Raw genomic sequence first — 57,671 nt, 5'->3', positions numbered from 1 at the left:
AGGATCAAAACCAGCGTTCATTTTTAAGCTTTTCTTAGCCGTAATTCTCGGATTTGATTTGAGTCCGAAATTATAGGCCGTTTCCAAAACATCCGTTAAGTGTAGATAATGAGACCAAGTTTGGCCAATCTTCCCATGGGTGAGATGAGGCATACTTACTAATAAAACTTTGTTGCCAATTCAATTTTGGACCATTTTTATAATGATTGGCCAGCGCATTAGCATACGACGTTGATTCATCGCCAAAAATGCTTCTAAATTCCACTAATACATCCGGATTATCACGAATGAGCAAATCCCAAAAATAATGCCCCACTTCATGCCTAAAGTGACCAAGCAAAGTTCTATAACGCTCTGCCATTTGCTGCTTTACTTGCTCACGAACAACAGGGTCTGCTTCATCTATCATAAGGGTAATTACACCATCTGCATGCCCCGTTTTTAAATCTTTTGAACCTTCTGGCAAATCATCCTTTGCTAAAAAATCAAAACAAAAACCTTTCGCATCATCTACCGTTTTACTGATCACTGGCAATCTAAAACGCAAAAGCTGGTATACCAATCTATGCTTGGCAACCTCTATGTGTTTCCACTTTTCGAGGTTGTCTTCATCTAAAAGGTGCGGAATTGTTCTGTTAAGGGTGCAGGCAAGGCAGAATTTTCGTCCATTTGATATATCAACAAGCCAATTACAGACCTTATGACCATAGTTCTCACAATATTCATAGGTTTTTCCATCTAGCGCATTCACTTGCCATTTTGTGGCGTCTGGAGCTAATGAAACTATTTTATTATAATATGAGGAATAACCCAGTTTAAAACCACAGTTTAAACAAATATTGTTCTCAAAAACAACGGTGTTTTTACAATTGGTACATTGAAATAATTTCATATCCTAAAGTCTTTTAATAGACTAGGACTAGGTGCTATTTGATCATTTTAAGGTTTATTACCTCTTGATCGGTCAAATACCTCCAGTGTCCTCTTGGCAAATCTTTTTTGGTAAGACCACCATAAACAACCCTATCCATTTTTTGTATTTTATACCCTAAAGTATCGAAAATACGCTCTACGATTTTATTTCTAGAACTATATATTTCAATACCAACTTCTCTTTTTGGAGCATCGGCTATAAAACTTACATCTTGTACACGAACCGCCTTTTCATCAACGACTACACCTTCTTGTATCTTCTTTAAATCGGCGCTTCTCAATTCTTGATCTAAAACCAAATGATAGATTTTACGCATACCGTTTATTGGACTCTTCAGCACCTTGGTCATGCTACCGTCATTGGTGAACAAAAGTAGACCTGTATGTTCTTTTTCCAATTTATCGACTGGTAATAATTTTGACTTAGAGGCACTAGATATTAACCCAGAAACATGTCTTTTGCCACGTTCATCTCTTATGGTAGTCACAAAATCTTTGGGTTTGTTGAGAAGAACATACTCCCTCTTGATAGGATTTAACAATTGACCATCAAATTTTACCTCATCGGTCAACTTTACCTTATAACCCATTTCTGTAATAGGTTTCCCATTTACAGTTACATTACCTGCAGCAATGTATATATCAGCATCTCTTCTAGAGCATACTCCAGAGTTAGCCACATATTTATTTAATCTAATAGAATTTGGATCTTGGGGCTTGGTCGGTGTTACATTTTTCTTGATGGGCGCATTACCACGAGCATAGCTCTTCTTCTTGAAATTACCACCTTGCCTACCTGAAGCGTTTTTCCCCCTTCTAGAATCATCCCTACTCATAACTGTACTAATTTTGCACAAAGGTAGCAAATTGCGTTGCGGTTCAAATAGTTATATGAAACATATTACGAACAACTATAGTATTCTATTTAAAACCAACTGTACATCTATAAGAAGAATACTAAAAACCCCCATAACTATGATAAGTTTTAGAATGTTGTGCAGCCAAACATAGTCTTTACGGGCATTTGCTCTAAAAAGTAACACGATGAACAAAATCATTAAGAGCACGCATAATATGAAGTAAAAGTTCATATACCCTACATCAAACTGAAAAATCATTAGTAAAGATGGTACCAAGGTCAAAAAAATTAAAAAAGAAATCAACAATTTTGAAGTTCTAGCACCGTAAATAATCGGAATGGTTCTATAATTCTGAGCTAAGTCTCCTGATATATTTTCCAAGTCTTTCACCATTTCACGAGCAAGTATCAACAAAAAGAGAAATACGGCATGTACAAAAATGACAGGCTGAATATTCTTGTAATAAACGAACACCACGAAAAAGGGAATAATTGCCAATGTAGCCGAAATAAAATTACCTAAAAACGGAATTCGCTTTAGCTTATGGGAATAGATCCAAATACCAAATATGTAAGATGAAAAAAAGAATACCGCTTTGAACGAAACATAGCTAGCGACTACTACTGCCAAAAAATTCAATACAAAATAGGTGGTCAACTTAAACCGCTGGCTTACCAAACGATCTAACATGCTTTTTCGTGGTTTGTTAATTAGGTCTTTCTCTGCGTCGTAAAAATTGTTAATGATATAACCACCGGCAATGACTAAAGCAGATGCCAATACAATTACAAAAAGATTGATATCAAAAACTACTTTACGAACAGGAAGTTCTGGAGCAAGTATATAAATAGACGCTAAATATTGAGCCAAAGCTATAACTAGAATGTTATACCCTCTAACCACTGAAAACAGACTCAGTACTTTTAAAAGTAAGAGTTTATTTTTTCTATTAAGCATTTATGAAAATTACCTAAAAATTATAGACTACTTCTAGTTTATAATCTTTTAACGCAGTTTTAGCTTTTTCAAAATCTTCTGTAAAACCTAAGATATACCCACCACCACCTGAGCCACAAAGCTTTAAGTAGTAATCATTGGTATCAATTCCGTTTTTCCACAAGGCATGGAACTTTGCAGGAATCATCGGCTTGAAGTTATCTAAAACAACATGGGAAAGTTGCTTTAAATTACCGAATAGGGATTGAATATTGCCATTCACGAAATCTTCTACACAGGCATCTGTATGTTTAATGAACTGATTCTTTAACATACTTCTAAAACCGTCATTTTTCATTTGTTCCATGAAAATCTGAACCATTGGTGCAGTTTCACCAATAATTCCGCTATCTAATAAAAATACCGCTCCCTTACCTTCTGCATTTTGAGAAGGAATACTTGTAGATTGGATATTGTCTTTAGAATTTATAAGAATTGGAAGGCTTAAATAGCTATTTAAAGGGTCAAGACCAGAAGATTTACCATGAAAAAACGATTCCATTTTACCGAATATCGTTTTAAGTTTCAATAATTTTTCTCTAGTTAAATTCTCAAGAACCGTTATTTTATCTTGCGCATATTTATCATATATTGCTGCCACCAAAGCACCACTACTACCCACTCCATAGCCTTGCGGTATGGAACTGTCAAAATACATACCTTCTGCAACGTCTGCTTTTAAAAGGTCCAAATCAAAAGAAACCAAATCTGGTTCTTTTTCTGTAAGTTCCTTTAAGTACACAGCAAAAGATGCTAAGCTTTCATTAGATTTGTTTGCCTCTTTTGACATGTTGGCATCAGATTTCAAAGCTCCCTTATAAAAATTATAGGGTATTGATAATCCTTTGGAATCTTTAATGATACCATACTCTCCGAAGAGAAGAATTTTTGAATAAAAAAGCGGTCCTTTCATTTTTTAAAAACTAAGCTGACATTGAAACTTATATAAATATAGTCAAAGATTCATAAAAAGTTGAACGTTTTACCCTAAAGAGTTAAACAAATTAGATAAATCATTCTTTTATAAACGTTTCTTCCAAAGAAATAGTACTTAAATTACCTACAATTTCTTGGCTCCTAAACCAATTTGATCGCAAATATACTGCCCATTTTGACAATAAGGTACTAACTTCTCTTTTATAAACGGAAAAACGATATCTTTTTCATTTTCAGGATATAAGACATGAACATTGGCTCCTGCATCTAACGTAAAGCAAACATGCGTTTTTGATGCCTCCCTAAATTTCCAAATCTCATTGATTATAGAAAGTGTGTTTGGTTTCATCAATATAAAATAAGGATTGCTTGTCATCATCATGGCGTGTAATGTAAGTGCTTCACTTTCCACAATATTTATAAATGAATCTAGGTCTCCTTCTGATAAAATGGACTTTAACTTCTCTAAATTTTTATGTGCTTGGCCAAACCTTTGACTAGCGAACGGGTGCCCGTGCATTAACTCATGACCCACCGTACTGCTGACCTGTTTTTCGCCTTTATCTACCAATAAAATAGTGTCATGAAAATTATTAAATACCTCATGTACTGCGTATGGATATTTTATACCGAATAAGTTCGAGCTTCCTTCAATTGAAGATGTTTCTCCCCATTGTACCAAAGGTCCTTCTATACTGCGACATGCACTACCAGAACCTAATCTTGCTAAAAATGAAACTTTTTGGTTAAAATGTTCTTCTGAAAGCGTCTTTAGAAACGTTCTTTCCATCTCCATAAAACATAAAGCCAAAGCAGACATACCACTAGCTGACGATGCAATACCACTGCTATGCGGAAAAGAATTTGATGTATTGATTACGAAGTGATAGTCTTTTAAAAATGGCAGATAGACCTCTATTCTCTTTAGAAATGTATTTATTTTTGGTTTAAACTCTTCTTTTGCCTCTCCCTCAAAAAAAAGATCGAACGAAAACTCTTCGCTTTTTTCAGACTTCTTTTTATACTCAACGCTGGTTTTTGTAACACATGCCGCTAAAGTAAAACTGATAGATGGGTTTGCAGGTATCTGATTCTCTCTCTTTCCCCAATACTTCACCAAGGCAATATTACTGGGCGAAGCATACGAAACAATGCCTTCTTCTTTCAATGTTGTATACGGTACTGGAATAAAATCTTTTTCTGACATTGAATTTTCAATTTGTGCAAATATAGTTTTTAGGGCAATCAATTAAAATAAATCCTTATTTTAGAGCTAAACACCAACCAATTGAAAAGAAAATTAACGTACGTCTTTATTGGTATTATCGTATGCTCTACCATAGGGTTTCTAAGTAGTGTGGTTACACAAAGCTCTGTAAACGATTGGTATATGACACTGAACAAGCCAAGTTTTAATCCGCCAAATTGGGTTTTTGCTCCTGTTTGGAGCGTTCTTTATGTAATGATGGGTGTTTCTGTAGGTTGGGTCTGGGCAAAAGGATTTCATCATAAGTGGGTAAAAACAGGATTGTACCATTTTGGTTTTCAACTACTTTTAAATGGATTATGGAGCATTGTCTTTTTTGGACTTAAACAACCTTTCTATGCATTACTTATTATAATTGCTCTTTTGATAGTGCTTTTACTAACCTTTAAATGGTTTAGAGTGGTAAGTAAAATTGGTGCATACTTGTTAATTCCATATATATTATGGGTCTGTTTTGCTACAGCTTTGAACTTCAAAATTTGGCAACTGAATTAACTAGCCAATTCTAACAATTTATTCATTGTTCTATAATTTCGGGTCGTTGCCATTACATTCAACTTTCTCTCAATTAAGTTATTGTTCAATTTTGCTTTGCCATATCCGGCATTGCACTTTAAATATATACAACCGTCAGCAATTGAAAACTCTTCATTTGCAAAAGCTTCCGTTTTAAACTTAATCAATGTTTCAATGCTTGGAGAACTACCTATAAGAACAAAATACAACTGCTTTTTGATGCTATCATCATCAGATGCGAACGGATTATCATTTAAAATAGCAGACACCTGATCAGTGGTTCTTATTAGTACAGGCACCTCAAAACCAAATCTATTCAAAATAGCTTCTGCAAGTAACCCTTCTAATTCTGATGTAGAATCAACTACGCTTTTAAAAATGATATTACCACTTTGAATATATGTCTGTACATCTTTTAGCTCTATACTTTCACATAATTCTCGAAGTTCAGCCATAGGAACTTTATTCTTTCCAGCTACATTTATACCTCTTAAGAATGCAATGTATGTTACCACTATTCTTGACTATTTGCATTTAAACCTTCCACTACTCCATTGGCAGCAATAAAACCACCCGTCCAAGCATTTTGAAAGTTAAATCCGCCAGTAATGGCATCTATATTTATAATTTCTCCTGCAAAATATAGATTTGGCAGAATTTTACTTTCGTAAGTTTTAAAATTGATTTCTTTTAAATCCACACCACCGGCCGTAACAAACTCTTCTTTAAAAGTACTTTTTCCATTTACCTGAAAAATACCTGCAGTCAGTTGTTCTGATAATGAAGTTAATTGCTGTTTTGATACTTCTGGCCATGTTGTTGTATCATCTATACCAGCTGCTTTTACCAAGTTTGCCCATAAACGTTTGGGAATATCCAACACCTTGGTTCTTAGAACCGTTTTCTTTTCCACTTGTTTTACCTTAAGAAACAGTTCCAATAATCCATTTTGATGATAATCCGGCACCCAATTCACTTGAATTTTGAATTGATAATTATACTGCTCTAAAATTCTTGCTCCCCATGCTGAAAGCTTTAAAATTGCTGGTCCGCTCATTCCCCAATGCGTGACCAACAAAGGTCCCTCAGAAAATAAGCTCGATACATCTATTTTTGCTTTTACCGACTTTTTACCAAAATTCTTTTTCGGTATTACCTTTACCTCTGCATGTGTAGCTACACCTGGTATAGCCGAAATTCGTTCATCTTTTATATTGAAAGTGAATAGTGATGGGACCGGCGATACAATTTTATGTCCTAGCCCTTCAATATACTTCCACATTTTAGGATTGCTTCCCGTAGCCAGAATAAGCTTTTTGCAGTACATAAAACCATCGCCAATGGCTACTTTCCATTTTTTACCTACTTCTTCATCTATTTGCTCTATTCCGGTCACGGAGCAAAGGGTTTTTACCTGAACACCTAATCTATCCGCCTCTGAAATAAAACAGTCTATTATTGTCTGTGATGAATTACTGACAGGAAACATTCTACCATCGTCTTCAATTTTTAAAGCAACACCACGTTCTTCAAAGAAACCGACGGTATCACCACTTGCATAGGTATGAAATGGACCTAAAAGTTCTTTCTCACCTCTAGGATAGTTTTTGCTTAAATCTGCAGGGTTAAACTCTGCATGGGTAACATTACAGCGACCACCACCAGATATTTTCACCTTAGTGAGTACATCTTTACCACGCTCTAAAATCGCGATTTTTGTATTTGGTCTTTTTTCGGCAATATGTATTGCAGTATAGAAACCTGCCGCACCACCGCCAATTACCAGAACATCGTACATTATTTTACACGTTCAGGAAAGTTTGTAATAATACCATCTACCGAGATACGCTTCATAGCTTCAATATCCGCTGGTTCGTTTACAGTCCAAGTATAAATTTTAAATCCGGCTTCTTTAATTTCGTTGGCCGTCTCTAAATCTAGGTTTTTAAAATACGGATTAATTGCTACGGCATTCAATTCTTTAGCGACAGGTATGGCATCAACAGGGTCTTCTTCTGTCAATACCGCAATAGCAACGTTTGGGTTATACTTACGCATTTCTTTTAGTTCATTCCAATTAAAACTTGAGATGATAAAATTATCTGCAGACCAATTTCTATTCTCTATATAAGAATTCATGATATGATTGACCCTATCTGCAGTACCCGCACCTTTCAATTCTATATTCAAAGCAACCTTATTATCAATTAGCTTCAATACATCTTGAAGCATTGGTATTTTATGCCCGCCGTCTACAATAACCTTGCGTAAATCAAATATGTAATAATCTTCGATATTACCAGGTGCATTGGTTAATCTATCTAGTTTATCATCATGAAAAACTACAATCTCGCCACTTTTTATTTTAAAAACATCGATTTCTATCATATCTACACCTAGATCCATTGCTTTTTGAATAGATGGCAAAGTGTTTTCTGTTTCGTGCCCCATGGCTCCTCTATGACCAATTACTAGGGGTTCTTTTTTCATATGACAAGATGCTAAAGTGAGACAAATAAGGGATAAGAATATTTTGTTAAGCATGATCTATTGATTTACCTCAAAAATAAAGGATTCCAAGGGATTTAAGTTAATTGAAATATGACCTTCTCCATTTTCTATTCGCAACGTATTATCATGCCCGTATAAAGCATCATTCAATGAATAACTACCCTCTTTCAATTTCCATAAATTTATTAAATCTACCGGTATTTTTAAATCGAACGAAAAATGGTCATTTACATCAAAGTTAGCAACTATAATCAGTTTTTGATTCTCAGACCAACGCACATAAGACAATACCCTATGATTATAATTTTCGGTAATTTCCTTATTGTAAAAATGAATCTCTCTGTAGGCTCCCATTAAAGCTTCACTGCCAATGGTAAAATTCAACAGTCTTTTATAGAAATCTCTCAATGATGCTTCTTTAGGTGTAGATTGACCGCCGTCGAACTTTTTGTTGTTTACCCACCTTTGATGGTGAGGAACACCTATGTAATCAAATATGGAGGTTCTTGACGGACTCCCAAATCCTGCATGTTCTGCAGCTGGCTCACCAACTTCTTGCCCAAAATATATCATTGTTGGTGACGTACTGATCGTTGCAGAAACGACCATTGCAGGCCTACCGATTTCAGCATTGCCTACAAACTCTGGACTTGCAATACGCTGCTCATCATGATTCTCTAAAAAGTGAAGCATGTTATGCTCAATATCTTTTAAACCGTTTTGTACAACCGGTAGGTGATCAGACCACCCATATCCTTTCATAATATGTTTTAGTCCATCATAAAAATCTACCTTATCATATAAATAATCCATCTTACCTTTATGGATATAGGTTCTATATAAATCTGGATTATACACCTCTGCCATTATAAAGGCATCAGGATTATTCATTTTAATAGATGAATTCATATAGCTCCAGAATTCTACGGGAACCATTTCTGCCATATCATATCTAAAACCATCAACACCCATTGCCAACCAATATAGGGCTACATCCCTAAACTTGCGCCAAGAACTAGGTACTACTCGCTTTTTCCAATAATTAAAATGCTCTTCGTGATCTTTCTCACCGAAATCATTAGGTAGCATATCAAAATCCAACCTACCATCTGGCCTTACTCCGTAATTTATTCTAACGGTCTCATACCAATCATTCATATCCGGTTGTGGACTACGTGAACCATTACCCGTCCATTTAGCAGGTACCTCCTTTAATTTAGAAAAGGAAAATTCTGGAACATCACCACCTAACGGAACATAACCATCTCGCCATTCGGGAGTTTTAAATTCCGTTCCGGGGATGTAATAAAAGTTATTATCCTTTTGATATTCTACGGATGTATCATCGCCAAATCCGAAATCAGAAACACCTTTAGGGTTTGTCTTTCCTTCATACTTTCTAGCTACATGATTAGGTACAATATCTATGATTACCTTCATACCCGCTTTATGTGTACGATCAATAAGCGATTTGAACTCCTTTAACCTTTTTGAAGGATCTTTAGCCAAATCAGGGTTAACATTGTAATAATCTTTAACCGCATAAGGCGATCCCGCCCTACCTTTAACCACGTCTGGATTATCATTTGAAATTCCGATTTCGGTATAGTCATTGATCACTGCATGATGCGGAATACCCGTATACCAAATATGGGTAACACCTAAGTCTTTAATTTCTGCTAGCGCCTTTTTATTAAAATCGGCAAATTTACCTACGCCATTCTCTTCAATAGTGCCCCAAGGTTTATTAGTAGTATTGGTATTACCGAATAATCTGGTAAATACATGGTAAATAACAATTTTACTATTCATGGGGCAATTTAATTTTAACTTTAAAGTACTAAACTAAAGACTTATTATACAGTAGTCAATTTATTAGGGTGCAAGATTACCTTCTCGCCATTAACTCTTATAGAAACCTCTTCAGTGCCTGTTAGGTGAAAAGAAGTGTTTTTTGCAGTAACATCGACTTTTATTATTCTATTTCTAAAATTAACCTTAAAAGAATATGCCTCCCATTGATCTGGTATTTGTGGCATAAACGATAATTTGTCATTGACAACGCGCATACCGCCAAAACCTTCAACTATACTCATCCAAGTACCGGCCATAGATGTAATATGTAAACCTTCTTCTACCTCTTTATTATAGTCATCTAAATCTAACCTAGATGTTCTTAAATAGAAATTATAAGCTTGTTCCATTCTCCCCAACTTGGCAGCCTGTATACTATGCACGCAAGGAGACAATGAAGATTCATGAACAGTAAACGGCTCATAAAAATCGAAATGCTTTTCTAAATCTTCCGTAGAGAAATCTTCCTCAAAAAAGTAAAATCCCTGCAGCACATCTGCTTGCTTTATATATGGTGATCTTAAAATTCTATCCCAACTCCATTTTTGATTAATTGGTCTATCTGACTTTGGTAATTCATCAACCCGTACCAAATCTTTGTCCAAGAAACCGTCTTGTTGTAAGAATACGCCGTGCTCCTTTGAATACGGAAAGTACATTTTACTAGCTACTTTCTTCCATTTTTCGCATTCCCTATCCGTAAGTTGTGTTTTACCAATTATTCTATGGTAATCATCTGGATAGCCACTTTTAACCTTATCTAATTGTGTAAGCGTATAATTGATACACCATTTTGCTAAATAGTTGGTATACCAGTTATTATTTACATTATTCTCATATTCATTAGGTCCTGTAACACCTAACATCACATATTTATTCTTATCCTTGGATAAGTTTACGCGTTGGTGCCAGAATCTAGAAATAGCGATTAACACTTCTAGCCCCATTTCTGGTATGTAGCTATAATCCCCCGTATATCTAAAGTAATTATGAATTGCAAAGGCGATAGCTCCGTTTCTATGAATTTCTTCAAAGGTAATCTCCCACTCATTATGGCATTCTTCGCCATTCATGGTTACCATTGGGTACAATGCCGCGCCATTAGAAAAGCCTAATTTCTTAGCATTCGCAATAGCTTTTTCTAAATGATTGTAACGATACTTTAATAACTTTCTAGCTACCTTATCATCTTTGGTGGCCATATAAAACGGAATACAATATGCCTCGGTATCCCAATAGGTACTACCACCGTATTTTTCGCCGGTAAACCCTTTTGGACCAATATTCAATCTAGAATCTGTACCTAAATATGTCTGGTTCAACTGAAAGATATTGAAGCGAATGCCCTGTTGCGCCTTTATATCGCCTTCAATTACAATATCACTCATATCCCAAATAGCGGCCCAAGCATCTATCTGTTTTTGCATTAAGCCACTAAAACCAATTTCAGTTACTTTACTTAAACTATTATTGGCAACCTCAACTAATTCTTCATTAGGATGATTTCTTGAAACCACGTAACCGCCAAATTTTGTTAAGGTAACAGATGTATTGGCTTTTACTTCTTGCTCAAATTTCAAAGACACAAAATGATCTGTTTTTTCTGATGGAACACCTGTTACTTCAGCACCATCATACTTCAAAGAAGCCTGCATAAACGTACAGGTCTTAAATTCTGTTTTCATGGTATGTGCTTCAATAAAAGCACGATTACCTGTAGAACTTACATTAGTCGTGTTCCAGAATTTATTGTCCCAGTTACTATCTTCATTAGTAATACCACTATCTAAATATGGTTCAAATACGACCTTGACATTAGCATTTAAAACCTTTACTTCATATGAAATAGCACCTACTTCATCAATATCCAGACTCAAAAATCGCTTTACCATTACATCGATTTCCACATTATTTGCAGATACCGCTTGAAAACTACGGGTGTATACACCCTCTTTCATATTTAACTCTCTTCTGAAATTGGATACTTTTTTACAAGTAGCTAAATCAAATTCAACATCGTTTAAATAGATTTTTATGCCGATCCAATTAGGAGCATTCAACACTTTGGCAAAGTACTCTGGATATCCATTTTTCCACCAACCTACTCGCGTTTTGTCAGGATAATAAACTCCTGCAATATAACTGCCTTGAAAAGTATTACCTGTATAGGTTTCCTCAAAATTTGCACGTTGCCCCATGGCCCCATTACCAATACTAAAAATACTTTCTGAAGATTTTACGTTTTCTTGATCGAAACCTTCTTCTATAATGCTCCAATTATCTGGTTTTATGTAATCTTGATTCATGAAATTTATGTTGAATTGAAATTTGAAACAATGAAATTAAAATACAGCTATCTTAATTTATTGATTTTATTATTTTTTGATCAATGACCCTAAAAAATCATCGCTCATTTCTGTAAAGTCGTTAAAATTATGATTGGCCTCGCTCAATATATGCGCATCACCAATACCTATACTTACCATGCTCGCCGCATTTGCTGCTTGAATACCTGCAACGGCATCTTCAAAAACAACACATGAACTTGCCTCAACCCCTAAATTATTAGCGGCTATTAAGAATACCTCTGGATCTGGTTTTGCTTTTGTGACGTTATTACCATCAACAATACTATCAAAATATGGTAATAAATCGACCTTCTCTAAAATAGGTCTTGCGTTTTTACTTGCAGAACCTAATGCAATGGGAATATTCTTGCTCTTTAAAAATTTTAAAACCCTGGTTACATCTGGCAAAATTTCACTAGCATCCATCTTTTCTATATATGCAAGATAATCTACGTTCTTTTCTACCATCCAGGTATCGAATTGTTCTTGGGTAGCCTCTACACTACCAATATCCAAAAGAATCTCTAAGCACCGTTTTCTACTAACCCCCTTAAATAATTCATTTTGTTCTTTTGTAAATTCAAAGCCCAATTCGTTGGCTAGTTTACGCCAAGCTAAATAATGGTACTTTGCCGTATCTACGATGACACCATCCAAATCAAATATAAAACCTACTTTCTTCATTCTATTACTTGTATTAATTAATTGTAGAACCACGTTTAACCAATGTGGCATTAATAACTTCTGTTTTAAAAGGAGCTTCTTCCATTTCTAAAGATTCCATTCTATCTATTAAAAACTTGGCTGCCTTTGCACCCATTATTTCACCATGTTGAGCTACTGTAGTTAGTTTTGGAGAAGAGTATTTTGATAAAATACCATCAGTAAACCCTATTATTGAAATATCATTGGGAATATGATATCCTAGTTGCTGAATGATACTCATACACTGAACCGCAAAAATTTCGTTGACACATAGTACTGCATCAACTTTATTATTGCTAAAAAATGTTGTAATATGCTCTGTATGGTCTAGACCATGAGGCAAGGTCAGTATTAAGCTCTCATCAACCAAAACACCTTTATCTTTCAAACCCTCTAAGTAGCCTTCCCTTCTACTTTCACTAACATTAAAAAACTCTTCCGTAGTAATCAGTGCAACTTTCTTAGCGCCTTTATCAATAAAATGCTCAACTGCCTGTTTCGATATCCCCTTATCATTAAGTACTACTTTATCACATGCAATTTCATCGGTAACACGATCAAATAGTACAATTGGTATACCTTGATCCAACAATTCCTTTAGATGGGTATAATCGTTCTTTTGTTGCGTTTCGGCACTTAATGAAAGTATAAAACCGTCAATACTACCATTCGCCAACATTTCCATATTGATAACCTCTTTATCAAACGATTCGTCTGAAATACAAATAATAACATTATATCCCATACTATTGGCATACTTTTCTATACCCCTAAATACCGTTGTAAAAAAATGGTGCACTATATCAGGTATTACCACACCAATGTTCTTAGTTCTTCTATTTTTAAGGCTAAGGGCTATATTATTCGGTCGGTAATTATAAAATTTGGCGAATGCCTTGATTCTGTCTTTTGTGTCTTTACTAATCTCCTTACTATTTTTTAAGGATTTAGACACAGTAGAAATCGAAACATCAAGTTCTCTTGCAATATCTTTTAAAGTGATTTTTGGCTTCAATAAAAAGAGTTTTAAAAATTAAGATAAGAACTTAAACTCTTCTAAAAGTTAAAGTTTGAAAATCTGCGGAAAAAAGTAAATATATAGAAAAAAGTATTTTTTATATATTTGTATAAAATTGAAATATTCTGAATTATGCCATTAGTTAATTAAGAATACGATAAAATAGTCCTTTATCATTCATTATTCCCGTAATAAATAAAAGTTATTAACACGAAACCGTTTTCGTAATTTTTTAACTTTACCAATACTTAAAACGACACAGCTTTTTACATATTTTTAACATTCGAAATTAAATAAACTCAACTTAAATTAACAATTTATGAAGATTACATTTCTAAAAAGTCTGTTGGTTCTAGGCGCATTTTTGTGCTTTGGATTTATACAGGCACAAGAAGTATCTGGAACTGTTTCAGATGCAAGCGGACCTTTACCCGGAGCTAGTGTTCTAGTAAAGGGAACAACAAATGGTACACAAACCGATTTTGACGGTAATTATATTTTGACCGCAGAAGAAGGTGCTGTACTTATTGTAAGTTATATTGGCTACAAGACTCAAGAAGTAGCGGTAAACGGCAGAACCTCAATTAACATTACACTTCAAGAAGATGCCCAAGCACTTGAAGAAGTTGTAATTATTGGTTACGGTACTACAACTGTTAAAGATGCAACCGGTTCTGTATCTTCTGTTACTTCAGAAGATTTCAATGGAGGTATAATTGCATCTCCAGAACAATTAATACAAGGTAAGACTGCCGGTGTACAAATTTCCCAAGCTAGTGGTGAGCCAGGTGCTGGCATAACTTTAAGAATTAGAGGTGCTGGTTCTGTTCGTGGTAACAATAGTCCATTATTCGTAATTGATGGTGTTCCTGTTTCTAACGAAAGTGTTTCTGCTTCTGGTGGAGATTTAGGTGCTGGTAGTAGTGGTGCAAAAAACCCGTTAAACTTTCTAAACCCTAACGATATAGAAAGCATGAGTGTTCTTAAAGATGCTTCTGCAACAGCTATCTATGGATCAAGAGGTGCAAATGGTGTTGTTGTAATTACAACTAAATCTGGAAAAGGCGGAGGTACTTCAGGTCAATGGGGTTTCTCTAGCAATTTAAATATCGCAACGGTAGCAAACAAATATGATCTTTTGTCTTCTGAAGAATTTGTAGAAAGAGGTGGTGCTGACCTTGGCGGTTCTACCGACTGGCAAGAGTATCTTTTTAGAACTACTGCTTCTACCGACAACAACCTTTCTTACTCACAAAATTACGGGTCAGGAAATGTTAGAGCTACTTTTGGTTATTCAAAACAATTTGGGGTAATCGAAAATACTGATTTTGAACGTATCTCAGGAAGAGTAAACTTAACACAACGTTTTTTTGACAACAAACTTACTTTGAACGCTCAAGGAACGGTATCTAGAATTAATGATAGAGCACCATTTATTAGTAGAACATCAGGAAGTACTGGTGATTTATTGGCAGCAACTTATTATTCCAATCCTACGTTAAATGCTAATCCAAACATTGGAGCCGACCCTGATAGAAACCCTGCAAATCTATTGACATATTATGACGATAATTCGGCTACTGATAGATTTCTTGGAAACGTATCCTTAAACTATTCATTTACCAACGAACTTTCTGCTAAAATCAATTTCGGTCTTGATACATCTGAATCTACAAGAGGACAAGTAGTCAGCCCTAATATACTTGGTTTCACAAACGGTGTAATTGGAAATGGACGTGCAGTTGTAAGTAATTTAGACACTGATAGTAAATTAATGGAACTTACCATCAACTATAATAAAGAATTTGAAAATTCTAAATTAGATGCTCTTGTAGGTTATTCTTTCCAAGATTTTAATAGAAGTGGTCAAAATTTATTGGGTCAAGGGTATAGTACCACTGACATGAACCAAATTGTAGCCAATACGCAACAAGCCTATGAAGACACTAAGAATTTGGCTAGTAATTACCAAGGTTACGGTATAGGTACTTTCAATGATCTACCTGGCAATGGTGATCAATTTCGAATTCTAGGGTTAACGCCAAATATTAACTCAACAACTAGTAGTACTTTGCCTAATATTCCAATCAATGCATTCTCTGTAGATACTTTTGATTTTACAGATGAATTACAGTCTTTTTTTGGTAGATTAAACTACACTCTTCATGATAAATATTTATTCACAGGTACAGTTAGAGCAGATGGTTCTTCTAAATTTGGTGATAACAATAAATATGGTATTTTCCCTTCAGCTGCTTTCGCTTGGAAGATTAACCAAGAAGATTTTATAAATGATGAGACTTTTTCAACTCTTAAATTAAGAGCGAGTTGGGGTGTTACTGGTAACCAAGACGGTCTTGGTTATGGAGCTTACTTAAATAGAACTAGGTGGGATGGCTTAGGTATAGGAAGTAATTCTCAATTATCAGCACCTGCAACAAGTGAAGTAGCATTTGCAAACCCAGATTTAAAATGGGAATCTACAACACAATATGGTCTAGGTTTTGATTTCGGTTTCAACAATGATCGTTTTACTGCTACTTTAGACCTTTATAGAAAAGAAACAAATGATATTCTTTTAAATTTACCAGCGGTACAGCCGGCAACTTCACCATTTGTTTTCCAAAATATCGATGGAACCATTATCAACCAAGGTGTTGAATTAGGGCTTGATTATGACTTATTTGCAACTGATGACTTTGTATGGAATGCTAATTTCAATATATCTTACAATCAGAATGAATTGACCAATTATGAAGGTCCAAATATTCAAGCTGGTAATTTATATGGTCAAGGTCTAACCGGTACAACGTCTCAAGTATTAACCGATGGCAAACCATTATATACTTACGAACTGCGTTTAGTTGACGAAAATTTTCAAGTTGACACTGACCCATCCATTTTAGATAAATCGGCATTACCTAAAATCGTTTCTGGTTTATCTACGAGCATGAGTTATAAAAATTGGGATGCGTCCTTATTCTTTTCAGGGCAATTCGGATTCTATGTTTACAACAATACGGCAAATGCTTTATTTGCAGCACCACAAATTGGAAGTAGAAACAATTTAAAAAGTGTTTTGGACGATAATATTACCCTATCTGCCACTAATCCAAGTACTTTCTTTTTAGAAAAAGGAGATTTTGTAAGACTTCAAACAGCTTCAATAGGTTACAATGTACCGTTAAGCGGAGAAGGTACTTTTAAAACTATGCGTTTGAGTGCGGTAGGTCAAAATTTATTTTTGTTAACAGGTTATAGTGGATTAGATCCTGAAGTTAGTACTTCTGACATACCATCTAATGGCTTCCCATCTGCTTCCATAGACTACCTATCATATCCAAGACCAGTTACTTTTAGTGTTGGATTTAATGTTACATTTTAAAAATAAAAAAAAAGGATTATGAAAAAAATAGTAAATTATTTATGTTTCGCACTCCCAATAGCGCTGGCATTTTCTTGTACAGACTTAGAGATCGAACCCACAGATTCATTAATATCTGAAGGTTTTGCCGGTGTAGCAAACGTACAAGGTGAAGTTGCCAATATCTCCAACATCATAACAGGAGGTAATTTAGGGAACCAAGATGGTCTATATGCTTTAAATGAAGTAACTACAGATGAATACGTAGTAGCTACTAGAGGTACAGACTGGGGAGATAATGGCAGATGGTTAGCCATGCACCAACATTCATGGAACGCAGATCTACAAGATATACGTTTATCTTGGCAAGCTTTAAATAGCATAACGATTAATGCTACACGTGTAATCGACCCAGGCAGTGTTACTACCGCTGGCGGTGATATTACCACACTAAAGGCTGAAGCCAGATTTTATAGAGCTTGGGCAATGAGCTGGATTTTAGATATGTGGAGACAAGTACCTTACAGGAATGTTAATGCACCCAATAGTGAAATACCTACAGTTCTTAAAGGACAAGTTGCTATAGACAGCATCGTTGCTGATCTCAATATTGCAATTAGGGATTTACCACAAGTTACGGCAGGTGATGGTATTGATTTAAAGCAAACGCCAACAAAAGCAGCCGCCAATCACTTAATGGCTAAACTACATTTGAACAAACATGTTTATCTTGAAACCACTCCTGATAATGCAGACATGCAAGTTGTAATTGACGCTGTTGATGCAATAGAAGCAGATGGATACACTTTAGCAGCTGCTGGAGATTTCTTTGATATATTTAGACCTAGTAATGATGTTGAGACAATTTGGTGGTCACCTGCAGCTACGGGACCTAGAATTTGGAATACATTACATTATAACCTAAACTTCCCAGGCTCTAACGATGGTGGTGGATGGAACGGTTTTGCGACCCTTTCTGAATTTTATCAATTATTTGAAGGTGACCCAGACACAAATTATGTTGGAGACGGGCAAGAAGAAAGAAGAGGATGGGTTCCGGATGCAGAAACTGCAAATGCCGATAACTTAGGAATAGGATATGGTTTTCTTATTGGTCAACAATATGAACAAGATGGAACCCCATTAACCGCAAGAGACAATGTAGGTAGTGTTCCTTTAGTTTTCACTAAAGAAGTAACAAAAGCTGAATACACAGCCCCTGCAGATAACGCCATATTAGAAACGGACGGAACAAGAATGCTTAAATACCATCCTAATGAAGAAGGCGGAGATCAAAGAGCTCATACTGTACGTTACAGGTTTGCTGATGATTACTTAATGAGAGCCGAAGCTATGTTTAGAATGGGTCAAGATGTAACTGGTGCCATCAATACATTAAGAGTTATAAGAGGTGCAACAGCACTAGGCTCAGTAACTGAATCTGACCTTCTAGCAGAACGTGGTAGAGAAATGTATGCCGAATTAACAAGAAGACAAGATTTGATCAGATTTGATCAGTATTTAAGAGCATGGAACCTTAAAGATGCTACTGACGCTAGATCTATAGTATTCCCGATTCCATTTGCAGATATACTAGCTAACCCTAACTTAGTTCAAAACCCAGGATACTAAGTATATATAATTTTAAGTTTAAGTTGAAAAGGCCTCCAGTTTATTTTGGAGGCTTTTTTACGTTTTGTACTTTACAGAAACAGCAAAAAAAACAAATATCTTTGAAGCTAATGTTCTCAAATTAACTACTTAAAGTAGCTACTCTTACCACTATCTGCAAAACTAAACAAGCTCTATAGTGGTGCTCAGAAAAACAAAGAATCATTTACTAAACTGATTTCTTCATTTCCCTTATATCACGTTAAAACAATTTACCCAGCTTTAGCTATATTTCAGTGCATTAATTTGCCTAATACTAGATAATGACAAAAAGCTTATTTTATTTTAAAAATCACTAATGTATTAAGTTTAAATGCAACTATTATATGAATACAAATAGCGTAACATTTATACACACAAAAGTGAATAAAAAATGTTACGCTATTAATAATTCTAGAAATTAGAGTACTCTATTATAAGGTGCAAAAGGTACCAGCTTCTTTATAATATCTTATCTAAATATAATATAGGTACTAACAACTATTAAGGTAATAATTAAGCCTACGGGCTTTACATATTTCCAACCCGTAATATCCACCTCGTTTGTATATTTTTGTTCATAGTCAGTTTCTCTAGGCTTCAATCTACCAATTATCAACATTAAACTTATGGTCAAGACAAAAGTAATAGCCTGTACATGCAACATGTGTGGCAACCATTCTACTCCAAGTCCTCTTTGCATAAATATATAAATTACATAAACCACAACGGCAAATATTATCCCTGCTTTGGCAGCAATAGCCGGAACTCTTTTTGTTAAAAACCCAATGACGATTGCTGATAGAATAGGAATACTGTAAGCCCCATTAACCTGCTGCAAGTAACCAAAAAGACCATCTGAAGCATAATATAAAAAAGGTGCTAATATCATTGAAAACAACGCAAGCATAACACCAAAACGCTTACCTACTGCAACAACTTTGGTTTCAGATGCTTCTTTATTTATGTACTCTTTATAAATATCCAAACCAAACAAGGTAACACAACTATTCAACGCACTGTTAAAAGAGCTTAAAATGGCACCGAAAAGCACCGCTGCAAAAAAGCCTACGAAAGTTACCGGTAATACTGCAGCCACTAATTTAGGATAAGCCTGATCTGCCCTGCTTAACTGACCATCAAACATATGAAAAGCTATAATACCGGGCAAAACAACAATTAACGGTCCTAATATCTTAAAGCAGGCTGCAAGCATTACTCCTTTTTGACCTTCTTTTAAATTTTTCGCACCTAATGCCCTTTGTATTATTTGTTGATTGGTTCCCCAATAAAACAGCTGTACCAACACCATACCAGTAAATATCGTAGCAAATGGTATACTCGAAGATTCTGACCCTATTGCATTGAACTTTTCTGGGTGTTCAGCCGTAAGTTTTGACAATCCCCCTAAAATACTATTGTCATCGCTTATAGCATATAGTCCAAATATAGGTATCAACAGACCACCTATCAACAAACCTATTGCATTAATAGTATCAGAAACGGCAACAGCTTTTAAACCTCCGAATATGGCATAAATACTACCTATAATACCAATACTCCAAACACAAACCCAAATTGAACCCCATTCAGAAATCCCCAACTTCTCAGGCAAGTCGAACATACCACTAATCGCTAAAGAACCAGAGTACAAAACAATAGGTAATAACACGATAGCATAACCACTTAAAAATAAACCTGATGTCATTGCTTTTGTTGTCGTATCAAACCTTCTTTCCAAGTACGTTGGTATGGTACTAATACCACCTTTCAAATATCTTGGCAGCAAATAAATAGCACATATTACCATGGCAATAGCCGCCAAAGTTTCCCAGGCCATTACTAGTATTCCATCACTATAGGCATTACCGTTCAGTCCAACAATCTGCTCTGTAGATAAATTAGTTAATAGTAAGGATCCAGCTATTACTCCTGCGGTTAAACTTCTTCCTCCTAAAAAGTAACCGTCAGAAGTTTGTTCATTGGTAGATCTTGTTGCCAAATATGCAATTGCGGCCACTAAAATGGTAAAGCCTAAAAAAGATAAAATTCCTATCATTAGTTGAGTTGTTTGTTATTTAGTCAAGGTTAAATATATTGGATTATTTCCATTACTTCTAAAAAGTAGCCACTAAATCTCATTATTCATATTTATAGACCATACCTATAACGATTTCTTTAAATTTTAACGCTGACTTTTACCAAATAAGCCTAATAAATAGTAGGTATTTGGCTATATTGCAAATTAATTTTGAAGTAACTATTATACAGGTTACTAACTCAACTTTTACAGCTTACGAAATAACCCGAAGTGCTATCTCAAACAAACTCAACAATGAACTCAAATTTGCTTAAAATAAGCTGCCTTGGTTTATTTTTATCCCTATTATATTCTTGCGGCTCTAAAGAAGGCGCAAATAGGTTAGAAGAAAAAACAGAACCTACATTATTTACACTTTTACAGCCAGAAGAAACAGGTATTTCTTTTGTAAACAAAGTCGCCAACTCTAAAGAATTTAATATTTTTAAATACCGTAATTTTTACAATGGTGGCGGTGTTGCTATTGGCGATATCAATAATGATGGTTTAGCTGATGTTTTCTTGACCGGCAACATGGAGCCTAACAAGCTATTTCTTAATAAAGGCGAAATGAAATTTGAAGATATTTCAGAAACAGCCGGAATAAAAGGTAACAAACCATGGTCTACAGGTGTAGTTATGGCTGATATTAACAACGACGGCTTCCTAGACATTTATGTGAGTAATGCCGGTAACATGGAAGGCAACAATCACGACAACGACCTTTATATTAATAACGGAGACGGCACTTTTACCGAAAAAGCCCATGAGTATAATCTAGCGGAAACAGGTTTTTCTACTCATGCCTCTTTCTTTGATTATGACAAGGATGGCGATTTAGATGCCTACATTCTAAACAATAGTAATATCCCTGTAAGTAGCCTGGGATATGCAGAACAACGAGAAGTAAGAGCACAAGATTGGGAAGGCGTACCAAAAATTTTTAGAGGTGTAGGTGATATGCTTCTAAGAAATGATAACGGTAAATTCGTTGATGTTAGTGAAGATGCTGGTATTTACGGTAGCCTTATTGGCTTTGGTCTTGGGGTTATGGTAGTAGACATCAATAATGACCTATACCCAGACATCTATGTTTCTAACGATTTTTACGAAAGAGATTATTTATACATTAACAACCAAGACGGTACGTTTAGAGAAGAGGTACAAAAATGGACAAACCATTTGAGCTTATCTGCTATGGGTGTCGATATGGCCGATATCAATAATGACGGACTTACAGATATCTTCATTACAGACATGTTGCCAGAGCCTGACCAGCGTGTAAAATCTGTCATGGAATTTGAAGGGTATAATATTTTTAAGCTAAAACAGAGTAAAGATTTTCATCAGCAGTATATTCAAAACACATTACAACTAAACAACGGTAATGGCTCTTTTTCCGAAATTGCATACTACAGTGGTGTTGAAGCTACAGATTGGAGCTGGTCTGGACTTTTATTCGATATGGATAACGACGGATTAAAAGATATTTATATTACAAACGGAATTAACCATGATCTTACCGATTTAGATTTTATAGATTTCTTTGCCAATGACATTATTCAAAAAATGGCATTGACGGGCAGAAAGGAGTCTATTGATTCTATAATCGATAAAATGCCTGTTACGCCTTTACCAAACTACGCATACCGCAATAACGGCGACATTACGTTCAGTAACTACAATAAACAATGGGGTTTTGAATTACCAAGTCGCTCTAACGGTTCTGCCTATGGAGATTTAGATAATGATGGCGATTTAGATTTGATTGTCAACAATGTAAATATGGAGACATTCGTATATCGAAATAACTCTGAATCTCAATTAGAAAACAACTATATAAAATTAAAATTCAAGGGTAGCGATGGCAATAAATTTGGAATAGGAACAGTTGCCCGTTTATATTACCCAGATAATATTATCGACCAGACCTTAATGCCGTCTAGAGGTTTTCAGTCATCAGTAGAATACCCGATGACCATAGGTCTTGGAACTACTGAAACTTTAGATTCTATTCGTATTATATGGCCTGACGATACTACTTCTAAGTTAATTAATGTAAAAGCCAACCAGACCATTACATTTAATCAAGAAGAAGCTACCGAAATATTTAAAAGTAAAGAAACGGAAATTCCTACCCTTTTAAAATCGATCGATGATAATACATTTCTAGCCCATAAAGAAAATAACTATATGGATTTTGACAACGAAGGGTTGATTTCTAAATCATTAACAGAAGAAGGTCCTGGTTTAGCGGTAGGAGATGTAAATGGTGACGGTAATGATGATATTTTCATAGGTGGCGCAAAAAATCAAACCGGTGCATTATATCTTCACAATGGCAATGGCTCACTGTCTAAACCTATTGTAAAATATTTTGAAACCGAAGCTCTACTAGAGGATACCACTGCTTCCTTTTTTGATTCGGATAATGATGGTGATTTAGATCTTATGGTCGGTACTGGAGGAAACGAATTAGGCATGCAAGGCACATATGGCATCCGACTTTATCTAAACGATGGCAAAGGCAATTTTTCTTTAAGTAAAGACAAACTACCGAATATCAATAAAAATGTAGCGGTTGTCGCTCCGTCAGATTTTGATAATGATGGTGATATGGATGTTTTCGTAGGCTCAAGAAGTGTTGTAGGCACCTACGGCGTAAACCCTGATCACTTATTCCTCTTAAATAATGGCGATGGCACTTTTACAGATGCTACAGAACGTTCTGCATACGACCTAAAAGATGCAGGAATGATTACAGATGCCAAATGGCTAGATATGGATGGTGACGGCAAGGATGACCTAGTAACCGTTTCTGATTGGGGCAGTCCAAAAATTTATAAAAACTCTGGCAGAAGGCTTAGCGATTCTAAAAGCTCTCTTGACAGCCTTAATGGATGGTGGGGTGCTGTAGAAGGTTATGATTTAGATAACGACGGAGATCAAGATTTAATTTTGGGCAATACGGGCAGTAATATTCATTACAAACCCTCACCTGGGCAACCTATGAAAATGTGGGTAAACGATTTTGATAATGATGGTACTATTGAACAAATTACCACGCAAAACTATGATGGCGGTGATTATCCTCTTCATCAAAAAAAGGAATTAACTACTCAAATTTTAGCGCTTAAGAAAAGGAATATCAAAGCTTCAGAGTATGCTTCAAAAACTATTCAAGAGCTATTCACAAAAGACGTTATCGACAATACCATATTAAAAGAAGCACGTATTGCTGAAACCGTAATTGCAATTAATGATGGCAATGGTAATTTCACTATCAAAATTCTACCCCCTCAAGTTCAATTCTCATGTATATGTGGCATTCAATGTTTAGATGTAAACAAGGACGGGAATCTTGATCTTGTAATGGCGGGCAATAATTTTGAGTTCAAACCCCAATATTCTAGACTAGATGCTAACTATGGTAATGTTCTTCTAGGTGACGGTAAATTGAATTTTGAATGGCAAAACTATGGTGACAGTGGTTTCTTTATACGGAATGAAGTAAAACAACTGCAGATTGTAAAGGATAAAAAAGGAAACGAATTTATCATCGCAGCCATCAACAATGACACACCAAAATTGTATCGATTAAATGAAGAATAGTATACTTTACATATGTGTATTGGTATTTGCCATTGGTTGTAAACAAAATTCAGGGGAGTTATTTGTAAAACATTCTGCTGAGGATACGGGTATAACTTTTGAAAATACGCTAACCGAAACAAAAGACCTGAGTATTTTAGACTATCTCTACTTTTATAATGGTGGAGGTGTTGCCATTGGCGATATCAATAATGACAGCCTGCCAGATATCTATTTTTCAGGTAATCAAGTAAAAAATAAGTTGTACTTGAACAAGGGGAACTTACAGTTTGAAGACATTACCGAAACAGCAGGTGTCGCTGGTAGTAGCTCTTGGAATACAGGCACAATTATGGGCGATGTCAATGGTGACGGACTTCTAGATATTTACGTCTGTGCTGTTGTTGGACTAAACGGATTTAATGGATACAACGAGCTTTTTATAAATCAAGGAGATGCTACTTTCAAAGAAAGTGCCGCGGAATATGGATTGGATTTTGAGTCATATAGTTCTTCTGCCGCTTTTTTAGATTATGACCTAGACGGAGATTTAGATATATACCTTCTCAATCATGCCATACACACCCAAGACTCTTATGGCAACTCCCAAATTAGACACAAACGTATTTATGAAACCGGCGACAAATTATTACGAAATGATGACGGTAAATTTGTCGATGTAAGTGAAAATGCCGGTATTTATGGCGGTGTAAATGGCTACGGTCTAGGTATTGCCGTTTCTGATTTTAATCAAGACGGATATCCTGATCTTTATATTGGCAATGACTTTCATGAAGATGATTATTATTACTTAAATAATGGTGACGGTACTTTTACGGAAAGTCTCAAGGTCGCATTTGGACACACTACCCGTTTTTCTATGGGTAGTGATGTAGCAGACATTAACCATGATGGCTTACCAGACCTTATTTCTTTAGATATGTTAGCTAAAGATGAAACCGTTTTAAAGTCTTCTGAAGGTGATGATGATGTTCAAATTCAAAAACTAAAAACCGAAACTTTTGGTTATCATAATCAGTATACTAGAAACATGCTTTCTATAAACCAACCAAATGGTAAGTTTCTAGAAACAGCTTTACAGAGTGGTGTAGCTGCTACAGATTGGAGCTGGAGCGCTCTATTTGGGGATTTCAACCAAGATGGAGAACAGGATCTATATATAAGTAACGGGATTCCCAAACGTCCTAACGACCTTGATTACATTAACTATATTTCTAACGAAAATATTCGGTCAAAAATCAATAACACCAACCTTGTAGATCAAAAGGCACTTAAAATGATGCCTTCAGGTTTTATTGGTAACATGATTTTTAAAGGTGCTAAAGACCTTAAATTTATAGATGAATCTAAATCATGGATTGCACAAGACACCATTATTTCTGGAGCAACAGCTTATAGCGATTTAGATAATGATGGCGATTTAGATTTAATAACCAATAATCTATATAGCAAAGCAGAAATTCAGGAAAATACTACCAACAGTAAGCGCAATTGGCTAAAAATTAAACTGAACTACACCGAAAAAAATAAGTTCGGAATTGGCACCAAAGTATTCTCGTACGCCAACGGAATTAAACAGTTCAAAGAAATGTACACCGTTCGCGGATTTCAAGCTTCTTCTGAACCCTTAATTCATTTTGGTTATGGAGACCTTGAGAACATAGATTCTTTAAAAATTGTTTGGCCAGACAGAAGCTCTCAACTGATTAAAAATATCGCCGTTAATCAAACACTATATATTAAACCTGAAAACACTCAACCTTTCAATTATAGTACACCAAAAAATAAAGAGAATTTACTGTTCCAAAAAACTTCAGACAATCTAGGCATCGACTATGTTCATATTGAAGATGCTTACAGTGACTATTTACGTCAAAAACTAATTCCCTATCAAATGTCAGATAGAGGTCCAGCCGTTAGTATTGGCGATTTAGACGGTGATGGAAAAGAAGATATATTCTTTGGTGGGTCAAAATATATTCCGTCGCAAATCTACATTCAAGGAGATTCTACTTTTTACTTAAAAAATTATCCGGAAATTAAAAATGATAGTATCAAGGAAGATATCACTTCTATAATAGGCGATTTTAATTACGATGGTAAAAATGACCTGATAGTGGGTACAGGTGGTGCTGATTTTTTTAATGAAATGAAGCCGCTAACAGATTCTTATTACGTTTCAAATGATTCCATTTTTACAAAAAAAGAATTTCCTGAGTTATTCGAGAATGCATCCGTTCTTTTAAAATTAGATTATGACCATGATGATGATTTAGATATCATTATTTGCAATCAATCTATTAGTGCAGATTATGGAAACAAACCTAACAGCTATCTATTAACTAATGAAAAAGGCAATTTTAAAGTAGCCAATAATCCATTTGAAAAGTTAGGTATGGTTACCGATGCCATAGTTACAGATTTCAATGAAGATGGATGGGAAGATCTTTTGTTTGTTGGCGAATGGATGCCACCAAGATTCTTTCAAAACAATGAAGGGAAATTTGCAGAAATTCATCCGTTAGAAAATGAAAAATTAAATGGTTTATGGCAATCCGTAATCAATTTTGATATAGACAATGATGGTGATCAAGATTATCTTTTAGGCAATTGGGGTTTAAATACTAAATTCTCCACATCAGAAGAGCATCCTATGAAAATGTTTTATGGCGACCTAGATAAAAACGGGGCTACAGAGACTATTGTCAGTACCTTTAAAGACGGCAAAGATTATCCGGTAGACGGATTAAAAGAATTATCGAGTCAATTGGTATCACTTCGTAAAAAATTCAATACCTACAGCTCTTTCGCAGGAAAATCCATGAAAGATATATTAGGTGAAAATATGCTACCAAACGCAAAAGTTCTTGAGGTGCATACTTTAAGTTCCGGTTATCTGCGAAACAACGGAGGCAAGTTTTCTTTTATACCTTTTTCCTACGAACTACAATTGGCACCTATTATGGCGTTCTTAGAATTTGATTTCAACGGAGATAATAAAACCGAAGTTTTAGCTGCTGGAAATTATTTTGGCATAAAACCATACCACGGTCGTTTTGATTCTTTCCCCGGAGCATTGATTAGTAGTACCAACAATGTTACCTTAGCCAATGAAATAGGACTCGATTTAACAGGTAAATCGATTCGAAGCATGAATATTTTAAACGCAAACAACAACAAATACATTTTGCTCACCTTTAACAATAAGGCTGCGGAAGTTTATAGCATACTCAAACCATAGTACAATGAAGAAGTATTTTTTAATCATAATAATAGGTGCCATATTTGCGAATTGCACCGAAAAGAAAAAAGAACCTATAATAGTATCTCCCGATCAATTACATAACTCAATTGACCATGTAATTGATATCATGATCCATGATATTTTCTCGCCACCGGTGGCAAGTAGAATATTTGCCTATCCAAATATTGCCGCATATGAGATTGTTGCACAGGTAAACCCAAAATACAACACCCTTTCGGGTCAGCTAAAAGGTCTAACACCCATACCTGTAATTGATACGGTATCTGGTATTAACCCTCAATTATCAGCATTAATTGCACACATGAACATTAGCAGACAACTTATTTTCTCAGAAGATAAATTCGATATTTTACAAGATAGCCTTTTCACGCAGTGGAAAACAATGAACGAACCTGAATTTGAAGCGTCTAAAACTTACGGATTAAAAGTTGCAGAACATATTAAAGCGTGGATGAACAAAGACAATTACAGCCAAACCCGTACCATGCCTAAGTTTACGGTAAATACTGACGACCAAGCAAGATGGCAACCTACTCCACCCGCATATATGGATGGTATAGAACCGCATTGGAACAAAATACGGCCGTTCATCATAGACTCGGCTTCTCAATTTAAACCTATTCCACCACCAGCATTCTCCCTTGAAAAAGATTCTGACTTCTATAAAGAACTTATTGAGGTATATAACATCAGTAACGAAATTACCGAGAACGGAGATGAATCCGATGAAGTTGCTATTGCCAAGTTCTGGGATTGCAATCCTTATGTTTCCGTAACAAGAGGTCACCTCATGTTCGCTACCAAAAAAATTACTCCTGGTGCACATTGGATAGGAATCACAAAAATTGCAAGCAAAAAAACCAATAGTAATTTTGATGATACCGTTTTTGCCTATACTAAAACTTCGATGGCAATAGCCGACGGATTTATAAGCTGTTGGGATGAAAAATACCGAAGTAATCTAATAAGACCAGAAACTTTGATCAATCAACATATTGACGAGAACTGGAAGCCTATTTTACAAACACCACCTTTTCCAGAATATACAAGCGGGCATAGTGTAGTATCAGGTGCTGCAGCAACTGCCTTAACCAGTATTTTTGGTGAAGATTTTAGTTTTGAAGACGACACAGAAACACCATATGGCCTACCGATAAGAAAATTCAACTCTTTTAACGAAGCTGCCGACGAAGCCGCTATCAGTAGAATGTATGGCGGAATTCACTACCGAGCTGCAGTTGAAGTAGGTGTTGGCCAAGGTAGAAAAATCGGTGCGCTATTGAATTCAAAAATTAAAATGAAGAACGATTAGATTTAATGTATAATTAGTAAATATGAGAAAAGCGATTACAATTACAATTTTCATTATTTGCATCGGCTTAGTTTGGTATTTTTTGTTAAAGCCACAAGACTACCAAATAAGAGTAGTTGCCAAGTCATTTCCAGGTACGATAAATCAATCATTAAAATCATGGAATAACTCAATCGACAACGCTTCAATTGTACAGCTCGAAGATTTAAAACACCTAAAACAAACTATAAAATCTGGAGATTCTACCCATACGTACATATGGAATATTTTTTCTATAAACGATTCAACATCAAAAATCAAAGTAGATGTAACCGATTTAAATAATAGTTTTAAAAACAAATTATTAATCCCTTTTATCGATACTGATTTTGAAAAAGGCTCAAGAAAATTAGTAACTGATTTTATATCTTATCTAAATAAACATAGAAAAGAATTTAAAGTAACGATATTAAATGAGGAAGTATTACCTAATACCTATTGTGCTTGCGTAGAACATAAAACAATTCAATCAAAAAAAGCGATTGCCATGAAAGATAGTTATCCCTTTTTAAACTCTGTACTTGTAGGTAATGGTCTAAAATTAAACGGTGTTCCATTCATTGAAACAACAGATTGGAATATTGATAACGACAGTTTAACATTTAACTTCTGCTATCCTATCTTAAAAACCGATTCTCTTCCTGTTATAAAGGGTATAACATATCAAGAATTTAATGGTTTAAAGTCACTTAAAGCCATTTATAACGGTAATTATATTACGTCAGACAGAGCTTGGTATGCCCTTTTAGATTATGCTGAAAAAAAAGACATTAAAGTAAATGGTAAACCAATCGAGTTTTTTTATAATAATCCGAATATGGGAGGAGACGCATTACATTGGAAGACCGAAGTTTTCATGCCATTAACAGAACAAGATGAGTAAAATACTATATTTAAACGTACTATTAATCTTTACACTTACATCTTGTTCCAATTATGGGCAATTGAAAGTAATTGCCGATTTACCTGGTAGTCTATCTGAAAATTCTGGATTAGCCACTTATAACGACTCAACAATCTGGGTAGTAGAAGATGGTGGTAATAAAGATGAGATTTATCAGATAAACTTTAATGGCGAAATTCTTAAGAGCTTAGAGGTTAAAAATGGAAAAAACCATGACTGGGAAGACCTTACAACCGATACCGCTGGTCATCTTTACATTGCTGATATTGGCAACAATACCAATAAACGCAAGAACTTAGAAATCTTGAAGCTACCCAACCCAACTATTGAACCTGGTGACAAAATAGACGCAGAAAAAATTGAACTTTACTACCCCGACCAAAAAGAATTTCCACCAAAGAAAGATGCTTATTTTTATGATTCTGAAGCCATATTTCACCATGGAAATAAAATCTACATCGTAACCAAAAACAGATCAAAATCGTTTACTGGAGAAGCTCATATTTATTCTGTACCCGATACCAAAGGTGAATATGAAGCGACCCTTGTTGGTTCGTTTACACCTTGTTCAGATTGGAAAATTTGCCAGATAACTTCTATAGACATCTCGCCTAAAGGTGATAAAATCATAGCGCTCAGTTATGGAAAACTTTTTGTTTTTACAGATTTCACTTGGGATGATTTCACCAAGAGCAACATGCAAGAAATCGATTTAGGAGCACGTTCTCAATTAGAATCTGTTTGTTTCCTTAATAACGACACCTTACTTATCTCTGATGAAAAAGCACACGGAGAAGGTGGAAACCTATATACTTATTCTTTAAAATAACTTACTTTTTTAAAATCCAAAACCTAAACCAAAAGTAAATCTTGGTCCGTCTTCACTAGCGAAGATGGCCGTATTTATAGAAATGATATCAGAGGCATTTAAAAAGAACCCTCCGCCATACGAAGTGTGCCAGCGACCAGAACTCATTTCAGGCATCCAAACCCTACCATAATCAAATCCTCCAAAAAGACCCATTGCCGTCGGTAATAATCGGGTGCGTTTCTTTTTTAAACTAAATCTTATATCGGTATTTTGATAATAAGATGTTTTACCCGTAAAACGTTGATTCCTAAATCCGCGCAAGCCATCTAGACCACCAATACTTGCCGCTTGGTAAAATTCGTATTCATTACCAATATTAAAATGTGCTTTCCATTTGGTTGCCAACACTAATCTACCATTGGGTATTAATTTATAATCGAAACTTAAGCTTGGCACAATGTATCCAAAACTTCCACCTTCTTTAGATAGATTTTCTTTAAATCCTGCCTCTAAAGATGTACCCATACCTAATGTAGGGAAGGCTTCATTATCCCTATTTTCATACGTGTAAGTAGCATGAGCCCCAACGAAATCACTATTGATTTCTTCTCCGTTCTGTTGATAAAAGGTATTTATGAATCTATCGTTGGTTTCTTCAACGCTTATATTCTCATAAGACAACCCTAATTTAACTTTGGCACCTAACTGCCCCCTCCACACCAATGATGGCGAAAAATCTATTTGCCTTAGTTTTACCCTGTTAAAATCTAAACCGAGGTCGTCATCAAAATTTTCGGTATTATTCCCGAATCCAAAGAAATTGACAGCAAAATTCGGACTCGTAAATCTTGCTTTCAGCTCTGCATTCCAATTTTCGAATACATGTGCAAATTCACCTTGATACTTAAAATCAAATCCGCTTGTAGCGAAATAATACGATGCCGCAAAAGAATGTTGCTGTGTAAAAGGATTTTGCCTAAAACCATTATAGGTATACGTATTTACAAAACCTATTCGCAAACCATCATCAGGATTAAAACCTATTGTGGGTATAATTTGATTAAAACTATTTCTCAATTTCAATGGTTGATAGGTATTCAACTCATAATCATCTGACAATTTCACTTTTGCACCACCTGTTTCCTCAAAGGTGTTCTTCTTGCTCTTAAAGTCATACAATGCTACATTTCTTCCATCTTCAACCCTGTAAATATCATTGTTATGACCACCGATAATACGAACCTTTACCCCAGAATAATTTTCAGGATTTCTAACTTCAAATATATCATCGTCATCTAAACCAAACACCCAAATCTCTTTAGTGTCTTCTTTATTAAAGACCTTATAATAAAACAACCGTTTTTTTTCGTCCTTTATATTTCTGAAAACTTTTACCTCTGTGTCCTCATCGTTTAATCTATTTATCTCAAACCAATCGTCTTTATCAGTACCTGCAACAACGGCATACCTATTTAAAACTCTGTAATATTCATCGGCAGTATCTTCAATATTACTTAAACGCGCCAATAGAATCTTTTTAATATCATCAACTGTTTTATCTCGTACCTCTGCAGGAAAAGATTTAAACGCTTCATCTATATCGCTAGGTTTCAAATTTTCTTTTAAGTATTTAGCTTGTGCCAACCATTGACTTTTCTCTGTTTCGCCCAATAATGTCAAATCTAAAACATAGGTCATTGGAGATGAATTAAAACCCTTTACACTTCTAATATCTTCATTAAAACCTTCCATAAGCCTTAAACCCGGTATAATACGGGTAGCTATTTTCATTAATGCCCCATCTCCCATTTTTGAGTATACCTGATCACGATCCCTAGGTATTGGTTTATATACTACCTTACCTTTATCCTCATCTTTAAATTCTGCCCAACGCCATTGATCTACATGGCGATCCCAATCGCCTAAAACCATATCAAAAAGTCGTGCTCTTAGGTACAAATCTTTATCTACCTCGTACTTTTCATCATCACGAAGGTCTTCAAGCATACCGTCGGTACTGGTTAAGTTATTTGAGTAACCAAAGCTTGCCAAATCTCCATGACCATCACCAGTATGTTCTTCTATCATATAAAGCTCATCACCAAAAGTTTCATTATACTCTTTTAAAGCGGGCTGTTTGGGCACGTAGTATAAAATAGGATTGGTATGATAAATACCTACCGCATCAGATAATTTTGCAGTAGTAAAAGGACCGTAAGGGTGAGACCCCGTGTAAAAGTCTTGTAATATTTCTTGGGTATAGGTTTCCTTTAAATCATCTAGTACGTATTGATCTTGAAAAGCCATGGATTGCAAATACAATTCCGCACTTTTTCTTAAAGCTCGCATTACATATTCTCTACCATCTTTTGCACGCAAACGCAACGATTTTGATTGGTGACCGCCACCTTTTTTAACAGGCTCAAGACCTCCCATTAGCGAATCTAAATTTACCGTCGGCACCTTAACCTGGGTGCCATAATATTTTCGGTAACGTTCACCCCAAATTCCTTTATAAAATCCGCTTTTATCGATTTCGTCTTCTGTATATACCGATGCTTTTACACTATCAGGAAATTGACCGGTAAATTCCCCAACATATTCTTTTTTGATTGGTGGCAGAACTTCATTGGTAAACAAAAACTCTTCGCTATTATTATCGTCCACACCATAAAACCGAACTCTAGAAGAACCATCTTTGTACACCTCTAAAGTAGCATACCCCATTTTACCCGTATTAAATTGAGAACCGTTCAATAATTTTGTAAAGCCTTTTTTAGCACCGGAACCACTTACAATTTGCGGAGTATTGTTTTCTACAAAATATTGCAATGTATGTTCGTGACCAGATGCAAATATTACGCGATCGGAATATTGTGCCAAAGTGGTAACCCTATTCATCAATTCTCTATACCTCTTATTATTAACATCTTCCACCGATGCTCCCGAAGTACTTCTAAGCACATTAATAAAAGAGCCTAAGCCTGGCAATGGAACAGCCATTTTCTTTGGATAGAATTGTTTTCTTAAGGAATACTGCCCACCATGCTCACCATAGCTATTTGTAGGGTGGTGCATTGCAATGACCGTTGTACGATCACGATAGTCTTTTATAGCATCTTCCAGTTCCAAGAAAAACTTTTGCCTACTCTTTATATAACACTTGTCATTAATATCGGGGCGCTTATCCCAATTGGTCAAATACCATTCTGTATCTAGCGTTATTATTGCGACATCATCCCCTATTTCTATAACATCTATAGGGCATCCGTTTTCTGGTAGAAACGGGTCTTTTTCCTTTTCTTTAAGTACTTGTTTAATGTAATTTTCCTCTCGTTCCAATCCTATTAAACCTTCGGTATACCAATCATGATTGCCTGGTATAAAAAGAGGCCTTCCTTTAAAATCGTTCAATGTATTGAGCTGGGCATCTAAATGGTTTTTTGCCGTTCTATACGCAACGGTAGAATCTTTAGGATCCGGTAAGCCTGCAGGATAAATATTATCTCCTAAAAATATAGCGGTACTGTTCTTATCGGCTTTATCTAACTTATCTTTAAATATCTTCAGCGCAGGGTTCATACCACCAATTGGAGACAAACCGGCATCACCAATTAAATACAAGGTGTGCACTATTTCCTTTTTATCATTTACGTCTTTAGCATATTTCTCATCTACATATTTAACCTTATATGTAGCACAGCCTGTAATGAACATAAAAACCGATAGATATGCATATAATTTTTTCATAGTAACCTTGTCCTCTTTAAAATTTTGTAATTTGGATACTTCAAACCAATTTTCTCTATGTCAGAAATCTTAGATAAAACACAACAATTTGTAACTGACTTACTTACCAACCATTTGGACAAGAAGTTTTTATACCACAATCTAAGACATACCCAAAGAGTCGTTAAAAGTACTAAACAATTACTGGAATCATGTTCTCTATCCGATCAGGATAAGGAACTTCTTGTACTAGTAGCTTGGTTACACGATACCGGATACACAAAAGGCACCGCTAATCACGAAGAAAGCAGCTGCGATATTGCAGAAGAATTTTTGACAAAAGAAGGATACGACAAAGAAGGAATAGAAAAAATAAAGTCTTGCATACTAGCCACGAAATGGAATGCAAAACCAAAAAACCTAATGGAGGAGATTATACGCGATGCGGATTCTTCTCATTTTGCCCAAAGCAGTTACCTTGAAACCTCTGATCTTTTACGTGAAGAATTGAAGTTACTAGGTCTAAAGAACTACAATCAAAAAGATTGGTTAGAACTGAACATTCAAGTTTTTAGAACAGACCACCAATATTATACCGATTACGCCAAAGAGCACTGGCTATCGAAAAAAGACAAAAACCTGAAAAAGCTTATAAAAGATAAAAAATCTGAAAAAAAACTTGCCAAAAAAGAAAAATTAAAAGCTCAGTTCAAAAGCGAAAGTCCGGATCGTGGTATACAGACCCTATATCGTGTTACCCTAAAAAATCATATTACCCTTAGTGATATTGCAGATACAAAAGCAAATATTTTACTTTCTGTAAATGCCATCATTATATCATTAGCGCTATCTAACCTAATACCAAAACTAGACAACCCTTCTAACGATTACCTTATTTACCCAACCGTAATATTTGTATTCTTTAGTGTGGTCTCTATGGTTTTAGCAGTATTGGCAACCAGACCAAATGTTACTAGCGGTGAATTCACCAAAGAAGATGTAGCCAATAAAAACGTAAATCTATTGTTCTTCGGTAACTTTCATAAAATGGCACTAAGCGAGTATGAATGGGCTATTCAAGAAATGCTAAAGGACAAAGATTATATTTACACCTCTTTGACCAAAGATCTTTATTTTCTTGGAGTTGTACTGAACAGAAAGTATTCTCTTCTACGTTGGACCTATACCATTTTCATGATCGGTATGATTCTTTCGGTAATAGCATTTGCAGTTTCCTTTAAATTCTTTGGTCCGGATCGTAAAATAGAGTTATTGAGCCAGGTATTATTCTTTTAAAGCATCCATAAGATCTTCATAAGTATATGTCTTTTCAGGTTCTTGCTCTCTTTTATAAAGAATCTCTGCACGAATAGCCTTTAACCCAGATACACCTTGCAGACCTTCTAACTCAACAATTTCTATCTTGTTGGTAAAGCAACCTTTAGATTTTAAGAACTTAATGTATCTTAAATATTCCAATTCATCTTTCTTTTGTGAATACACAATTGAAAGCACCCCTTTTTCAGTCAACCTTTGGTCTGTACCTTTTATGTAAGATTTATCAATTCTCTTTTTAATCACCTCATAACGTGCATTATACGTTCCATCTACATCAAATTGTTTTTCATCCATTCTAAACCTTATGGATAAAGATGTGTTGTACACCAAGATCAACGATGCAGCATCTAACGGTACTGGTAATTTTTGCTTTAAGGAATAATGTGCGTTTTCCATTTCACACATGACCTGCAATTGCCATAATCTTAAATTATTGAGATATAATGAATTATATTCTTTGCTTTCTGAAATAGAAGAACCAATATACATATTGTGCTCTACGCCGTCAGTTTTATAACGCTCATAATAATGAGGAAACATTGCTTGTGCACTTTCTTGTCTTTTATCTATAACCGAAGAAAGCTTTTTATTGATCAATGTTACACTTTCATCATAGTTCTTTCTATGGTCATAGTAAGAACCCGTGCCCATATCAATTTTAGACTCATATTTTAAAATATGCTTCTCTATTTCTTTGTCAGACTTTTTAAGATGCTCAAAAACGGGTGATATTTCTTCGTGGACAAAATCAAAAATAGCCTGTTCACTATTCGTATAAAGCATTTCCTTTATACTCTCTAGGTGATTATTCACTCTAAAAATCAATTCTTCATAAATTGGTAAATCCCACTTTTTCATTGCAATATTCAGCACATTATCTATCTCTGAAAGCTGAATCATTAAATCTCGCTGAATGGCTAAATTTCTAGCTTGCGAAGAGTCTTTTATATCAATTTGACCAAATAAAGGATAAACTTCTTTGAAAACGATTTCTTTAAATGACGGAGACTTACCCTCTGCTTCGTCAATCATGAACTTTTTTGCCTCTTCTTGAAATTTCCAATACACAGATGAATGAACAGAAGTACACTCATTTTGAATTATAGCATCAATTCTATTGGTTTCTTCATTTTTTGCACGAACTACGGCAGATACGATAAATGGTAATACATCATCTAATTTTTGGGCATTTACACCGTTGAGCACACCCTTCTTTTCAGATACAATTTCCAAAACCCCCAAAAGATCGTCCTCATAAGCTATTGGCGCAAATATAGCACTCTGTATACCCTGTTCCTTTAGTCCTTTGTACGGATTCATATTACCTGACTGCTCTACTTTACGATCCATATCAGTTATAGTAAAATATGAATTGTGATCTATCAGCTTATCATAAGAATCTTCACATAGTGCACTTTTACAGTTCATGTGGTGCCGCCCTCCTAAAAGAAAACTATCGAATCCCATACCTGAGACCGCTTCAAACTCGTTCTTTTTAGCATCAAAAGAAGCAAAGCCTACTTTAATATTTGGTAATCTAAAAAAAGACTTAAAAGTTTCCTGCAGATCATGCATGAAATTGGTAGGCTGTATGGTATCCTTTGAGATCAGTTTTGTCTTAATATTCGAAATCGCCTGCTCCATAGTAACATCGAACAAATTAGCGATTACAAAACCCTTGGATATAAAACTCTCAGGCGGAATCTTATCCATCCAGAGTTTAATATCGTACGGATTTGCCAAAAGCTCATCTACATCTTCTTGCGTGATTTCTTTTGATTTATCGGTAGGGATAATATCAATGAAATCTGCATTGTACATAATTCGGTAATGGCGCATTACACCATTGGCATCTGGAATATCATAGAAATATGGGCGACTAAAATCTAAATGATAACCATAGTAGAAGTTTAAAACCACAACACAGCTCATGATATAATCCATATCATCGCCTACGTTTCTCAATACTGGTTCAAAACCACTACCTGCCTCTTCTATTATTTTTTGAAAACGCTTAGAAGACTTAATGATCACATCTTGATAAGGTAACGTGGCTACCTTTATCTCGTTACCACTTAAAGCTTCTGTAAACGTGTCTTGCAGAATACGCTTTATAATATCTTTATTTTTCTCTAATAAAATAAAGTCCGAAAAACCATCTCGTAATTCAGGAAAATCTTCTTCAATAGATAAAATACGTTCAGCGGTAGCTGCCAAAAAAGGATCATCACCCTCTAAATGTTCATCATACTTCTGTAGAAGTTTTTCAAAACTTATGAGGTGCTTTACCGGCATTATCTTTCTCTCGAGCTTTCCCATGGTTTAGTTAGTCTGCTAATTGTTTGTAAAGTTACAAAATATGCTAAGTTTTTTATGGCTCTAAGCCCTATGGTTGACTGGATTTTCGGATATTTAACGAAAAATAACCCATGTCTTCGGATAGTAGACTTACTAGAGCTTACAAAAACGCCAAGGTTATTCCGTTCGATGACGCTTCTAAGTTCATACTTTTCAGCGATTGCCACAGGGGAGACAACAGTTTTGCCGATGATTTCGCCAACAATAGAAACATCTATTTTCATGCCTTACAATTCTACTTTTCACAAGGATTTGACTACTGTGAACTTGGTGATGGCGACGAACTCTGGGAGAACATACATTTCGAGTCTATTTTTGAAGCCCATAAAAATGTATTCAAGCTTTTGAAGCAATTTCATTTAGAGCAAAGACTGCATATGATTTGGGGAAATCATGATATGGTCTACAAAGATGAAGCCTATGTCAAGAAACATCTATCGAACTATTTTGAGCCTATAGATGACAAAGACAAATCTCTTTTTGAAGGTATCAAATACCATGAAGCTCTTATTTTAAAACATAAAGAAACGCAACAAGAAATTTTCCTTACGCACGGTCACCAGGCAGATTGGTGGAATTATCGATTTTGGCGTGTGGGTAGATTTTTAGTAAGAATTCTATGGAAACCGCTACAAGTTTGGGGCATTGCCGACCCAACATCGCCTGCCCGAAACTATACGGAACTCATAAAAGTAGAGCGCCGCACAAAAAAGTGGATTCTAAAAAACAACTTAAAAATTACGGTTGTGGGCCATACCCATAGACCACGCTTTCCCGAGCCGGGTGATATTCCTCTTTTTAATGATGGTAGCTGTGTTCACCCTAGAAGTATTACCGGTATTGAAATTGAAAAAGGATGTATTTCATTAATAAAATGGCAAATAAATACTACCGATGATGGCACACTACGTGTAGTTCGTATTTTATTGGAAGGACCACAGAAGTTGAAAGATTATATGGAAAAAGCATAAGTTAATACAGCAATTTATCTCATTTTTGATTTTTCAATCGAAAATTTAAGCAATCATACGAAATCAGGTTTTATTATAATAATATATCTACAAAAAATCTATTTCATAAAGAAATTCTTAAAAATATATTTAAAATATTGTGACTTCTATAAGGTTTTGGTTTCTAAACTAATACAATCAATTAAACCTTATTAAAATGAAAAAATTTATTGCAGAATTTATCGGCACACTATGGCTGGTATTAGGTGGTTGCGGTAGTGCCGTACTCGCCGCAGGTTTTCCAGAAATGGGTATTGGCTTTGTTGGCGTTTCTTTGGCCTTTGGTTTAACCGTCGTTACTATGGCTTATGCCATAGGTCATATTTCCGGCTGCCATTTAAATCCTGCCGTAACCATTGGTGTTTGGATCGGCGGGCGTTTTGAAGGCAAAGATGTATTTCCCTATATCGTTGCACAAGTTATGGGCGGCATAGCTGGTGCTGCCATACTCTTTCTGATTGCTTCTGGAAAATCAGATTTCGTTTTAGGCGGTTTTGCTTCTAACGGTTATGGTGAGCATTCACCAGGCGGATACGGTATGACCTCTGCCTTGATTATTGAGGTGGTAATGACCTTCATTTTCTTATTTGTGATCCTAGGCTCTACTTATACAAAAGCACCAAGGGGATTTGCCGGTTTAGCAATCGGACTTTGTCTTACTCTTATTCACTTAATCAGTATTCCCGTAACCAATACATCGGTTAACCCTGCGCGTAGTACTAGCCAGGCTCTTTTTGTTGGGGATTGGGCTTTAGATCAACTTTGGTTATTTTGGCTAGCACCTATTGTTGGGGCAATTTTAGCTGGATTAGTTTACAAAGCCATTTCACCGGAATTGACAGATAAATTATAGTATTTTATAGATTGAGCTCATCATATTAGATAAAATATGATGAGCTTTTTTTTTATGGTATATTTAGAGAATCAACTAAACTAACTCGATTCAAATATGCCTTTATTCATTGTTATTCTAGGAATTCTTCTCCTATTTATTCTCATCGCTAAATTTAAACTCAATGCTTTTATCACTTTTATCATCGTTTCTTTATTCGTTGGTATTGCTGAAGGTATGGAACCCATTAGCGTGGTGGACTCCATTCAAAAAGGGATTGGTAATATTTTAGGATTTCTTGTCATCATTTTAGGCCTTGGCGCTATGCTAGGCAAATTGGTTGCAGATAGTGGGGCAGCACAACGCATTACTACAAAATTGGTCGAGAAATTCGGGAAAAAGAATATTCAATGGGCTGTAGTATTGACAGGTTTTATTGTGGGTATACCCATGTTTTACTCCGTAGGTTTTGTCATTTTAGTCCCTCTAGTTTTCACTATCGCCGCTGCAACTGGTCTACCCCTTTTATATATAGGCTTACCAATGCTAGCCTCTTTATCGGTAACACATGGTTATTTACCTCCGCATCCGGCACCAACAGCACTTGCATCTATGTTTAACGCTGATATTGGCAAAACACTGTTATACGGAATCATCGTTGCCATACCCGCAATAATCGTTGCCGGACCATTACTTTCAAGAACCTTAAAAGGTATTAACGCAACACCGCTTAAAGAATTTCTTAACCCTGTAGTTTTAAAAGAAGATGAAATGCCAAGTATGGCGAATAGCATTATCAGTGCACTTTTGCCTGTTATTCTAATTGCAGTTGCTGCATTGGCACAACTTTTACTCCCTGCAGATTTCTTTCTTACCAAGATTTTAGTTTTTATGGGCAACCCAGCTATTGCAATGCTTATTGCCGTTTTAGTTGCTATTTACACTTTAGGTTTAGGTCAAGGAAAAAGTATGAAAGAGGTCATGGATTCTGTTGGTAGTGCAATTACAGGTATAACCATGGTACTTCTTATTATTGCTGGCTCTGGCGCATTAAAACAGGTATTAATAGATAGTGGTGTAAGCGAATATATTGGCGGTATTCTAGAACAATCTTCTATTTCCCCTTTAATATTAGCTTGGTTGATCGCTACAATAATTCGTGTTTGTGTTGGTTCGGCAACAGTCGCAGGTTTAACCGCTGCCGGTATTGTTCTGCCTCTTGTTCAAGGCACGGGTGTTAGTCCTGAATTGATGGTCTTGGCAATTGGATCAGGTAGTTTAATGTTATCTCATGTTAACGATAGCGGATTCTGGTTATTTAAAGAGTACTTTAATCTATCGGTTAAAGACACTTTAAAAAGTTGGACCGTCATGGAAACAACTGTTGGTGTTATGGGATTGATAGGTGTTCTTGTAATCAATACTTTTATATAAATAAATAAAAATGAAGCCATCTGAAAGAATCAAGGAACTGGGATTGATTTTACCCCCTGCTCCACCTCCTGCAGGTTTATACAAACCTGTTTTAGTCGTTGACCATTTTCTATATATTTCTGGTCAGAGTCCTATGCAAAATAATGGTACATTGATGGTCGGCAGAGCTGGTCATGATATGACTATGGAAGAGGCTAAATTCGCTGCAAGACAAGTTGCATTGACCATGCTTTCTACAATACAAACTCATTTTGGCGATATCGATAAGATTAAAAGAATTGTAAAAACCTTTGGGATGGTGAATTCCACTCCTGATTTTGGTCAACAACCTTTGGTCATCAATGGTTTCAGTGAACTCATGGCAGATATTTTTGGACCTGATCATGGTGTTGGTGTTCGTAGTGCCGTTGGCATGATTTTACCTGATGGAATTCCTGTTGAAATTGAAGCTCATTTTGAACTACATCATTAACAATTATGGCAAACGAAAATTGGTATTCTATTGACAAAACTGACGGAGTTATTTCCCCCTCTTTATTGGTATATCCAGATAGAATTCAACATAATATCGACTTGATGATTTCTATGACCGGTAATGTAAATCGGCTACGTCCGCATGTAAAAACCTATAAAAATGCCAATATCATCAACATGCAAATGGCAAAGGGAATACAAAAATTCAAATGCGCTACTATTGCTGAAGCTGAACTACTTGGCGACTGTAATGCTGTTGACGTATTATTAGCCATGCAACCTGTTGGTGCAAATGCACAGCGTTTTATTGAATTGATTAAAAGATACCCGAATACCAAATTCTCAACCCTTGTAGATAATTCTAAAACGCTATTTATTCTTAGTGAACTGGCAGCATACAACAACATTAAAATTCCGCTTTGGATAGATATCAATAATGGTATGAATAGAACGGGAATCATACCAGACCACGATGCTCTAGAATTGTTTACTCAATTACATAAAAATGAATTTTTAATTGCTGAGGGTTTACATGTTTATGACGGTCATCTACGTAATTCGGACCCCGCTATAAGAGAACAAGACTGCAATACAGCTTTTGAAGCGGTAATCGATTTGAAGAAAAATATTGAAAATAAAAAAATACCTAGCCCAAAAATTGTAGCTGGAGGTTCCCCTACTTTTCCTTTTCACTGTAAACGAAAAGATGTAGATGCCAGCCCTGGCACCACCCTACTTTGGGATTCTGGTTACGGAAACCAATTTCCGGAAATGGGCTTTTTGCCAGCTGCGGTATTGTTTACAAGAATAATTAGTAAGCCAACTACTGGTATTTTATGTTTTGACTTGGGTCATAAATCAGTTGCCCCTGAAATGCCTTTTCCTAGAATTGAGTTTTTAGACTTAAAACACAGTGAACAAATAAGTCAGTCCGAAGAGCATTTGGTGGTAGAGTATGATGACTTAACCATACCAAAGGTTGGTGATGCTCATTACGCCATACCTAGACATATTTGCCCTACTGTGGCGAAATACGACACCTTAACGGTTATAAAAGAAAATACCGTTATCGATTACTGGCCCGTAACTGCCAGAACTCAAAAATCTACTATTTAAGCATGTTTATATTCGACGCCCATTTAGACCTTTCTATGAATGCCATGGACTGGAATCGCGATCTTACTTGGTCAATTGAAGAAATTAGAAAAAGTGAACAAGGTTTAACCGACAAACCTGGTCGTGGCAACAATACCGTTTCTTTAGAAGCGATGAGAAAAGGGAATGTCGGACTCTGTATTGCCACGCAAATTGCTCGTTATGTGTATAAAGACAATACCCTACCAGGATGGAAATCGCCCCAACAAGCATGGGCACATACACAAGGGCAACTAGCGTGGTACAAAAGCATGGAAGGTGCTGGTGAAATGGTTCAAATTACCAACAAAACCCAACTTGAAGCCCACTTAGCTCTTTGGCAAACGGACGAAGAAAAGAAGCCTATTGGTTACTTACTTAGTCTTGAAGGTGCAGATTCTATCGTTGATATCTCATACCTTCAGAAAGCTTATGATTCAGGCTTAAGAGCTATTGGCCCGGCACATTATGGTCCTGGGACTTATGCTCACGGCACAAATTCAGTAGGCGGAATAGGAACTAAAGGAAGAGCACTTCTAAAAGAAATTGAACGACTAGGAATTATACTTGATGTTACCCACCTATGCGACATAAGCTTTTGGGAAACTATGGTAAATTATGACGGTCCGCTTTGGGCAAGTCATAACAACTGCAGAGCTTTAGTAAATCATCATAGACAATTTACAGATGAGCAATTAAAAGAAATTATTGCTAGACAAGGGGTCATTGGAGTTGTACTTGATGCTTGGATGATGACACCAACTTGGGAGAGAGGTGTTTCTACTCCGCAATCTGCGAACGTAAGTCTACAGCAGATACTAGATAATATAGATCATATTTGCCAATTAGCGGGTAATGCGAATCATGTGGGTATAGGCTCTGACCTTGATGGCGGCTTTGGAACAGAACAAGGCCCTGCAGATGTTGATACCATAGCAGATTTACAAAAAATGACCGGACTGTTAGAAAATCGAGGTTATGCGCAATCGGATATCGAAAAAATTATGAACGGGAATTTCATCAACTTTTTAAGACGAAATTTACCATCTTAAACCATCGTTCATCGAATAATTAAGGCATCGGCAGTTTTTTTAACGAAGCCTTAAGTACCCATGGCAGGGTATTTGTTATCTTTATTTCATCATATCAAAGATTAGATGAGAAACCTTTTTTTTCTTTTTACTATATTTTTCTGCTTTTCAGCGGTACAGGTTTCTGCGCAAACAGATCTGCCTACTTCAAAACCGCTAAAGATCGATAAGGTAAACCCTATTAATTCTAGTGGTACTCCAAATAAAGGATCTGTTCTTAATATGCCTAATTTAATTAAAGAACAGCCCAGTGTAGATATGACCGCACCCAACCCTGTGAAAATGCTACGCGATGAAGAATTGGTACAAGCAGGGGCAGGCATGAAAATTGATCCACGTATTGGTCCTGGTGAGCGATTAGGTGGTTCTGGTCAGTATTTTACAGATCAATATTTAGGTGATGTAAAGAGTAGTGGAAAATTTATAGGTATTGTTTGTAGAGATCACGAATATGTAGATGGCGATCGCGTAAAAATATACATGAACGATATGGTTGTAGAACAAAATCTTTTGTTAACTGGAGCTTTTAAGGGTATTAATGTTGACTTACAAGACGGTTTTAATCGCTTAGACTTCGAGGCACTAAACCATGGTTCTTCAGCACCCAACACTGCACAAGTTGATGTTTATAACGACAAAGGAGAATTGATATATTCTAACAAATGGTTACTATCCGCAGGTTCTAAGGCTACCTTGATCGTTACGAAAGAATCTATGTAATAGTATTACATAACCTTATTTGCCAAATAGCGCTGTACTTCATAAACATCAATACTCTTATTGAATTTTTTACTTACACTAGGTACATTTTCACTTGATATCCAGATTTTTAATTCGGCATCCAAATCAAAAGTTCCTGAAGTCTCTAAAGAAAATCTTGAGATATTTTTATAAGGTAAAGATTTGTATTCAACTTTACTCCCTGTAATGCCTTGTATATCTATCAATATTAATCTTTTATCAGTAAACATAAAAACATCTCGCAGTAAAGAAAAACCCAGTTCTATTTGCTCACCTTCAACAAGTAATCTTCCATATTTTTGTAGCAATTGCTCTGTAGAAACTTCGCTAGCGTTACCTAATATTTTGTTCAATAAGCCCATAATTTATCTTCTTTATTAATTTACCTCTTACCAGGAGTATATGTCTCTTCTGCCCTTTTCAAAACATCTTCGCGGTAATAAGGAACTTCTTTCCAATCTACATTTTTATATCTAATAATTTGATCATCAAAATGTGGAGAAGATGGATTTCCACTTTGCCCGCCAGCCAACATGCTTTTAGCTTTTACTTTATCACCAAATTCTACCACCGCCACAAAACTATTACCTCTTGTACCATATATTTTTTTTGCCCCTTCTGTGGTATAGCGAGCACCATAAGCAGCCAATGCTCCCCATCTGCCAGATGCAAACCCAATAGGTATACTTGGTTTAGAATCATCGAAATCTTGTTTGATGTCTCCGGTTATACGTTGGTATCTATTGACCTCTCCCCAAGGCATTTTCCAAGTCACAAAATCAGCCGTTAACTGATCAATTACCTCTTCGAATATTTTTAAAGATTCTTCTGTATGTGTTCCAAAATAAGTCATACGCTCCATATCACTGATATTCGCTGGATGCTTCGCTCTTTTACCCATTGCAGTACCATAAAAATGTGCCAAGGTCATAGCTACTTGATCTTCGCCCGTAGTATAATCCCAATCTTCGAGAATCTTAATTGGCTCCCTTAACTTCGGATTCTGGTCGTCATTAGAATAATAGGCATTCACCAAACCAGGTATCAACGCCTTAAATGCCGGTAAGTAAGGATCGTGTGCTAGTTGAATTAAGCTATCTACGATATATCCTTTTCTATCCGTTAATAATTCTATTGCATGTACCCCTCTAAAATTCTCTTGGTCTTTAGACATGTAATTAGGGTAGTCTTCCTTTTTAGGGCTAAATTCTAAAGCCGATGTATAGGGTGTAGAATTACAGTTTTGTATCCATCCATTTTCCGGGTTTAGAACTAAGATATTTTCATCTACCGTATGCAAACCTTGCCAATCTGTTTTAGGATTACTACCATCGACCGGTTCTGTATAATCAAATCGAACATCTCGTTTTGGAACGTAATTGCCATGAAAATAAGCGATATTACCTTCTGCATCTGCATACACGGTATTATTACTAGAATTAGTTCGAATATCCATCATTTTACGAAAACCTTTGTACCCGTTTTGTTTTGTTCGTATGAATGACTGCTCTAATGCTTTTACCGGTTCCCACATCATGGCAGATGCCGTCCATTGCCCTTCTGCAACGTGTGTTATTGGTCCGTGGTGGGTTCTATATGCCGGGTATTTTTTCTCTTTCAACTTTTTACCATCTAGATATTTCAACACTATCTCAGATGATTGTACTGGTCGTAATTCTTCTCCGTATTGATAGAATAAATTATCATCGTTCTTTATAATCGTTTCCTTGAATTCATCCATAACATCCGTATATGTTGATGTATGCATCCATCCGGTTTTCTCGTTAAATCCTTGGTAAACGAAAAACTGACCCCACGTTACCGCTCCATAAGCATTTAAGCCTTCCTCAGAAACTACATGAACTTCTCCCCTAAAGTAAAACGAAGTATGCGGATTTATCAATAACAACGGGTTACCGGATTGGGTTAATTTACCCGAAATAGCTATACCGTTAGATCCTTGTGGTTCTTCTACTTCTTTTTCTTTTTTCAGCTTTATCGCCTCCATTTTCGGCAATTCCATATCACTTTCATAAAACGCAGCAATCTTTTTTGTTGAAATACGCTCAATATCTCCACCAATTGATCCTTCACTGAAATACATTGGCATCCATGGTTCAAAATGAGTCAACAATCTTGGTTTTACTTTAGGGTGAGTGTATAAATAGTAATTGATCCCGTCAGCAAAGGCATCACATAATTCTTTCAACCAAGTAGGACTTTTTTCATAATTTGCTTTAGCTTCTTCTTCTGTCATGAACAATTTTGCACGTAAATCGCTATACAATGCCTCTTCGCCATCTACTTCTGCCAACCTACCTGTTGCCCAAATATAGTTTTGCTCTACGCGATTAAAATCATCTTCGCATTGGGCATATAACAAACCAAAAACGGCATCGGCATCTGTCTTTCCATAAATATGAGGTACTCCAAAATCGTCTCGTATGATTTCAACATTCGCAGCTTGGGCTTCCCACTTTTCTATTTCACCCTTCTTTGGCTTATCTGTCTTACACGATAAAACCAATATAAATACCAGCAAATAAATAATTCTGTTCATGAACAATGATTTAATAAATTCTTGAGGATTATAAAAGTACTTGAATTTTACCAACTTCCGCTTGATCCACCACCGCCAGAACTTCCTCCGCCACCTGAAAAAGAGCTACCACCGCTTGAAGAACTACTGCCCGAACTAAAGGAATGCGTTCCAGAAGACGAGAATGTTTTTCTGTAATAAGATTTGTCATTCTTGATCCAAGAAATGCTCAAATCTTCTTTACCAGAAATCTTAAGTTTTATAAATGCTATTATTGCGGCAATACCAAAAAAAGGAAGAAGTAACCACAGTAAAAGACTGGGTTCATCAAAAATAAAAGCTGCAGCCTGGGAATTGGACATATAAATACTGTAACCTATAATTAGAGGAACAATTGCAAACACCAAAGCGAAAACACTTGAAAAGGATCCTGCCAAAAGCATAAACACCCCAGGCAACACCCCTAATTTACCCATGAGTACCCCTCTAAAAACCTCAATAACATTGACATAGCTTTTAAGAAAGAAAAAGCTACCAACACCTACAAATATGGAGAAAAATATACCAAGAAATATATTCGTATATAACTTCTCTTTAGAATCTTCATCTACAATCTCTTGTTTAAACTCGTCAAGTGCTTCTGGATTATTAAGAAATTCTATGAGCTGATTACTAGCCTCATTAATACCCGTAAAATACGCCTCTTCTTTAAAATTAGGAATCATCGTATTTCTAATAATTCTTGAAGCAACGGCATCGGTAATATAGGGTTCTAAGCCATAGCCTACTTCAATTCTTACTTCCCTATCATTTTTAGAAAATAATATCAGCAACCCGTTATCTTTTCCTTCTTGACCAATACCATTTTGGTTGAAAAGACCATTTGCATACGTTTCAATCGTATTAAAACCTAATTCTTCTATAGTAAAAATGACCAATTTATTAGTCGTGCTTTTTTCAAAATCCACTAACCGCTGATTTAATTCCAAAACCTGACTTGAAGTAAAAATACCCGCACTATCCGTTACAAAATCACGCAAATCATAATACTGCTCTTGTGCATTCGCATAAAAGGTAACTAATAGAAAAAGAAAAATGATTTTTTAAGCATTGGCAGTTAATCAGGATACTCAAATATAAAAACCTTTATCGATACTCATAGCCAATATCAAAACCGATTCTAGATTCGGTAAAACTTTAGAATTGAAGTAACTTGCAGAACGTTGTCAGGTCGGTCTCGACTGCGCTCGACCGGACAATAGTATTTTAACCAGTAATTAGTAAGAGTAAACCTCTATGGCAGAAAAAAAAGTAAGTATTCTAACCGCATTCAAAACTATCATTTGGCCTCGTAGAAAATTGGTTTTGCTGGGCTTATTGCTTATTGTTATCAGTAAAGCGGCAAGTTTTGTTGCGCCGGTATCTCTACGGTACTTCTTAGATGACATCATACCCAATAAGAATTACGACCTATTAAAAATATTGGTTGCAGTGGTGATTTTTGCGTTTTTGGTACAAGCGGTAATGTCATTTTTACTGACCAAAGTTCTTAGTATTCAGGCGCAATACATGATTTCTGAACTTCGCGCACAGGTACAAAAACAGGTACTTTCACTACCTATTCGCTTTTTTGACAATACAAAATCAGGTTCTTTAGTTTCCAGAATCATGAGTGATGTTGAAGGAGTCAGAAACTTAATCGGTACCGGACTTGTACAACTTGTTGGTGGTACCATTACGGCTGTGGTGTCTCTTGTGCTGTTACTAAGAATTAGCCCTACCATGACACTTCTAACCTTTGTCCCCTTAATACTTTTTGCATTCATCGCTCTAAAGGCATTTAAAATTATTAGACCTGTTTTTAGGGAACGTGGTAAAATTAATGCCGAAGTAAAAGGTAGATTAACAGAAACCCTAGGCGGAATTCGTGTGATAAAAGGATTTAACGCCGAAGATCAAGAAAGTAAAGTTTTTGAAGAAGGTGTAGACCGATTGTACCAAAATGTAAAAAAGAGTTTGACTGCTACCGCATTTATGACCAGCGCTTCTACTTTCTTATTAGGACTGGCAACTACCGGAATTATGATGGGCTTTGGAGGTTACAAAATGATGCAAGGCGAATTGACTACTGGCGAGTATTTTGAGTTCACTTTTCTTCTCGCTCTTATGGTAGCACCAATTGTACAAATGAGTAATATAGGAAGCCAATTGACTGAAGCTTTAGCGGGTTTAGACCGTACGGAAGAGTTAATGAACAAGGTTTCTGAATCTGATGAAAAGGATAGAACCATTACACTTTCTAACATTAAAGGTGATATGGTTTTCAAGGATGTATCATTTGCCTATGAAGAAGATAAAGATGTTCTACACAACATCAGTTTTGAAGCCAAATCTGGCGATGTAATTGCTTTAGTTGGAAGTTCTGGTTCTGGTAAATCTACAATCGCAGGTTTGGCAGCAAGCTTTTTAAATCCTGATTCCGGAGAGATTACTGTAGACGGTACAGATTTATCAAAAGTTGACCTTACTAGTTTTAGGCAGTACTTAGGTGTGGTATTGCAAGACGATTTTCTTTTTGAAGGCACTATTAGAGAAAATATACTTTTCCCTAGACCAGACGCTTCTGAAGAGGAATTACAAGCCGCGATTAAAGCAGCTTATGTTGATGAGTTTACCGATAGATTTGAAGATGGATTACTTACTGTTATTGGAGAACGTGGCGTAAAATTATCTGGGGGACAACGACAACGTATTGCCATTGCACGTGCTGTTTTGGCTAACCCACGAATATTAATTTTAGATGAAGCTACTTCTAACCTCGATACCGAAAGTGAAGCATTAATTCAAAAAAGTTTGGCTGAACTAACAAAAGGAAGAACCACTTTTGTTATCGCTCACCGTCTAAGTACTATTAGAAAAGCGAATCAGATTTTAGTTATTGAAAACGGACGAATTGCCGAGCAAGGAACCCATGAAGAGCTGATTGCAAAAGAAGGCAGATACCATAACTTGTTTACGTACCAGGCTAGGATATAAGTTTGTTGTTGGCTGTTGGCTGTTGGCTGTTGGCTGTTGGCTGTTGGCTGTTGGAAAATAAAAATTTATTTTCCAACACAAGTCTATAACGAGCTTTTGAAATCAATCAAACAGATTGCTTTGTCAATCTCGATTGCATCTCGTTTTCTCGCAATGAAATTTTAAAGCTCTTCCGGGGCTAACTCAACTTCTAGTCCGTCCATATCTTCAGTGATATGTAATTGACAGCCAAGGCGTGAATTATCTTTTACATTGAAAGCTTCAGACAGCATTGCTTCTTCATCATCTCCCATTTCTGGTAATTCGTGGTCAGATTCCACATAACACTGACAAGATGCACACATAGCCATACCGCCACAAATACCTATTGTACCTTCTGGGGCAAGTTCATAAGAACGAACAACCTCCATTAGATTCATATTCATATCTGTAGGGGCGTCTATTTCGTGTAACACTCCTTCGCGGTCTGTTATTTTTATTTTGATATCGGTCATTAATAGTATTTAGGTTTTAGTAAACTAGTTTAGCTAGAACATTGAATTAGTACGTAAATTTTTCCCGAAATTTCAAATGACTTTTCAATTAACTCAACCGTTTTTCTTATAAAAATTTGATGCTTCAAGTTTAAAGATTTTTTAGTAATTAAAACTGCTAAATCTTGTGATTTTTACCACAACTGCAAATCTTCAAAACGTTGTATGGTCATTCTACTAATTCACTATTTCACTATCAAACTAATTCACTACTTTAATCAATTGCTTTCACCACCGCTTTTGGCGCTTCCTTTTTAGTTCCATCAAAACCATTTACACCACCTACAGTAGTATATTTCATGACATACTTTTTATCTGGATGAATTTTTTGAAAGGCACTTTGACACATTAGCGTTGCTTCATGGAAACCACAAAGAATTAGTTTTAATTTGCCTGGGTATGTATTTACATCACCTATGGCATATATTCCTGCAATATTGGTTTGATAATCGAACGTATCTACTTTAATAGCATTTTTCTCTATCTCTAATCCCCAATCGCCAATCGGACCTAATTTTGGAGAGAGTCCGAATAAAGGAATAAAATTATCCACCTCTAAAGTAATCTCTTCCTTAGCATCAGAAATCTTTCTAATTAATACAGATTCTAATTTCTCTTCACCATTTAGCGCTATAATTTCTGCAGGTGTAATCAAATTCAATTTTCCTGAATTTTTCAATTCTTGAACTTTCTCAACAGAATCCAAGGCACCTCTAAATTCATTTCTTCTATGGACCAAAGTTACTTGAGAAGCTACATCAGCTAAGAAAATACTCCAGTCTAGGGCAGAATCTCCACCACCGGCTATGACTACTTTCTTATCACGATACACCTCAGGATCTTTGATCATATAAGCAACACCGTTATCTTCAAATTTTGACAAATTATCCAACAATGGTTTTCTTGGCTCAAAACTCCCTAATCCACCAGCTATAGCCACTACAGGAGCATGGTGTTCCGTCCCTTTATTTGTGGTAACCACAAATGTACCGTCATCTAATTTTTTGATTGTCTCTGCACGCTCGCCTAACGTAAACCCTGGTTGAAAGGATTTAATCTGTTCCATTAAATTATCTACCAAATCGCCCGCCAATACCTCTGGAAAACCAGGAATATCATAAATAGGCTTTTTAGGGTAAATTTCTGAACACTGCCCACCTGCTTGTGGTAAAGCATCAATTAGGTGGCATTTTAGCTTTAATAATCCGGCTTCAAAAACGGCAAAAAGACCAGTAGGTCCTGCTCCAATTATTAATATATCGGTCTTAATCATTATTTCAATTCTTTGTACTATCCTTCAAAACTATCAATCTATACTAGTAAAAGCTATGATAATTATCAGGATTTAACCTGCTATATTGATAACTTCCTGTATCTGTGGAGCATATTTTTTTATCGTCATTTCAACGCCACTTTTCAGTGTCATTTGATTGACACTACACCCAACACAAGCACCTTCTAATCTCACCTTAACAGAAGATTCATCATCAATAGAAATCAACGTGATATCACCACCATCACTTTGTAAAAAAGGTCTGATTTCTTCCAATGCTTTTTCAACATTTAATTTTAGTTCTGCTGATGTCATATCTATTTTTTATTAACAGGCGAACAACCCGCCATTGTTGTAATCTTAATTGCTTCTGTAGGTGGCATCGTCTTATTTCTAGCGACTACCTCGCTCACAACCTTTTTAGTCAACTCTTCAAATGCTTTTTCTACAGGTGTAGCTGTTTGCATTGCTGCAGGCCTACCTACATCACCAGCTTCGCGAATGCTTTGCACTAAAGGCATTTCCCCAAGAAAAGGCACCTCTAAATCTTCGGCAAGATGCTTAGCACCTTCTTTACCGAAAATATAATATTTATTGTCTGGCAACTCTGCAGGTGTAAAGTATGCCATATTTTCTACAATTCCCAAAACAGGTACGTTTATAGAATCTTGCTGAAACATTGCCACACCTTTTCTAGCATCGGCAAGTGCAACTTCTTGTGGTGTGCTCACTACAACAGCTCCGGTTATTGGTAAGGCTTGCATAATACTTAAGTGTATATCGCCTGTACCTGGTGGTAAATCGATCAACATAAAATCCAATTCTCCCCAATGTGCATCAAATATCATTTGATTCAGTGCTTTAGAAGCCATAGGTCCTCTCCATATAACCGCCTGATCTCTTTGCGTAAAAAAACCAATTGATAACAGCTTAACACCATAACTCTCTACCGGCTTCATTTTAGATTTTCCATCTACGTTGACCGCTAATGGTTTATCATTGGCAACATCGAACATAATAGGCATTGATGGCCCATAAATATCCGCATCTAACAAACCTACTTTAAAGCCCATTTTTGCCAAAGTAACCGCTAGATTGGCGGTCACCGTAGATTTACCTACACCACCTTTACCTGAGGCAACAGCGATAATATTGGAAATACCTGGAATAGGTTTTCCTTTTATCTCGTTCGTCTTAGGCTTAGCCGCAGGAGCATCGACCTTCACATTGATTTTAATCTTTGCTTTTTCATAAACCTCTTTGTGTATGATCTTTAAAATCTCCACTTCGGTCTTTTTACGTGCTTGTAGGCTTGGATTTGCAATGGTAATATCTACCTCTACCTCATCACCGAAAATCTGAATATTGGTAACTGCACCACTTTCTACCATGTTTTGACCTTCACCAGGAACAGTAATATATTCCAATGCCTTTAAAACGTCCTTTTTATCTATCTTCATTATATAAATTCATTCTAAACAACAAAGATAATCCTTAGTTGTTAGATTAGGAAGCTAGTGTATTGAAAATGAATATGCCATTATAAATAGAACCTCTTTTTATTAGAAATTCAATTCACATTTTTTTATGATTTATCAAATATCATAAACTTTCTAAAAGACGTACTTTAGAATTTTCTTAAACCAACTAACATGTACCAACCTACCAAAAGAATATCCCTATTTTTATTTTTTAGTCTACTTACCTCATTATTCATTACATCTTGTTCAAGCTCTAAAAATAAATTCTCGAAAAAAGATGTAAAACGATCACAGAAATTAATAGGTCTAAATTTTGACAAGCAATATATAGATACATTATACCCCTATTTACAGCGGAATAAAAAAGGTTTTGATTCTCTAAGAAAATATACACTAGATTACGATGTAGTGCCAGCGGTTAGATTTGACCCGCTACCTATGAACTTTACGCCAAAACCACAAAACGGATTCCCAGAATGGGAAATACCAGATAATGTAGCGCTTCCTTCTAAAAAGGCAGACCTTGCTTTTTATTCCATACCTCAACTGGCATCGCTTATCAAAAACAAAAAAATAAGTTCTATAGAATTGACAGAGTTCTTTATTGGTCGGTTAAAAAAATACAACCCTATTTTAGAATGTACCATTACCATAACAGAAGAAATGGCTATTGAGCAAGCTAAAAAAATGGATACCGAACTGGCTGCAGGAAACTACCGCGGAATTCTACATGGTATTCCTTACGGTGTAAAAGACTTAATGGCAGTGGAAGGCTACAAAACTACATGGGGTGCTGAACCTTACCGTAATCAGCAAATTGAAAAGACCGCTAGTGTGGTTCAAAAATTACAGGATGCAGGCGGAGTACTAGTAGCAAAATTAGTATCAGGTTCTCTTGCTCGTGGTGATGTTTGGTTTGATGGAAAAACTAAAAATCCGTGGGATACTACGCAAGGTGCTTCAGGATCTTCAGCAGGTTCTGGATCGGCAACATCTGCAGGCTTGGTTCCTTATGCATTAGGTACCGAAACATTAGGCTCTATTTTATCACCCAGTACCAGAAACGGAATTACAGGTTTACGACCTACGTACGGCAGAGTTAGCAGACATGGAGTGATGAGTTTAAGCTGGTCTATGGACAAAGTTGGACCAATGGCAAGAAGCGCTGAAGATTGCGCTATTGTATATAGTGTTATTACAGGAAAAGACCCTAAAGACGGAATGACCACTAATTACCCTGACGGATTTGATCCTAACAAAGATTACAAATCCCTACGTATTGGATATTTAAAAAAAGACATAGAAAAAGATTCTTCGGATAGTAAAGCAAATTTGGATAAGGCAATTGAAACTTTTAAGGAAATGGGACTTACACTTAACGAAGTGGAATTACCAAAAGACGTACCCTACAACAGTTTTGATGTAATATTAAGAGCTGAAGCGGGAGCATTTTTCGACGATATGGTTCGTGCCGAAGAAGTGGATAAAATGGTAGAGCAAACTCAACGTTCTAGAGCAAATTCTTTACGACAAGCACGTTTTATACCAGCGGTGGAATACATACAAGCAAACAGACAACGACAAGTGCTCATTGAAAAAATGCAGACCATCATGAAAGATTATGATGTTTTAATTTCACCAAGTTCTGGGAATAGGTTATCGATTACGACGAATCTAACCGGTCACCCGGCAATTTCAATCCCTACTGGATTGGATGAAAAGAAACACCCAACAAGTATTACTCTTGTCTCTAATTTATATGATGAAGCAAGTATTCTTTTATTAGCTAAAGCTTTTCAAGACCAAACCGAATTTGACGAAATGCATCCTGAAGGGTATACGGATTAGTGGCAGGTTGTTGGTTGTTAGTTGTTAGTTGTTAGTTGTTAGAATATAAAATTTTAAGTTAAGTCAGAGAACTTTTATCAACAAAAGGTTCATGAAAATCTCATTAAAACACATAAGTTCTCGACTGCGCTCGAAGTGACATTTTATATATTTCAAGACTAAATCTTTCTTCCGTCTAGAAGGTTGATGATTCTTGAACCGTATGCTGCATTCTTTTCAGAGTGTGTTACTTGAATAATGGTCACCCCATCTTCTTCATTTAACTTCTTAAAAAGCTGCATAATCTCTTCGCTTTGTTGAGAATTTAGATTCCCCGTTGGTTCATCTGCCAATATCAGTTTTGGGTTTGCAATGAGTGCACGCGCCACACCAACCAATTGTTGCTGCCCACCACTCAACTGTGTGGGAAACAAATCTTTTTTACCTACAATATTGAATCTATCCAACATATCGGCTACTAATGCTTTGCGCTCAGAGCTTTTTATTTTCTTATACAGTAAAGGCATTTCTAGATTTTCTTCTACCGTTAAATCATCTAACAAGTGATATGATTGAAATACGAAACCGATATACTCCTTATATAAATTAGAACGATACTTCTCTTTTAAAGTATGAACCGATTCGTTCAAGAAATCATACTCCCCTTCATCAAACGTATCTAGCATACCAATCACATTAAGCAATGTGGATTTCCCTGATCCCGACGGACCCATGATCGATATGAATTCGCCTTCTTGTACTTCTAGATTAATATCCTTCAGCAAAAAAATACGTTGACCGCCCTGCTGAACCCATTTGAAAATATTTCTTAATTGTAATAACATTTTTTATACTGAATTTGTTGGTTAGTGAAATAGTGTATTAGTGGTTGTTGATTAGCAATATTAGAAATTATTCGGTTCTTAGACTTTTTACTGGATTTGCCGCTGCAGCCTTCATGGTTCTGGCACCTACTGTCAATAGTGCAATTAAGGCAGCCAATAATCCTGCACCTACAAAAAACCAGATACTTAACGGTACCCTAAATGCATAATCTTGTAACCATTTATCTAACGCGAACCAAGCTATTGGCGCGCCTATAATGAACGCTATGCCTACCAACTTTAAAAAATCTTTGGTCAATAATATGGTTATTGATGATGTACTTGCGCCAATTACTTTACGTACGCCAATTTCTTTTGTTCGTTGGGCAACAACCAATAACGACATGGCAAACAAACCGATACAGCTCAATACAATACCCAAAACAGAACCAGCGGTAATAATTGTAGCCATAGACTTCTCTTTTTTAAAGGTTCTATCTATATTCTCATCTATAAACGAACCTAAAAATTCTGCATTCGGCTCTACTTTATGCCAGGCATTTTTAATGGCATCAAAAGAACTTGCCATATCTGCCGGTGCAACTTTTATGTAGGCATAATACAAATCATAATTTTTGTCGAGAAAAAAAGTAAGCGGCTCTATGCTTTTACTAATATCTTGATGATTATAATTTTTTAATACACCAATAACATTATAGGCTACGGAATCTTCATCGAAATATATTCTTGTTGAAAGCGGATTATCTTCTTCATTCAGCTCTTTCACCATAGCTTCATTAATTACCATACTTAAACTATCTGCACTGTATTCCCTACTGAACATTCGTCCTTCTAACAACTGAATATCCAAAGTCTTTGCATAATCATAATCCACATTAAGCACATTACTATTTACTATTCTGCCTTTATGCTCAAAACCAAACTTACTAATAGACATGCTGCCATCTCTACCCCTCCCCAAGTTATTATCAGACCCTGTTACGCTTAAAATATTGTTATTTCCGCGAAGCTCATT

Annotated in this window: 41 protein-coding genes and 1 pseudogene (2 of these 42 only partly in view); 18 read left to right on the top strand and 24 right to left on the bottom strand. The window is 35.9% G+C overall.

Translation table 11 applies throughout. From position 1 onward, the window contains the following. From SJY30_RS16435 to SJY30_RS16415, 5 genes and pseudogenes are all read right to left on the bottom strand, one after another. Positions 1 to 892 (bottom strand): annotated as a pseudogene (locus SJY30_RS16435) (putative zinc-binding metallopeptidase); it reaches 162 nt to the left of the window's first position. 34 nt (positions 893 to 926) lie between these two features. Further along, positions 927 to 1,769, bottom strand: a complete 843-nt coding sequence (locus SJY30_RS16430) for a pseudouridine synthase (RefSeq protein WP_396633208.1) — start codon at positions 1,767 to 1,769, stop codon at positions 927 to 929. 75 nt (positions 1,770 to 1,844) lie between these two features. Beyond that, positions 1,845 to 2,750, bottom strand: a complete 906-nt coding sequence (locus SJY30_RS16425) for a geranylgeranylglycerol-phosphate geranylgeranyltransferase (protein ID WP_396633207.1) — start codon at positions 2,748 to 2,750, stop codon at positions 1,845 to 1,847. Positions 2,751 to 2,763: 13 nt separating this feature from the next. Beyond that, positions 2,764 to 3,702: a mevalonate kinase gene (locus SJY30_RS16420; protein ID WP_396633206.1), complete on the bottom strand. Its 939-nt coding sequence runs from the start codon at positions 3,700 to 3,702 to the stop codon at positions 2,764 to 2,766. 147 nt (positions 3,703 to 3,849) lie between these two features. Beyond that, positions 3,850 to 4,932 carry a diphosphomevalonate/mevalonate 3,5-bisphosphate decarboxylase family protein gene (locus SJY30_RS16415; protein WP_396633205.1) on the bottom strand — a complete coding sequence of 361 codons (1,083 nt, stop codon included), beginning with the start codon at positions 4,930 to 4,932 and terminating at the stop codon, positions 3,850 to 3,852. Positions 4,933 to 5,013: 81 nt separating this feature from the next. On the opposite strand from SJY30_RS16415, the gene SJY30_RS16410 reads away from it, so the two are divergent. Then, positions 5,014 to 5,487, top strand: coding sequence for a TspO/MBR family protein (locus SJY30_RS16410; RefSeq protein WP_036156919.1), 474 nt, complete (start codon positions 5,014 to 5,016; stop codon positions 5,485 to 5,487). On the opposite strand, the gene SJY30_RS16405 is transcribed toward SJY30_RS16410, so the two are convergent. From SJY30_RS16405 to SJY30_RS16375, 7 genes are all read right to left on the bottom strand, one after another. Beyond that, complete coding sequence (locus tag SJY30_RS16405; RefSeq protein ID WP_396633204.1) at positions 5,484 to 6,023, bottom strand: DUF1697 domain-containing protein; 540 nt, start codon at positions 6,021 to 6,023, stop codon at positions 5,484 to 5,486. The two genes, SJY30_RS16410 and SJY30_RS16405, sit on opposite strands and share 4 nt — an antisense overlap. Next, positions 6,023 to 7,306 carry an NAD(P)/FAD-dependent oxidoreductase gene (locus SJY30_RS16400; RefSeq protein ID WP_396633203.1) on the bottom strand — a complete coding sequence of 428 codons (1,284 nt, stop codon included), beginning with the start codon at positions 7,304 to 7,306 and terminating at the stop codon, positions 6,023 to 6,025. Before SJY30_RS16400 ends, SJY30_RS16405 begins: the two co-directional genes overlap by 1 nt. Next, the gene (locus tag SJY30_RS16395) at positions 7,306 to 7,998 is read right to left on the bottom strand and encodes a glycerophosphodiester phosphodiesterase (protein ID WP_396633202.1); all 693 of its coding nucleotides are present in this window, start codon (positions 7,996 to 7,998) and stop codon (positions 7,306 to 7,308) included. The genes SJY30_RS16400 and SJY30_RS16395 overlap by 1 nt, the downstream gene beginning before the upstream one ends. A 57-nt stretch (positions 7,999 to 8,055) precedes the next feature. Then, entirely contained in the window at positions 8,056 to 9,831 is a 1,776-nt protein-coding gene (locus SJY30_RS16390; protein WP_396633201.1) for an alpha-amylase family glycosyl hydrolase, read from the bottom strand. 44 nt (positions 9,832 to 9,875) lie between these two features. After that, on the bottom strand, positions 9,876 to 12,179 hold the full coding sequence (locus SJY30_RS16385; RefSeq protein WP_396633200.1) for a glycoside hydrolase family 65 protein: 2,304 nt from the start codon (positions 12,177 to 12,179) through the stop codon (positions 9,876 to 9,878). A 69-nt stretch (positions 12,180 to 12,248) separates the two neighbouring features. After that, entirely contained in the window at positions 12,249 to 12,905 is a 657-nt protein-coding gene (gene pgmB, locus SJY30_RS16380) for a beta-phosphoglucomutase (protein WP_396633199.1), read from the bottom strand. A gap of 13 nt (positions 12,906 to 12,918) precedes the next feature. After that, positions 12,919 to 13,941, bottom strand: a complete 1,023-nt coding sequence (locus tag SJY30_RS16375; RefSeq protein WP_396633198.1) for a LacI family DNA-binding transcriptional regulator — start codon at positions 13,939 to 13,941, stop codon at positions 12,919 to 12,921. Between the two features lie 322 nt (positions 13,942 to 14,263). Between SJY30_RS16375 and SJY30_RS16370 the strand changes: the two genes are divergently transcribed. Together SJY30_RS16370 and SJY30_RS16365 are read left to right on the top strand one after the other, a co-directional pair. After that, positions 14,264 to 17,329, top strand: coding sequence for a SusC/RagA family TonB-linked outer membrane protein (locus SJY30_RS16370; RefSeq protein ID WP_396633197.1), 3,066 nt, complete (start codon positions 14,264 to 14,266; stop codon positions 17,327 to 17,329). Between the two features lie 18 nt (positions 17,330 to 17,347). Next, positions 17,348 to 18,940 carry a RagB/SusD family nutrient uptake outer membrane protein gene (locus SJY30_RS16365; protein ID WP_396633196.1) on the top strand — a complete coding sequence of 531 codons (1,593 nt, stop codon included), beginning with the start codon at positions 17,348 to 17,350 and terminating at the stop codon, positions 18,938 to 18,940. Between the two features lie 490 nt (positions 18,941 to 19,430). Here the strand turns inward: SJY30_RS16365 and SJY30_RS16360 are convergent, their stop codons facing one another. Further along, on the bottom strand, positions 19,431 to 21,017 hold the full coding sequence (locus tag SJY30_RS16360) for a solute:sodium symporter family transporter (RefSeq protein ID WP_396633195.1): 1,587 nt from the start codon (positions 21,015 to 21,017) through the stop codon (positions 19,431 to 19,433). 276 nt (positions 21,018 to 21,293) lie between these two features. On the opposite strand from SJY30_RS16360, the gene SJY30_RS16355 reads away from it, so the two are divergent. Genes SJY30_RS16355 through SJY30_RS16335 form a run of 5 tightly spaced genes read left to right on the top strand, consistent with a single transcriptional unit; the run spans position 21,294 to position 30,999 of the window. Beyond that, the gene (locus tag SJY30_RS16355) at positions 21,294 to 24,650 is read left to right on the top strand and encodes a VCBS repeat-containing protein (RefSeq protein ID WP_396633194.1); all 3,357 of its coding nucleotides are present in this window, start codon (positions 21,294 to 21,296) and stop codon (positions 24,648 to 24,650) included. Beyond that, a complete protein-coding gene (locus SJY30_RS16350) occupies positions 24,640 to 27,891 on the top strand; it encodes a VCBS repeat-containing protein (protein ID WP_396633193.1) in 3,252 nt (1,083 codons plus the stop codon). The genes SJY30_RS16355 and SJY30_RS16350 overlap by 11 nt, the downstream gene beginning before the upstream one ends. Before the next feature lie 4 nt (positions 27,892 to 27,895). Next, on the top strand, positions 27,896 to 29,227 hold the full coding sequence (locus tag SJY30_RS16345; RefSeq protein ID WP_396633192.1) for a vanadium-dependent haloperoxidase: 1,332 nt from the start codon (positions 27,896 to 27,898) through the stop codon (positions 29,225 to 29,227). Positions 29,228 to 29,249: 22 nt separating this feature from the next. Next, positions 29,250 to 30,149, top strand: coding sequence for an AraC family transcriptional regulator (locus SJY30_RS16340; RefSeq protein WP_396633191.1), 900 nt, complete (start codon positions 29,250 to 29,252; stop codon positions 30,147 to 30,149). Continuing rightward, entirely contained in the window at positions 30,142 to 30,999 is an 858-nt protein-coding gene (locus tag SJY30_RS16335; RefSeq protein WP_396633190.1) for a hypothetical protein, read from the top strand. Before SJY30_RS16340 ends, SJY30_RS16335 begins: the two co-directional genes overlap by 8 nt. A gap of 9 nt (positions 31,000 to 31,008) precedes the next feature. Here SJY30_RS16335 and SJY30_RS16330 read toward each other — a convergent pair whose 3' ends face one another. Further along, positions 31,009 to 34,731, bottom strand: coding sequence for a metallophosphoesterase (locus SJY30_RS16330; protein ID WP_396633189.1), 3,723 nt, complete (start codon positions 34,729 to 34,731; stop codon positions 31,009 to 31,011). Between the two features lie 57 nt (positions 34,732 to 34,788). On the opposite strand from SJY30_RS16330, the gene SJY30_RS16325 reads away from it, so the two are divergent. Beyond that, positions 34,789 to 36,006 (top strand): Pycsar system effector family protein, encoded by a 1,218-nt coding sequence (locus SJY30_RS16325; protein ID WP_396633188.1) that lies wholly within the window; start codon positions 34,789 to 34,791, stop codon positions 36,004 to 36,006. Here the strand turns inward: SJY30_RS16325 and SJY30_RS16320 are convergent. After that, on the bottom strand, positions 35,995 to 38,367 hold the full coding sequence (locus SJY30_RS16320) for a GAF domain-containing protein (protein WP_396633187.1): 2,373 nt from the start codon (positions 38,365 to 38,367) through the stop codon (positions 35,995 to 35,997). The two genes, SJY30_RS16325 and SJY30_RS16320, sit on opposite strands and share 12 nt — an antisense overlap. 110 nt (positions 38,368 to 38,477) lie before the next feature. Here SJY30_RS16320 and SJY30_RS16315 point away from each other — a divergent pair, with 110 nt between their 5' ends. The 7 genes from SJY30_RS16315 (at position 38,478) to SJY30_RS16285 (ending at position 45,101) form a co-directional block, all read left to right on the top strand. Further along, a complete protein-coding gene (locus SJY30_RS16315) occupies positions 38,478 to 39,377 on the top strand; it encodes a metallophosphoesterase (protein ID WP_396633186.1) in 900 nt (299 codons plus the stop codon). A 196-nt stretch (positions 39,378 to 39,573) separates the two neighbouring features. Next, on the top strand, positions 39,574 to 40,269 hold the full coding sequence (aqpZ, locus tag SJY30_RS16310) for an aquaporin Z (RefSeq protein ID WP_396633185.1): 696 nt from the start codon (positions 39,574 to 39,576) through the stop codon (positions 40,267 to 40,269). A gap of 96 nt (positions 40,270 to 40,365) precedes the next feature. Then, complete coding sequence (locus tag SJY30_RS16305) at positions 40,366 to 41,682, top strand: gluconate:H+ symporter (protein ID WP_396633184.1); 1,317 nt, start codon at positions 40,366 to 40,368, stop codon at positions 41,680 to 41,682. A 10-nt stretch (positions 41,683 to 41,692) separates the two neighbouring features. Then, the gene (locus tag SJY30_RS16300) at positions 41,693 to 42,154 is read left to right on the top strand and encodes a RidA family protein (protein ID WP_396633183.1); all 462 of its coding nucleotides are present in this window, start codon (positions 41,693 to 41,695) and stop codon (positions 42,152 to 42,154) included. Between the two features lie 5 nt (positions 42,155 to 42,159). Further along, complete coding sequence (locus SJY30_RS16295) at positions 42,160 to 43,272, top strand: D-TA family PLP-dependent enzyme (protein ID WP_396633182.1); 1,113 nt, start codon at positions 42,160 to 42,162, stop codon at positions 43,270 to 43,272. Positions 43,273 to 43,274: 2 nt separating this feature from the next. Beyond that, positions 43,275 to 44,342, top strand: coding sequence for a dipeptidase (locus SJY30_RS16290; protein WP_396633181.1), 1,068 nt, complete (start codon positions 43,275 to 43,277; stop codon positions 44,340 to 44,342). Between the two features lie 105 nt (positions 44,343 to 44,447). Continuing rightward, positions 44,448 to 45,101 (top strand): hypothetical protein, encoded by a 654-nt coding sequence (locus SJY30_RS16285; protein WP_396633180.1) that lies wholly within the window; start codon positions 44,448 to 44,450, stop codon positions 45,099 to 45,101. A 5-nt stretch (positions 45,102 to 45,106) separates the two neighbouring features. Here the strand turns inward: SJY30_RS16285 and SJY30_RS16280 are convergent, their stop codons facing one another. Genes SJY30_RS16280 through SJY30_RS16270 form a run of 3 tightly spaced genes read right to left on the bottom strand, consistent with a single transcriptional unit; the run spans position 45,107 to position 48,701 of the window. Next, complete coding sequence (locus SJY30_RS16280; RefSeq protein WP_036156970.1) at positions 45,107 to 45,484, bottom strand: PH domain-containing protein; 378 nt, start codon at positions 45,482 to 45,484, stop codon at positions 45,107 to 45,109. Positions 45,485 to 45,504: 20 nt separating this feature from the next. Next, positions 45,505 to 47,682: an acylase gene (locus tag SJY30_RS16275; protein ID WP_396633179.1), complete on the bottom strand. Its 2,178-nt coding sequence runs from the start codon at positions 47,680 to 47,682 to the stop codon at positions 45,505 to 45,507. Positions 47,683 to 47,729: 47 nt separating this feature from the next. After that, a complete protein-coding gene (locus SJY30_RS16270; protein ID WP_396633178.1) occupies positions 47,730 to 48,701 on the bottom strand; it encodes a TPM domain-containing protein in 972 nt (323 codons plus the stop codon). Positions 48,702 to 48,957: 256 nt separating this feature from the next. On the opposite strand from SJY30_RS16270, the gene SJY30_RS16265 reads away from it, so the two are divergent. Beyond that, positions 48,958 to 50,697 carry an ABC transporter ATP-binding protein gene (locus SJY30_RS16265; protein ID WP_396633177.1) on the top strand — a complete coding sequence of 580 codons (1,740 nt, stop codon included), beginning with the start codon at positions 48,958 to 48,960 and terminating at the stop codon, positions 50,695 to 50,697. A gap of 161 nt (positions 50,698 to 50,858) precedes the next feature. Here the strand turns inward: SJY30_RS16265 and SJY30_RS16260 are convergent, their stop codons facing one another. The 4 genes from SJY30_RS16260 to SJY30_RS16245 form a co-directional block, all read right to left on the bottom strand. After that, a complete protein-coding gene (locus tag SJY30_RS16260) occupies positions 50,859 to 51,191 on the bottom strand; it encodes a ferredoxin (RefSeq protein WP_396633176.1) in 333 nt (110 codons plus the stop codon). A gap of 253 nt (positions 51,192 to 51,444) precedes the next feature. Continuing rightward, the gene (locus SJY30_RS16255) at positions 51,445 to 52,503 is read right to left on the bottom strand and encodes an NAD(P)/FAD-dependent oxidoreductase (protein WP_396633175.1); all 1,059 of its coding nucleotides are present in this window, start codon (positions 52,501 to 52,503) and stop codon (positions 51,445 to 51,447) included. 72 nt (positions 52,504 to 52,575) lie between these two features. Beyond that, on the bottom strand, positions 52,576 to 52,818 hold the full coding sequence (locus SJY30_RS16250; protein WP_133688296.1) for a NifU family protein: 243 nt from the start codon (positions 52,816 to 52,818) through the stop codon (positions 52,576 to 52,578). A gap of 2 nt (positions 52,819 to 52,820) precedes the next feature. After that, complete coding sequence (locus SJY30_RS16245) at positions 52,821 to 53,963, bottom strand: P-loop NTPase (protein ID WP_396633174.1); 1,143 nt, start codon at positions 53,961 to 53,963, stop codon at positions 52,821 to 52,823. 192 nt (positions 53,964 to 54,155) lie between these two features. On the opposite strand from SJY30_RS16245, the gene SJY30_RS16240 reads away from it, so the two are divergent. Next, positions 54,156 to 55,832, top strand: a complete 1,677-nt coding sequence (locus tag SJY30_RS16240) for an amidase (RefSeq protein WP_396633173.1) — start codon at positions 54,156 to 54,158, stop codon at positions 55,830 to 55,832. A gap of 158 nt (positions 55,833 to 55,990) precedes the next feature. Here the strand turns inward: SJY30_RS16240 and SJY30_RS16235 are convergent, their stop codons facing one another. After that, entirely contained in the window at positions 55,991 to 56,656 is a 666-nt protein-coding gene (locus SJY30_RS16235) for an ABC transporter ATP-binding protein (protein WP_396633172.1), read from the bottom strand. 67 nt (positions 56,657 to 56,723) lie between these two features. After that, positions 56,724 to 57,671 carry the 3' end of an FtsX-like permease family protein gene (locus SJY30_RS16230; RefSeq protein ID WP_396633171.1) on the bottom strand. The gene runs 1,470 nt beyond the window's last position, so the window shows 948 of its 2,418 coding nt (coding positions 1,471-2,418); the start codon falls outside the window, past its right edge; its stop codon occupies positions 56,724 to 56,726.

This window comes from Maribacter sp. R86514, assembly GCF_044597005.1.
Taxonomy (GTDB): domain Bacteria; phylum Bacteroidota; class Bacteroidia; order Flavobacteriales; family Flavobacteriaceae; genus Maribacter.
The sequence above is the reverse complement of the archived record's forward strand: the minus strand, read 5'-3'. Positions and strand labels throughout refer to the sequence as shown.

What these genes read in the sequence shown, in the direction of transcription:
- SJY30_RS16430 (WP_396633208.1), bottom strand. Translation starts at nt 1,769, where the DNA reads ATGAGTAGGGATGATTCTAGAAGGGGGAAAAACGCTTCAGGTAGGCAA.
- SJY30_RS16425 (WP_396633207.1), bottom strand. Translation starts at nt 2,750, where the DNA reads ATGCTTAATAGAAAAAATAAACTCTTACTTTTAAAAGTACTGAGTCTG.
- SJY30_RS16420 (WP_396633206.1), bottom strand. Translation starts at nt 3,702, where the DNA reads ATGAAAGGACCGCTTTTTTATTCAAAAATTCTTCTCTTCGGAGAGTAT.
- SJY30_RS16415 (WP_396633205.1), bottom strand. Translation starts at nt 4,932, where the DNA reads ATGTCAGAAAAAGATTTTATTCCAGTACCGTATACAACATTGAAAGAA.
- SJY30_RS16400 (WP_396633203.1), bottom strand. Translation starts at nt 7,306, where the DNA reads ATGTACGATGTTCTGGTAATTGGCGGTGGTGCGGCAGGTTTCTATACT.
- SJY30_RS16395 (WP_396633202.1), bottom strand. Translation starts at nt 7,998, where the DNA reads ATGAAAAAAGAACCCCTAGTAATTGGTCATAGAGGAGCCATGGGGCAC.
- SJY30_RS16390 (WP_396633201.1), bottom strand. Translation starts at nt 9,831, where the DNA reads ATGAATAGTAAAATTGTTATTTACCATGTATTTACCAGATTATTCGGT.
- SJY30_RS16385 (WP_396633200.1), bottom strand. Translation starts at nt 12,179, where the DNA reads ATGAATCAAGATTACATAAAACCAGATAATTGGAGCATTATAGAAGAA.
- pgmB (WP_396633199.1), bottom strand. Translation starts at nt 12,905, where the DNA reads ATGAAGAAAGTAGGTTTTATATTTGATTTGGATGGTGTCATCGTAGAT.
- SJY30_RS16370 (WP_396633197.1), top strand. Translation starts at nt 14,264, where the DNA reads ATGAAGATTACATTTCTAAAAAGTCTGTTGGTTCTAGGCGCATTTTTG.
- SJY30_RS16365 (WP_396633196.1), top strand. Translation starts at nt 17,348, where the DNA reads ATGAAAAAAATAGTAAATTATTTATGTTTCGCACTCCCAATAGCGCTG.
- SJY30_RS16360 (WP_396633195.1), bottom strand. Translation starts at nt 21,017, where the DNA reads ATGATAGGAATTTTATCTTTTTTAGGCTTTACCATTTTAGTGGCCGCA.
- SJY30_RS16355 (WP_396633194.1), top strand. Translation starts at nt 21,294, where the DNA reads ATGAACTCAAATTTGCTTAAAATAAGCTGCCTTGGTTTATTTTTATCC.
- SJY30_RS16350 (WP_396633193.1), top strand. Translation starts at nt 24,640, where the DNA reads ATGAAGAATAGTATACTTTACATATGTGTATTGGTATTTGCCATTGGT.
- SJY30_RS16345 (WP_396633192.1), top strand. Translation starts at nt 27,896, where the DNA reads ATGAAGAAGTATTTTTTAATCATAATAATAGGTGCCATATTTGCGAAT.
- SJY30_RS16340 (WP_396633191.1), top strand. Translation starts at nt 29,250, where the DNA reads ATGAGAAAAGCGATTACAATTACAATTTTCATTATTTGCATCGGCTTA.
- SJY30_RS16335 (WP_396633190.1), top strand. Translation starts at nt 30,142, where the DNA reads ATGAGTAAAATACTATATTTAAACGTACTATTAATCTTTACACTTACA.
- SJY30_RS16330 (WP_396633189.1), bottom strand. Translation starts at nt 34,731, where the DNA reads ATGAAAAAATTATATGCATATCTATCGGTTTTTATGTTCATTACAGGC.
- SJY30_RS16325 (WP_396633188.1), top strand. Translation starts at nt 34,789, where the DNA reads ATGTCAGAAATCTTAGATAAAACACAACAATTTGTAACTGACTTACTT.
- SJY30_RS16320 (WP_396633187.1), bottom strand. Translation starts at nt 38,367, where the DNA reads ATGGGAAAGCTCGAGAGAAAGATAATGCCGGTAAAGCACCTCATAAGT.
- SJY30_RS16315 (WP_396633186.1), top strand. Translation starts at nt 38,478, where the DNA reads ATGTCTTCGGATAGTAGACTTACTAGAGCTTACAAAAACGCCAAGGTT.
- aqpZ (WP_396633185.1), top strand. Translation starts at nt 39,574, where the DNA reads ATGAAAAAATTTATTGCAGAATTTATCGGCACACTATGGCTGGTATTA.
- SJY30_RS16305 (WP_396633184.1), top strand. Translation starts at nt 40,366, where the DNA reads ATGCCTTTATTCATTGTTATTCTAGGAATTCTTCTCCTATTTATTCTC.
- SJY30_RS16300 (WP_396633183.1), top strand. Translation starts at nt 41,693, where the DNA reads ATGAAGCCATCTGAAAGAATCAAGGAACTGGGATTGATTTTACCCCCT.
- SJY30_RS16295 (WP_396633182.1), top strand. Translation starts at nt 42,160, where the DNA reads ATGGCAAACGAAAATTGGTATTCTATTGACAAAACTGACGGAGTTATT.
- SJY30_RS16290 (WP_396633181.1), top strand. Translation starts at nt 43,275, where the DNA reads ATGTTTATATTCGACGCCCATTTAGACCTTTCTATGAATGCCATGGAC.
- SJY30_RS16285 (WP_396633180.1), top strand. Translation starts at nt 44,448, where the DNA reads ATGAGAAACCTTTTTTTTCTTTTTACTATATTTTTCTGCTTTTCAGCG.
- SJY30_RS16280 (WP_036156970.1), bottom strand. Translation starts at nt 45,484, where the DNA reads ATGGGCTTATTGAACAAAATATTAGGTAACGCTAGCGAAGTTTCTACA.
- SJY30_RS16275 (WP_396633179.1), bottom strand. Translation starts at nt 47,682, where the DNA reads ATGAACAGAATTATTTATTTGCTGGTATTTATATTGGTTTTATCGTGT.
- SJY30_RS16265 (WP_396633177.1), top strand. Translation starts at nt 48,958, where the DNA reads ATGGCAGAAAAAAAAGTAAGTATTCTAACCGCATTCAAAACTATCATT.
- SJY30_RS16260 (WP_396633176.1), bottom strand. Translation starts at nt 51,191, where the DNA reads ATGACCGATATCAAAATAAAAATAACAGACCGCGAAGGAGTGTTACAC.
- SJY30_RS16255 (WP_396633175.1), bottom strand. Translation starts at nt 52,503, where the DNA reads ATGATTAAGACCGATATATTAATAATTGGAGCAGGACCTACTGGTCTT.
- SJY30_RS16250 (WP_133688296.1), bottom strand. Translation starts at nt 52,818, where the DNA reads ATGACATCAGCAGAACTAAAATTAAATGTTGAAAAAGCATTGGAAGAA.
- SJY30_RS16245 (WP_396633174.1), bottom strand. Translation starts at nt 53,963, where the DNA reads ATGAAGATAGATAAAAAGGACGTTTTAAAGGCATTGGAATATATTACT.
- SJY30_RS16240 (WP_396633173.1), top strand. Translation starts at nt 54,156, where the DNA reads ATGTACCAACCTACCAAAAGAATATCCCTATTTTTATTTTTTAGTCTA.
- SJY30_RS16235 (WP_396633172.1), bottom strand. Translation starts at nt 56,656, where the DNA reads ATGTTATTACAATTAAGAAATATTTTCAAATGGGTTCAGCAGGGCGGT.